The organism is Methanoculleus sp. UBA303 (assembly GCA_002501655.1).
Lineage (GTDB): Archaea > Halobacteriota > Methanomicrobia > Methanomicrobiales > Methanoculleaceae > Methanoculleus.
Genome location: DANY01000012.1, coordinates 1 through 54,780 on the forward strand (window position 1 = coordinate 1; position 54,780 = coordinate 54,780).

Sequence of the window (54,780 nt, forward strand, 5' to 3'; positions counted from 1 at the left end):
AAATTGCAGCCCTGTGCCCCGCAAGGGGCCCCAGCTGCAAGCCCACTCCGTTAGGGGGGGGTAGTTGACATAAGTTTGAAGCAGGGAGATGATGAGGTGACGGAGAAGAACGAGTGCCGGGAAGATACGCTACCCCTCCCGCCGGAGGTCGAGGAGGCGCTCTGTCGGTGCGGGGGCATCGCAGGGCTGACGGGGAGGCTACCGGGGGACGACGTCCTGGAAAGAGAGAGCGCTCTCCACCGCGCACTCGCCGACCCCCTCCGCCTCAAGATCCTCGCGATGCTTGCCGTGCAGCCGCTCTGCGTCTGCGTCATCAAGGTGGTGCTCGGGATAGCGGATTCAAAGTTATCCTACCACCTCTCCGTCCTGAAGAAGGCCGGGCTGATCATCGGCGAGGCGCAGGGGAACTGGATCATCTACCGGCTGACCACCGAAGGTGAGGCATGGGCACGGCGGTTCATGGGCAACGCCGGAAGGTAAAAATGTCGGAATACCGGGGCCTTATACCCCGAGCCCCTCAAGAAACATCCGGTGCAGGCGTAAGTCCCCGCCGAGCTCCGGGTGGAAGGCGAACGCCATATGCCGGCCGTTCCTGACCGCCACGATCCCCTCCGGGATGCGGGCGAGTACCTCCGTGCCGGGTCCCGCCTCCGTCGCCACCGGGGCCCGGATGAAGACCGCCCGGAACGGCTCGGAGAGACCCTTCACCGCGAGAAGCACCTCCCGGGAGTCGACCTGCCGCCCGAAGGCGTTCCGCGTCACGTGCATCGAGATGAGGTTTAAGGTCCGCACCCGTGGATCGTCAACCCGGTCCGCCGCAAGCACCATACCGGCGCAGGTGGCGAATACCCCGCCCTCGAACTCCGCGAGCGGCTCATAGAGCCCGTTCTTTTCTATCAGCCGGGAGATGGTGGTGGACTCTCCGCCCGGTATAGCGAGGGCGTCGAGGCCTGCGAGGTCTTCCGTGTGCCGAACCGGGATGACCATTGAACCCGGCCGGTCCGCGAGCGCCTGACGGAACGCCGCAATGTGCTCGCTGACATCGCCCTGGAGCGCGAGAACACCGACCTTAACGCCCACGGGTCTGCAGCACCTCATCTTCGCGGAGCATGTGGATATCGAGGCCCTTCATCGCCTCACCGAGACCCTTGCTCACCTCGGCGATGACCTTCGGCTCATCGTAATGGTTCACCGCCTCCACGATCGCCCGGGCGGTCATCTCGGGGTTTGCAGACTTAAAGATCCCCGACCCGACAAAGACGCCGTCGGCCCCAAGCTGCATCATAAGCGCCGCATCGGCGGGCGTCGCGATGCCGCCAGCCGAGAAGTTCACCACCGGGAGCCGGCCGAGGTTTGCGCACTCGATGACGAGTTCCGCCGGCGCCTCGATATCCCGGGCCCGGTCAACGAGTTCCTGGCCGTCCAGCCCTTTCAGCGCCCTGATCCCGCCCATGATCGCCCGCATATGGCGAACCGCTTCCACGACGTTGCCGGTGCCGGCCTCGCCCTTCGTCCGGATCATAGCCGCTCCCTCGTTGACCCGGCGAAGTGCCTCCCCGAGGTTCCGGGCGCCGCAGACGAACGGGACCCCGAACCGGGTCTTATCGATATGGAACTGCTCATCCGCCGGGGTCAGCACCTCGCTCTCGTCGACCATATCCACGCCGAGCGCTTCCAGGATCTGCGCCTCGACAAAGTGGCCGATCCGGGCCTTCCCCATCACCGGGATGGAGACCGCATCGATGATCTCGACGACCTTCTGCGGGTCGGCCATGCGGGCCACGCCCCCGACCGCTCTGATATCGGCAGGGACTCTCTCAAGCGCCATGACGGCGACGGCACCGGCCTCTTCGGCGAGCTCTGCCTGCTCTGCGTTGATAACGTCCATGATGACGCCTCCCTTCTGCATCGACGCAAAGCCGCGCTTGATCAGCTCGGTGCCAAATCTCAGTTCCTCGAGTTTCATTACTCCTATGTATAGCTCATGGACCCCAATAAAAATAGTGCGGCGATCTCCAGGATCGCAAAGATGATCGTCGCCGCCCGGACAGCGCGGACAACCTCAGCGCCCGCCTCCGTAAGCGTCCGCTCCGGGTCCCCAAGCGTGTAGACCCCGGGCTTCTCGAGCCTGACACCGACGCCCCCGGCGATGACGGCCATCGGAATCCCGCCGTTGAACCCGGGGCGCTTTTTTGCATCCCGGCGGAGCGCCGCATACGCCGGGGCAAACCGACCCCTCGCGGCGAAGTAGGCGAGCAGGATGATGCCGGTGATCCGGGCCGGGATGAAGTTCGCGACGTCGTCGGCGCGGGCCGGGAACCACCCGATGCGGAGGCGCTCGTCCCGGTAGCCGAGCATCGCGTCCAGGGTATTGATCGCCCGGAAGGCCGCCGCCCCGGCGAGGCCGAAGACCCCGAAGTAGAAGAGCGGGGAAATGATGCTGTCCACGAGGTTCTCGGTCATCGACTCGTAGGCGGCCGAGAGGACGTGCTCACGCTCGAGGCGCGCCGTATCCCGGCTCACCATCATGCCGACCTGTGAGCGACCCGCATCGATGCCGCCGTCCCCGAGCGCTTGCACCACGGCGGCGGTATGCTCCTCGAGCGCCCGCCAGGCCAGGCAGGCCTTGAGGAGAAAGGGCGCGAGGAGGAGATAGAGATACCACGGGGCGGCGAACTGAACGAGGACGAACGGGGCGGCGAAGAGCGCCACGGTCGCGACGGTCCCCGTGACCCCGGCCGCCCGCTGGATGCGGGCCGGATAGCGGGCCGGAACTCCCCACCACCCGATGAACCGGCCGAGGACCGCCACCGGATGGTACCGGGAGTGCGGGTCGCCGACCAGCCGGTCCACCAGCAGCGACGCGGCGACTACGACCGCTGCCGCAACCATGCGAGGATGACCCCGATGAGCAGCACCGCAAACGCAGCGGCGTTTAAGAGATCAACCCGGTAAGCGAGCCAGAGGCCGTAGAGGACCAGAGCGGCGGCGCCGAGAGCGAGAACCGGAACATAAGGGCGCCATGGGAGCGACACCGCCTGGAAGGGTGCCGTCGTGGAGGCCGGTTCCGGCTCGGGTTCCGGTGCCGCCCGCTCCCTGACGACGACACGGAATTGTGCCCTTCGGGCGCCGTACCCGGCGATGACCTCAACGGAAAAGACCCCGGGGTAGGCGCCCTCCCGGATGGGTATGTGGAACTCCTCATTCTGGTCCACGTAGAGGTTCTCGTGGAAAAAATCGGTGAAGGTCGATGAGTTCGTCGAGGTGAGGGAGATATGGAGCGGCGAGCCGTGGTTGATGATATGGAGGGTGAGGACGCCCCCCGGCATCGTCTCCACCTCACCCGGAACCTCGATAGCGTTGATCCCCCGGCGGTTGAGATGAATCTCCGACATCGGCGATATCAGCCCTCACAGACCGTCTGCGGGAGGAGGTTCGGGATGCCTTCACTGATGGGGTAGTCGACGCGGCAGGCCGCGCACCGGAGGATGCCCTCCAGCACCTCTCCGCCGTTCTCTTCGGTCACGGTCAGCAGGAGATCGCCCTTGCAGACCGGGCAGCAGAGGATCTCAACGAGATCCCGCCTCATAACTCGCCCCGAAGATCGATGATCTGGGACATCTCGGGGCCCGTCGAGATCAGGGTGACAGGCTTGCCGATATCCTTCTCGGCCTGCGCAATGAAGTCCTTCGCCTTCACGGTCAGCCGGTCGTAGTCCGTCGCGCCGAAACAGGCCGGGTCGATCCGGTCGATGCCGGTGATCGCCGCCTGGGTGCACCCGTTGATCATCGCTGAGTAGCGAGCCATCTTCGCGTCCCAGGTGCCGATGCGGCGCTGGCGACGGGTGACGGTGCCGAACTCCTCGATACCGAGCTCATGCGACCGCTCCATCGGCATCTCGGTTGCAAAAGGACCCTCACCGACCCGGGTCGGGTAGGCCTTGAAGACGACGATGACGTCGTCGATCCGGGTCGGGCCGACGCCGTTATCAGCAGCGATCTGCGAGGCGGACGTGTCCTTGCTGGTCACGTAGGGGTAGGTCCCGAAGTAGAGCGATATGCCGAAGCCCTGGGTCCCCTCAAGGAGCACCACCTTATCCTCATCCAGGGCGCAATTGACGTCCTCTGCCACATCGGTGATGTAGTCCGCCAGCTCCGGGACATCTTTCGCCTGCCGGGATGTCCGGAGGACGCGATCCGAGTTGGCCGGTCCGCACCCAGTTCCGGTGCTTCCGATCTTATCCCTGAGATGCTCGCTCGCCCTGTCCCGGGCGATATGTTCCTCTTCGATGACACCGCACCGCCCGTCGACAAAGGTCCTGTCCCGGACACCGAGCAGGTCAACCTCCCGCAGGAAGACCCGGGGGTCGACGAGCACGCCGCTCCCGATCATGAGGGCCGCTTCCGGGTAGACGAACCCCGAGGGGACCATCCTGACACCGTACTCTTTATCTCCGATACAGACAGTGTGCCCTGCGTTCGGGCCGACGCCGCCCCGGGAGATGATGGATGGTCTATCCTGGTGAGCGATGTGGGCTACGATCTTTCCCTTGCCCTCGTCACCAAAGAATCCGCCGACGATAATAGTACAACTCATTGTTCTATCAAGTAGGATGGAGTGATACATGCTGATAAACGTTACAATGTGATACCGGGAGAGCAACCATCCTGCTTAAAGACAACCACGTTCTACCGGTCCCTGCCCCGCTCGCTCCATGCCGTTCCGCGCCCCCGGAGGCGGGCGCCAGACCGGGGTTTCCCGGAACCCGGGCTACAGAAGGTATCCTCTGTGACAGGACGGATCTCCCGTAGGGCGCGGAGCGCCCGGGCAGGTCTCTCCGTCATTTCGTCATTATATGCGGATATCCCGCGTTTCCGGCGGTAGAAGGCCATCGTATATCAACCTTCGTGGCCGCAGATCGTCTAAGGCACGGTTGACATCATGATCTGGACCCCTTCATTTCCACTGGAAACTTCATTTCCTGATAATTCAAGGCCGCCGTATCGAGCTTTTGCCGGGAGCGGCATGCTGATCTGTAATCGGATTTTTTTCCCGGAGCGCGGATGCGAACCCGACGATCTGCCCGGGGTTTGGGGGACGGGATGCGTACCCCGGTATGGGCGCGACGAGATCCCGGGCACTTGGAATCCCTGAATAAATCCACATCTCCAGTGGAAATAAAGGGGTTCCCTGCCCGTCATTCTTCTGTCGGACACCAGACCGACGACAGTTCAGGCAGGGGTGCCGGATAAAAAAGTTTTGATTCTGTCCGGGGACGCGTACGGAGGTGTTTCTATTTCACCGAGTCCAGGAAGGCGCCCATCCGGGAGAGCGCCTCTTTGAGATCGTCCCGCGAGACCGCGTAGGCGCACCGCACGTGCCCGGCACCTGACGGCCCGAGGACGCTTCCCGGGACGACCGCCACATGCTGCTCGCGGAGGAGTGACTCGGCAAACTCGGTATCGGTCATGCCGGTGCTCTCCACCGAGGGGAAGGCGTAGAACGCACCCTTCGGAAGATGGCAGGTAAGACCAAGTTTGTTCAATCCGTCGACGAAGAGGTTCCGCCGGAGCCGGTACTCCCGGACCATGGCATCCTTCTCCGCTTCCCCGATCCGGAGCGCCTCGTAGGCCGCAACCTGCCCCATGACGGGGGCACAGAGCGCGACGTACTGGTGGATCTTCAGGGCCGCCGCTGTGATCGCCGGCGGGGCGCAGAGGTAGCCGATCCGCCACCCGGTCATGGCGAAGGCCTTCGAGAACCCGTTTAAGGTGATCGTCCGGTCGCGGATTTCGGGGATCGTCGCCGGCGCGAAGTGATCGCCATCATAGGTGAGCTCGGCGTAGACCTCGTCGCTGATGAGGAGGAGGTCGTGGTCGACCAGGACGTCGGCGACAGCGCGCCAGTCCGCCTCCTGCATCACCCCGCCGGTGGGGTTGTTCGGAAAGTTCGCTATCAGGGCCTTCGTCCGCGGGGTGATACGTTCCATGAGCGCATCGGCCGTCAGCCGGAACTCGTCCTCCGCCCGGCAGGGGACGGTCACCGGGATCCCGCCAGTGAGGGAGACACAGGGAGTATAGGAGACGTAGCAGGGCTCGGCGATCAGCACTTCGTCGCCCGGGTCCACGACGGCCCGGATGGCGATATCAGCCGCTTCCGAGACGCCGCAGGTCACGATGATCTCCTCATCGGTGTTGTAGTTGACTCCGAACCGGGTATCGAGGTAGCGGCTGATGGCGCCCCGAAGTTGGGGTGTCCCCTTGTTCGAGGTGTAGGCGGTCGATCCCTGCTCGATGGAGTAGATAGACGCCTCACAGACGCACCAGGGGGTCACGAAGTCCGGTTCGCCGACACCCAGGGATATGACGTCCTCCATAGTCTGGGCGATATCAAAGAACCTCCGGATACCCGAAGGGGGTATGGCGCGGGCCCGTGCCGAGACGAAATCCCTCATGAGCCGCACCTCAGAACGAGTAGGGGAGACGCTCAACCTCTTCGCGCCCGGCGAAGGTGGTGCCGTTCTCCTTGTAGGTCTTCATGATGATATGCGTCGCTGTCTCCCGGATCCGGTCCATCGGGGCGATCTGCTCGGCTACGAACCGGGCGATCTCGTGCATGCTCGACCCGGCCACCAGCAGCTGGAGGTCGTAGGTCCCGGTCATCAGCCGGAGCGACCGGACCTGCGGGAACCGGGCGATCCGCTCTGCGATCCGGTCGTAGCCGAAGTCCCGTTCGGGCGAGACCTTCAGCTCGATCACCGCGGCGACGTTGCCGTCGCCGGACCGCTCCCAGTCGACGACCGCTCCATAGCGGCGGATGACGCCAGCCGCTTCCAGCCGGCCGATCCGGTCTTGTGCATCCTGCTCACTCACTTCGGCCAGCACCGCGAGTTCGCTCACCGGGGTACGGCAGTTCTCCTCCAACTCCTGGAGAAGGATACGGTCCTTTTCATCCATAGTTTCACCTGAACATTGCTCTTAAGCGATTGATGTCGAGTTCTTTGAGCCTCTGGTCGACAAGCCTTGGGTCACGCGTGACGACCTCTTCGATCTTACTCGTCGTTGCGTCGAACCACATCTCCTTCGTCCGGCCGTAGCGGCCCCGCGAGACAACACGGGTGTTGATGACGCCGAGCATGTTGAGTTCGGAGATGAGGTCCGTGATCCGGCGGTGCGTCAGGACGTCGAGGTCGATGATCCGGGCGATCTCCTGGTAGACCACCGTCACCTCGCCGCTCGTGAAGATCCGTTTGCCCATCTGTTCGAGGATGAGCATCGCGTAGAGGACCGCCTTGCTCTGGGTCGGGAGGGTGGAGACGCACTCCACCATGCTGTCGGTCTCGATCTTCTCCTGGGCCATCCGAACATGCTTCTCACCCACGCCCGCGGCGTTCTCGCGGTCTGCGAGTTCCCCCGAGACCCGGAGGAGGTCAAGGGCCCGCCGGGCGTCGCCGTGCTCCTGCGCCGCGAGCGCCGCACAGAGCGGGATGACCGCCTCGTCGAGCGCCCCCTCGACAAACGCCATATCGGCCCTCTGCTGGAGGATGTCGCAGAGCTGCGGGGCGTTGTAGGGGGGGAAGACGATCTCCTCCTCAGAGAGCGAAGAGAGGACCCGGGGGTCCAGGAAGTCGGTGAACCGGAGGTCGTTTGAGATCCCGATGATGCTGACCTTCGCGAACTTCAGATCGGAGTTGATCCGGGTGAGGTTGTAGAGGGTGTCGTCGCCGCTCTTCTTGACGAGTTTGTCGATCTCGTCGAGGATGATGACCATGACCCCGCCGCTGCTCTCGAGCTGGTTCTTCAGCTCCATGTAGACCTGGTCAGTCGGCCATCCAGTCATCGGGATGAGGTTCCGGGGGGTGTCGCTCGGGTGCTGGTCGGCGTCGTCGAGGCAGTTTGCAATCTGGGCGAGGACCCGGTACTGGGTATCGATCACTTCACAGTTGAGGTGGACGATCCTGCACTTTGTCCCGGCGAGGGCGCTCGCGTTCTCGAGTTCCGTCCCGACATACCGGACCGAGGCCGTCTTCCCGGTCCCGGTCTTGCCGTAGATGAGGATGTTTGACGGTGTCTCGTTGTTGAGAGCAGGCGCAAGGATCGAGGCGAGCTCATCGATCTGCGGTTTCCGGTGAGGAAGGATGTGGGGACGATAGCTGTGGCGCAGCACTTCCCTGTTCTTAAATATACGCCTATTGGTCAGGTATTTTTTGAATAGTCCCATTGGGTTGGTCTTATCGTCCGACATGGTGTCACCGGAGGGGGTTGCCAGGACAGGAAATTTTCGTGCCGTGAACCCTTAATATGATCGTTTCAAGGGCTGATAACCCCTTCGTTTCCAGTGGAACTCAGGACCGGTCGGCTGTCGGCGGAATACTGGTGAACTGCTCGATAGGTTGCTGGTGAAATTGGGATGACTGATCAGGATGGTAATGATCTCGGGAAGGGGATCCGGGGATCACCCCCACCCCTTTGTTTCGTGTGGAGAGTGATGATGATACACAGGGTGTATCATTCAATCAAAGATGATGATAATAGTCATGTGTACCTCTGCAACTCAAGACATATAATTCTATTGTAATTCTATTGCAGCAGTACTGGATGAAGAAAGAAGAGCACAGAGCTGGAGAAGAGGGATACAGAGTGAGAAGAGAAGAGAACAGGGAACTGGAGAGGAGAGAACAGGAAGTGGGAAGAGAGGGGTACGGCATGAAGAGAACACAGGATAGCGGGACTCACTACCCCGGTGAACCGGATCATATCTCCCCCGGGCACCAGGTTGCTCCCCTGATGGATGAGAGGATCGTCTCATGGATGAGATCGGTTATCCCGGCTGGCTCTCCTCTCCCGCCATCCCGGATCTCTCTTCTTCCTCCACCGAACCCGGTCTCTTACCGTTCTGGATCCCTCTCAACCATCCCCAATGACCTCCGATCGATCAGCCAGGGATCCGGGGCCCCTCCCCTTCGCCGCGTCGATCACCCCTTCCAGCCCCGGAGAACCTCTGGAGTTCCAGTCGAAACAAAGGGGTCGGGGATTGAACTCCTCCAACCGGGGGATACAAAGAAGTAAAATACGCGGTACAGGAGTACTGGAAGATCCTATGGAGAGTAGTCATCTTAAATCCCTCACCGTGACCGGTGCCGTCATCACCGTCTCATCGAGCCGGAGATCTGAGACTGATGCCAGCGGTAAGGCGCTCATCGACCTCCTTTCCGCCGCCGGCATCGAGGTGACCCATTACGTTGTGGTACCCGACGATCTCGCGCGGATCCGCACCGAGGTCTATGTTGCCCTTTCACGTGCAACCTGCGTCATCATCACCGGGGGTACCGGGCTCACGCCCGACGACGTGACCATCGAGGCGGTCGCGCCGCTGCTCGAGAAGAAGATCGACGGGTTCGGCGAACTCTTCCGGCTGAAGAGTTACGAGGAGATCGGGACCGCTGCGATCCTCTCGCGGGCGATCGCCGGTGTCATCGGTGGTCGGGCGGTCTTCTGTATCCCGGGCTCCACGAAGGCGGTCACGCTCGCCGCCCGGGAGATCATCATCCCCGAGATCCGGCACATTCTCACCCACGCGTCGTCGGGTCAGCGGTAGACGTCGAGGAGCGCCACCCGCTCGAGCACCAGGTCGCGGAACCGCGCCTCGCCCACCACCGCGACCTCTTCAGGTGTGATACCGAAGAAGTCCGCGAGACGCGCCCGCTTCGCGGGATCGATTGTCTCCTCCCGGTCCTCATCGACGAACGTCACGAGATCGGCAAGGCGGTCCCGGACGCCCGGTGCCGGGGGACAGACGGCGATGTAGGCCCGATTCTCCCCGGGATGAATCCCGAAGGACGCGGCCACCTGGCACTGTCGGGTTCCCGCAGCGTAGAGGAGCGCTTCCATCTCGATCGAGTTCGCTATCGGCTCGCCTCTGGTCCACGACCGCCAGGCATGCCGGAGCGCCGCTTCCACATGATCGCGGCCTGCCAGGCGGTCGGCGTCGAAGAGGATGATATGGGTCCCGCAAATGCCCGCGATCCGGCGGACCTTCCGGAGGAAAACGACGTTCTCATCGACCGTAAAGATCGCCGGATAGATATCGCACGCTGCTTCTGCCATTTTTTGCTCACCCGAATCGGGAGAGGGTCGCCTGCCCCTCGGCGAGCTCCCCGACCTCGTCCCGCGCGCCTTCGAGTTGTTCGAATATCCTGGCGGCGATCCCCTGCCCGAGAACCTTCCCGACCTTCTCCGGTCCGGCCGCGCGGAGCGCCTCGATCGACCCGAGGTTGTTGTTGAAGAGCCGGCGGGCCCGGACCCGCCCTATTCCGCGGAGCCTGATGAGGGGCAGGAGTTCCTTCTTGATACCATGTTTGGTCCGGAGCTCCATCTCCTCGATCGGGCCCGCGAGGTGCGGGGCAAAGAGCCCGGCGAGTTGCCGGCTCGCGTGGACCAGCCAGGCGACGCTCTCCACCATTCCATAGATGTCGCCCGGGCCGACATTGTAGCGCTCGCATAGAACGTCTTCACCGACCTCGTCCGCCCAGTCGGCGAGGAGGAGCGCTGTCTTGAGACTCCGGTCGAACCCCTCGCCCGCATCCCAGGGGATCTCCATCCAGAGGTCGTCCCGGTGATCGGCGAGGAACCGGTCGAGGATGTACATGTCGTCCCTCCTGACATAGAGCGTCAGCATATCCGGTGTGGAGCAGAGGAGGTGCAGGAGGCCGATATCAGTGTACTTCTTCTGCCTGGCCATCGCCGTCACGATCACCTCAGCGCTCCGGGGGTCGATGTAGAGCCGGGAGACGAGCGACCCGTACTCGGTGGCCTCAAGCCACTCCCCCACCTCGGTGATCATCTCGGCCTCTCGCAGGAACTCGAGCACCCGGTGGACCGCCCGCGAGAGCGCGAGCGGGCTCTCGCCCTGGTGAGCGTAGAACGTTCCGTCCATGAACCCGAGCACCTCGCCTGTCTCGCGGGCGAAGTTGGTCGCAATGAGCGAGAGGATGTGGGTGCAGAGGACCGCTTCGTTCGCGCACCGGCTCCGGACGTCCTCGGCGGGCGCCCCGATGTAGCAGTCGAAGAGTTCATCGACCATCTCCTCGGACTTTGCTATCAGGACCGCCTCGCCGTAAGGGTCGAGGTGCGGCCGCCCGGCCCGCCCGGCCATCTGCCGGTACTCCCGGACCGGTATCGGGACCATTCCTTCCCCGGCGTTGAACCGGAGGTAGTCGCGGACGATCACCCGCCGGGCGGGGAGGTTCAGGCCGGCCGCGAGCGTCGGGGTCGAGGCGATCGCCTTGATCTGTCCCTCCCGGAACCCCTGCTCGACGATCCGGCGCTCCTCCCGCGCGAGTCCCGCGTGGTGGAACGCCGCCCCCTGCGCCACGCAGGCGGCGAGCATCCTCCCCATATCGGTCGCGGCGTTCGAGCGTATCTTATCGGCGTAGCCCGCGAGTGTCGGGTTTGCTAGCTTCAGCCCGGACGCCGCGCGTTTCGCAAACGCCTCGGCGTTTTTGCGGGAACTGACGAAGACCAGGCACTGTCCCCCCTCCGCCACGGTGTCGAGGACGAGGTCCAGGTCCTCGTACTTGCTCCGGCGTTCAACCTCCCGGGTGCTGTCGGCAAACCGGATGCCGTCCTGGAAGAAGACCCCTTCCCGGAGGTCGACCGGCCGCCAGTCACTCTCGACGAGTTCGGCATCCAGCCACCCGGCCAGGTCGCGGGGGTTCCCAATAGTGGCGGAGAGGGCGATGATCTGCATATCTGGGTTTTTGTGCCGGAGTTTTGCTATCAGCATCTCGAGGGTCGCACCCCGGGAGGGGTCATCGATGAGATGGGCCTCGTCGAGGACTAGCAGGGTGATCTCTGCAAGCCACGGTGTCCGGTTCCGCAGGAGCGAGTCCACCTTCTCGCTCGTCGCCACGATGATGTCGTTTCTCCCCAGGTAGTCGTCCCGCCGGTCGAAGTCGCCGGTGGCGATACCGACGCGGAGGCCTTTCCCCGAGAACTCATCGAACTTCTCGCTCGCGAGCGCCCGCAGGGGGACGATATAGAGGCACTTGCCGCCCCTCCCCGCCTGGTGGTGCATCGCCATCTCTGCGACCAGGGTCTTACCGCTCGCTGTCGGGATGGCGATGAGGAGGTTCTTCCCCGAGAAAAGCCCCGCTTCGACGCAGGCTGCCTGCGGCGGGTAGAGTTCCGTGATCCCGCGTTCTGCGTAGCCGGCCACCAGATCCGGCGGGACGGGGAGGTCGGCTATCTCCATGTATACCCCTTCATTTCCACTGCAAACCACGTATCGTGCATATTGTTATGGCCATGGGCAGGATCGGTTCGCCCGCCGTATCAGGAGTAGTACTCCAGCATCGACTGCTTGGCTTCCTTCTTCTTCCGGTCGAGGTACCCGTAGACGTTCTCGTGGGGCACGCCCTGGATCAGCATCTCCACCGCTTTCCTCGCGGTCTCAGCCTGCTCCGGGAGGCCTATGATCGCGACGGTCTTCCCGTGGACTGATATCTCCGTGCTGGTCATATTCTCGATCTGGGCGCGCGACGTCCCCGCCTTGCCTATGATCCGGCCCCGGAGCCGCTCGAGCTGCCGGGCAGTCTCCGAGAGGTCGGCAAGATCGATGACATCAAGCATCATATCCTCGTCCTCGAGAAGCCGGAACGCACGCTCCGGCGAGAACCCACGGTTGATCGCCTGGACGACGCTTGTCGCCGTCATGACGGCGATGGGGTCCTCCCCCTCGATCGTCACCACACCCTCCTCGCTGTCAATCCAGAGGGTTATCCCGGTCTTCTCTTCGATATCGCGTTTCGTGGACCCGCTCTTGCCGATGAGTACACCGATCCTGGCTGTTGAAACTTTCATCTCCTGTGTGGTCATGATTCATCCCTTCTCCCGGTGTTCAGGGCTCCCGGTGTCCGGTGCCGGCGATCGCTCTGAGGACCTCTTCCTCGTCCGGCACATCACAGTAGCGGGAGAAATATCTGTTGAGGTTCTTGATATCCCGGATCAGAAACACGGGCGCCCGCGGGTGATCCGGGGTGACCGCCTGCCCCATATCGATCAGGTATGGTTTCTCGTGATAGAGGATATTGTATTCGGAGAGGTCGGCATGGACCAGGCGCGCCTCCCGGTAGAGCCGTTCCACGTAGTCGAGGATCTGCCGGTATACCGCTCCGTAGTCCTCGATCTCGGCGTTGCGGAGCTGGGGATACGGTGTTTCTCCCTCGCCGAGGAACTCCATCAGGAGGATGTTGCGGTCGAACGCCAGGGGTTCGGGGACCGGGATCCCCACGTCGTGCGCCCGCGCAAGGTTGCTGTACTCCTTCTTCGTCCAGGCGAATATGATGCCCTTGCGCGACCCCCGGACACTCGCGAACCGGCGGTCTCCCGCCAGGTACTCGGTCATCGCCTTGAAGTTCGCCGTCTGGATGCGGTAGATCTTGATGGCGATCCCCCGCCCGTCGTGCTCACCGTAAAAGACGTTCGCCTCTTTTCCGGTGCTGATCGGCCCGCCGATGACCGAGATCAGTTTTTTGTGGACGAGTTTGTAGAGCGCTATGAGGGTGACCTCGTCGAAGACGTCGGCCCGTACCTTCATCAGGTTGGCATCCTTTACCCGGATGCCCATCGCCTCGATATCGCGGTCGAACCGCTCGTGCTCTTCGTCGTGGCCCACGGTTGGATCACCTGCTGCAGACGTAGTCGTGTACGGGGGTGAGGATATCGATGAGGTGGTCGGCGGCCGCCGATTTCAGGTCGAGCGCGTGGATCTCGCCTGCGGCATAGGCCCGCTCAAGGTCTTCATAGACGGCAAACTCCCGGTCCCCGCCGAACTTCGCGGGCCGGCGGATGGTGACCGCCCCGGTTCGGGGGAAGACGTGGTACTGCAGGATCTGGAGCACCGGGTTGTTCTCAACCTCCGGCGGGCAGAACGCCTTCTTCATCTTCTGCCTGATATCCTCTCCGGAATCAGCGACCGATATGACGTTTCCGGCCGACGACGACATCTTCTTCCCGTCGAGGCCGCTGATGATCGGCGTGTGGATGCAGACCGGTGCCGGATACCCGATTGAGGGGAGGTGTTCCCGCGCGAGCATGTGAATCTTTCGCTGGTCGATCCCGCCGACGGCGGCGTCCACCCCGAGGGTGGCGATATCGACCATCTGCATGATCGGGTAGACCATCTGGGAGACCGTCGGGTTCTCCATCTGCCGCCCGACCTCGTCCATGCTCCTCTTCGCCCGGTTGAGGGTGATCGCCTGGGAGAGTTTCAGGACTGCAAGTTCATACTCCGGCGTGAGCTGCACGTCCGACCCGAGGACGTACTTCGCTCCGGTAAGCCCGAGCCCCTCGAAGCAGCGGCGGTTATACTCGGCGATCTCCCGGATCTCCTCCATGGTCCCTTTGCGGTTCAGGAATGCGTGAAGGTCGGCGATGAGCACCGTCACCTCGAACCCAGCCTTCTGCAGGTCCATCAGCTTGTTCACCGTCACCATATGGCCGAGGTGGATCTCCCCGCTCGGCTCGTAGCCGGTGTAGACCCGCTTGACCGGACGGTCGATGAGCGCGCGCAGTTCCTCGTCAGTGACGACCTCTACGGTATTTCGGGTCACCAGTTCGTACGGATCCATGAAAAGAAATGGGTTTGCCGGAGAGTTAATGGTTCTTCCTCCCCGGTCCGGCCGTTCACCCGATGGCGACGAGGCCGAGCGCTTTGTTGGTCATCCGGATGGATTCTTCCGGATCCTTCGCCGTTCCCATCAGGGCACGGATGCAGTCGATGTTCTCGGGGACGACGTCGGCCTCCTGGTGGATGGCCTGGAAACAGTAGAACTCCTTCCCGGCGAGCACCGATACCGACTCCTCGAAGACACCGTTCTCCCAGAGGTCGGTCCTCGGCCGGCCGAGGTCCTGGGTGTACTCCCGGAGCTGGGCGTTACTCTTGATCCCGGTGGCCTTGCGAACGATGCCGATGCGGCTATGGTCCTCAAAGACCTTCAGCACCTCGTCCCGGGTGGTCTCACGCTTGAGGTCCATCTGTATCGAGTGCATGTGCATAAACGTCGTCGGGACGATCATCGCGAGGGTGACGATGTTTATGTGCGGGAGGACGGTCTGGACGTCAGGGCCGTGGTGGCTCGGGATGCTGACCGGGTTAAGGACGATGGCGTCGATTGGTCCCCGCTTGATGTCGTCGGGGTCCGCTCCGCGCCGGACCATCACCGCCCGGACCCGGTCGACGCCGAAGGCCTGGTCCATGGCGTGGATGAGCCGGACAAGCCCGGTGCTGTTGCACGAGACGATCCGGGCGAACTGGTGCCCTTCGGCCTCCCGGTAGTTCGCGTGGGCGTTGAAGGAGAACCCGGCGACCTCGTGATCCTCGCCGCCCTGGAATATTGCCTTCTTGCCGAGGCGCTCATAGATCGGTCGGTTCTTCTCCCCGACACCGCCGGGAGTGGCGTCCACGATGATGTCGGCGGCGAGGAGCATCGTCTCGACGTCGCCTGCGACCTCGATGCCGGCCTTCTCGAACGCCGGCTTCTTCGAGAGGTCAGCGATGTACAGGGGAAATCCGCGCTCTTTTGCTATGTATGCCTCAGCAGAGACGCTCGTCTTCGAGACCCCTATCACTTCCATATCGGGCTGTGCGGCGACCGCATCGGCGACCCGTTTACCGATGGTGCCGTAGCCGTTGATTGCGACTTTGATCATGCATGATGGAATACAGAACAAAAATTAATAAAGGTTGCTGATTTGTGAATAGGGCGGTTATTATGCTTTCTTATGCCGGACGGGAGATCATGGGCGCCCATAATCCCTGTTGCGCCGCGTAATCCCGGCAGATGGGACCTCAAGGTATAACCAGGGGTGGTTTCATGCAGGTCGTCCGGTCGGGTGGGTAACTTTTGCCGGAGGTCTTCCGGCCATCCTCTCCTGCGGGCCGGCCGGCGGCGCGGCAGGGCTTATATCCGGCTAACGCCATGAGCATATCCATGGAGAAGCAGCCTATCCTCGCAACCGGTCGCCTGTACCTGCGGCCGTTCGACATTGCTGACGCCCCCGAGGTGCAGCGGCTTTGCGGAGACTACGCCGTTGCCGCGACGACTCTCCTCCCCTACCCGTACCCGGACGGCCTTGCCGAGATATGGATCGCCTCCCTCCGCGATGACATCGGGCACGGCGACGCCGCGGCCTTCGCCGTCACGCTCGCTCCAGGGGGTAGCCTGATCGGGGGCGTCCGTCTCCGCATCGATGCGGATCACGCCCGCGGCGAGCTCGGGTTCTGGATAGCGAGGCGCTGCTGGGGCCGGGGGTATGCTACCGAGGCGGTGCGGGCGGTGATCGAGTACGGGTTCTCGGTCCTCGGGCTGCACCGGGTCCATGCCATGCACTTCTCCCGGAACCCCGCCTCGGGCCGGGTGATGGAGAAGTGCGGGATGCTCCATGAAGGCTGCTTCCGGGAGCATGTCAGGAAGTGGGGCGTCTACGAGGACGTCGATATCTGGGGGATCCTCCGGGAGCCGGCTCCCCGCGCCGGGACGTATATCCCGCCACCGCTGCGAGGGATATCCCTGTGACCGGACAGCCTATCCTCGTAACCGACCGGCTGCTCCTGCGGCCGTTCACCCTCGCAGATGCCTCCGAGGTGCAGCGGCTCGCCGGCGACTATGAGGTCGCGTCCTGCTCCCTCGAGATCCCCTACCCCTACCCTGACGGTGCAGCGGAGGCCTGGATTGCCACGCACCGTCCCGGGTTTGAGAATGGGATGCATGTTATCTACGCTGTCACCCGGGACGGGGCCGTCGTGGGCGCGGCCGGGCTTGTGGAGGTCAACCGTCGTCACGGGCGGGCGGAGCTCGGCTACTGGGTTGCACGATCCTGCTGGGGCCGGGGGTATGCCACCGAGGCCGCCCGGGCGGTGATCGAGTACGGGTTCTCGGTCCTCGGGCTGCACCGGGTCTACGCCATGCACTTCTCCCGGAATCCGGCGTCGGGCCGGGTGATGGAGAAGTGCGGGATGGTGCATGAGGCGCACCTCCGGGAGCACGCCAGGAAGTGGGGAGTCTTTGAGGACGTCGACGTCCGGGGAGTTCTCCACGACGAGTGGCGGGATCGGTGCACGGGGCCGGCGATCCGGGAGTGCCGGGTACGTTGAACCGATTGGTTCAATCCACTAACTCCTGCCGTACGGGGAATATATCACTCTTCTGGCCGACGGAGTAACGGGGAATGTGGATGGGGTTCGCCCCCCACTCTGTTATTGACCCCTGCCGAAGGCGTCCGCCCGTGCTCGATTTGACCTCTCCACCGGACAGACAGCGGGCGGCTGCCTGTGCGGCAAAGACCGCCCCTATCGCCTGACGAAGACGGCATAGCCCCGGTGCCCGCCCTCGTGGGCGGTCCCGAGGACGAGGACATCCTTTTCCTGGTTCTGCAGCTGACGGGCGTAGGAGGTTGCGTCACGCCGGGTCTCGTAGAGCCTGTCGGCGTAGTACTCTCTCTCATCGATGACCCGCCGCTGCCGTATCTTGATCCATTCTGCTGTCGGGCGCCGTTCCATACGTCATGGTTGCCATGTACGGGCGATAGTTGTTGCGCATCTCTCTCCCCGGCCGGGACGCTGATCGGGATCTGCGATCTTCGCCGGTCTTCTCCTCCTGCCGGTCGCCCCTGCGGCGGTATCGATCGTTACGGCCGGACTGTTGTGGCGGTGACCGCCTCAGCCCTGCGCTTTTTGCCCCGCCCAGTAAGCCTCCGCCTTCTCCTCCATCTCATCGAGCCGGTCGTAGTAGTCGGGAAACTCGTTTAAGTGCGCGAGCGCTATCTTCGCCGTCAGGAAGAGGTCGTCGTCGGTGACGTTCGTCGTCGGGTCGCGGAGGCCGTGCTCGAGTTCCACGACCATGCCGCGCCGGAACTGTTCAACACCGAACTCTTTCCAGGTTATGCCGAGCTGCTCGCCCATCGCCTTTGCTTCTCCGGGGGTTACGTGTGTCCGCACCATGCAGGTTTCCTCAAGCAGGGGATGGCGCTTGAAGGTTATGAGTCTGACGGACCTCCCCTATGGACGAGCCGAAACCTCCTTCTTCCCCCGAAGAGCACCTCATTCCAGGAACTATGATGGAATCTGCTGAAATCCCCGGAGTGGGCACTCCGGCGGCAGGGACGGATGCTCCGGCGCGGGAGGCGAAGAACCCGGTGTTTTCGGCGGGGCTCTCTCTCCTCTTCCCCGGGCTCGGACAGGTCTACAACGGAGAGACGGTGAAGGGTCTTCTGGTGCTCTTCGGGGTGTTCGCGGGGCTTCTCGTGATGCTCATTCCCGGGGTTGCCGCCTGGCTCTTCGGTATCTACGACGCCTGGGTCACGGCGCGGCGGATGAACGCCGGGACCGTCCCGTTCCGGGAGGTGCGTCTGGCGATGGTTATCCTCTTCATGGTCGCCTGGATGGCCGGAGTGCTTGCCTTCCTCGCGCTCCTCGCACTCGCGGCGTTCGCGGCCCTCACCACGGCGATGTAGGGCGGGACGGCGCCAGGTCCGCAACACCGGCGGTTGTAATCCCCGCCTCAGCATGCCGGGTTGCAGGGACCGTCACTGTGGATTGCTCCGGGAAGGAGGTTATTCGGGGGAAACAGGATCAAACAAACTTTATGGCAGTCTTCCTGCCGCGGAAGCCTATCCGAAGGAACCGCCGGATAGCTCCGCGTCAGGCACCTTTATCTCCTCCCGTCACCTGCACACCCGGGGCCGATGGCGCAGGAGAACCGAAGGCGGAGTTACGTGCTGTTCATACTTCCGGCGTTGCTCCTTGCTCATGTCGCGGCGTGCGCCTCTGCCGCCGGGGTGGCCGATCCGGCGGGGGATTTCCCGGACCCTGATATCACCGCCCTCTCCTGCGACGTCCGTGGGGGCGTCCTGTATGTCCGGCTCGACCTTGCCCGGGACCCCGCAGGGAGTTACGGCGGCGCAGTCTTCATCGACGCCGACCGGAACCTTTCGACGGGTTACCGGGAAGGGACCGGCGCGGATTACGTCTACGCCTTCTCCATCATGCCGATCGTTTACGCCGAGCCTGTCGTCTCCGCGACCTTGAACGACGAGCCGGTGAGCGAGGCTACCCTCTCCTGCAGCGCGAACCGGGTGGATATCGCAGTTCCCCTCGAGATACCCGAGAGCGGCGACGCGGCCCCGGATCTCTTTGCCGCCGTCTACACCGGGACGATGGAGGCGCTCGCCTTTGACCGGGCCCCGGATTATGGCGTCATGAACGCCGGGAGCGGTGAAGTGAAGGTCCCGGACGGGGCTGCACGGGTGAGCAGCAAACTTGACGACCGGGCGGGGGATGCTCCGTCCGGTGACGTTACGGTCCTCAGTACGGACGTTCACGACGGCGTGCTCGACATCCTGGTGACCTATGGGACCGCTGTCGAGAGCGGAGGCGGTTATCCGGGAGGGGACCTGAAGGGCTGGGTCCTCATCGACGCGGACCAGAACCTGGCTACAGGGTTCATGAACGCCGAAGAAGCACCGCCGTCGTTCGGGATCGATTACCGCCTGGACTACACGATCGGACCCACGCTCGGAACCGGCGTGAGCCTGGAGAAGACCAGTCCCGGATTCGCGGAAGGGGGCTACGCGGAGACGGTGGGGGTTCCCCTCGGAGTCCCGTACAACGACGCCATGTTCCTCGCTGCTGGCAACCAGGTCTTCTTCCGGATCCCGCTTGCCCTGCTCGGGCCTGACGACGGAAGGACAAGCATCATCCTTGACTCTTTCTCGCTCGACGAGCTGACCACCTCCGGGGCATCGGACCAGGTCCCGGATGCGGGGGTTGGGGCGCTCGATTCCGGGACAGGGGAGGTCCGGCCCCTTCTCTCGTACACCGGGGCCGGACCGGTCCAGACCGCTGACCGCGTGGGCGATTCGGCAGGATTCGGCTACGACGGCGACGACATCGCCTCGGTTGAGACCGGGTATGCAGGAAACGTCTTCCTCGTGAAGGTCACCTATGCGAGCCTTGAGCCGGACGACGGAGCCGTAACCACGGTCTTCTTCGATACCGATCAGGCCGCGGACGGCCTCTTCGAGTCGGCTCTCGTCTACTCTCTCTACAACGGGAGGCTGGGTGCGGTGCTGGTGGGGGATACCGGCGGCGTATTCGGAGCGAAAAGTGCCCGGCACCTCGTCACCATGCAGGGCGACAGTATCTTTGCAAGCGTCCCCCTGGAACTCTTAAGCGACGACGGGAGGATGAACCTTGCCGTCGAGACAGCCCTCGTGCTGAGCAGCGCCGAGATCCCGCTCACCGACCAGGTCCGGGAATGGATGTCGTCCGGATACGAGACGAAATTTGGAACGGGCGAGGTCCATATCAACCCCGACAAGTTCAACAGGACGCTCTACGACAGGGTGCCGGAGACCGGATTCATCTCTGTCAAGCCGTAACTCCGTTCTTCGGGTGATCGTCCCCATCGCCCGCAACCCTTATCCCCGCTCATCCCCTCTACCCCCGCCCATGCAGCGCCAGACCGTCGAGTCCACCAACATCAAGTCCGCCGGTTACGACCCGGAAGATGAAGTTCTGGAGATCGAGTTCCATAGCGGCGGGGTCTACCAGTACGTCGGGGTGCCGCCCACCGTCTACGAGGGGCTTCTTGCGGCCCGGTCGAAGGGCCGGTACTTCGGGGATTTCATCCGGCTGCGCTACCCCTACGAGAAGGTCCGGTGACGGGTGCGGTCTCCGACGGTACCGCCGCAACCACTATCATCACCACCGACCACACCGGCCGGTATGTCCCAACAGTCAGCCGGGCCTACCGGCATCAGGTCGATCGGTTACGACCCCACAACGAAGGCGCTCCTCGTCATCTGCGGGAGCGGGCACGCCTACCGCTATGTCGGCGTCAAAAAAGAGGTCTACGACACCCTCCTCACAGCTCCGTCACGGGAGCAGTTCGTCCGCGAGTCTATCCAGGGCAGGTATCCCCGGGAGAAGTACCCCTGCATGGCGGTGGGAGAGGACATCTGACCCGGGAGCGGCGAAAGGGTAGGTTTATGCCGCTGGTTTGCGTAATCTCGTGAAGAGAATCATCCACTCCAGAGGAGAACCACATGACGACCGCGATTGCCGTTGACCTCGGCGGGACCAACCTCCGCGCTGCCCTGATCGACTCCGACGCGACCATACTGGCTCACGCCACGGTCCTGACGCCGACGACGGGGCCTTCCGGGGAGGCGATCACCGCCGCGATCATCGCCCGGATCGAGGCCCTCCTCGCGTCGCCGGAGGGAAGGAGAGTCACGGCCATCGGCGTCGCGTCGGCCGGTCCCCTGGACCTCGACCGCGGCTGGGTCGTCAACTCCCCGAACATAGCGTTTTCGGTTGTGGAGATCACCCGCCCGCTCCGGGAGCGGTTCGGGTTGCCCGTCACCCTGATCAACGACGCCCGCGCCGGTGTCCTCGGCGAGCGGTGGGCGGGCGCCGCCCGCGGCTCCGATAATGTCGTCTACCTCACCCTCTCCACCGGCATCGGCGGCGGGGCGGTGGTGAACGGCCGTCTCCTCCTCGGGATGGATGGAAACGCCGGGGAGATCGGGCACATCCCCGTCGATACCCGTTACAACCTCACCTGCGGGTGCGGGTACCGGGGCCACTGGGAGGGCTACGCCTCGGCAAAGCATATTCCCCGGTTCTTCACGGTGTGGCGGGAGGAAGCCGACGTCCGGCAGGTCGCCTTTGATGCCGGCTCCACCCGGGCGATCTTCGAGGCGGCCCGGGCAGAGGACCCGGTCGCCCTCGCCTTCATGGAGGCGCTCGGGGAGGTGAACGCCCGGGGGGTCTCGGCGGTCATCGTCGCCTACAACCCCGAGGTGATCGTGCTGGACGGGCCGCTCGCCCGCTACTATGGGGATATCATTATCCGGTACATGGAGCCCTGCATCGACCGCTATCTCACCCTCCCCCGGATCGTTGTCTCCGGTCTCAGGGGGCGCTCGCCGCTCATAGGGGCGGCGGCGTACGCGCTGGAGGCACGGTGACAGGAGGACGGGGAACATGATCGAGATCTACCCGAACCTGTATATCGGGACACAGGAGGACTACGAGGTCGCGGTGGAGACCCACGAGACCTGGTGCGTTGTGCATGCCTGCCGGAGCCCCTACCACTGCCTGGCCGTCACCTACTCGCCCGTCGGCACGGTGCCGCCGGATCACCCCGAACACCTGATCGCCCGGCGGGGGAACCGGCTGATGCTCAATCTTATCGACTCACGGGACCCCGCCGACGTCCCGAAAGAGGCCGTGGACGCGGCCCTGCACTTCATCAACCGGTGCCTCGGGGCGGGCCGGCCGGTGCTGGTCCACTGCGGGTTTGGGGTCTCCCGGTCGGCGGCGATCGGGCTCCTCTACCTTGCGGCCTACACCGACGTCCTGCCGACGGAGAGCCTTGCCGACGCGGAAGCAGCCTATCGCCGGATATACCCACCGTATAAGCCCGGCCGGGGGATCCGGGGCTTCATCGAGGCGCACTGGGACGAGTACGCGAGGAAGAGGGTGGCGGCATGACCGCTACGGCTACCCGGTGAGGAACTCGAAGACGATTTTGCCGCTCCTGACCGGGATCGTCCCGCGCGGCCGAGGACCGGACCCCTATTCTCGCGGAGCAGCCCGACCCCGGCGGGGCGCCGGCCGTCGAGCGCCTGCCCCTCTGGATATAGCCGGCTCTCCGTAACATACTCCTGGAGTCTCCCGCACCGCTCTTGAATGCGCGCCGCGCGCGGGGTGAAAGTGTGACATTCTCCACGGGCTTGCGGCCCGGGGGGTTCCAGATTCATCGGCCTCTGCCGTACGCCGTTGACTCACGCGAAGGCGCGAAGTCCGGGTGAACATTCTCCTCCCCTTCGCGTGAGACCCTCTTCCTATCCAAAAAATCCGAATGTTATCAGAATCGCGGCATCTCCCACGCCTGCCACTTCGTCCGCCCGCGTACGATGAGGAACGCCGCCGGCAGGATGAGAAGAAGGCTCGAAAACGCGTACAGGGGGTCGAGGATCGACGCGAAGATGAGCAGGAGGAGTGCCGGGCTCGTCGCAAGCACGTAGCGGAGGAAGACCCCGGCGTGGTAGAGCATCACGTTTGGGTAGAGGCCGGTGAGGTAGACCGTCACCGCGAGGGTGTAGGCCGAGACCGAGAGGAACGCGGCGAGGGCCGGGAGGAAGGTCCCCGCCCCGCCGGCGGTCGCCGCCGCGAACACGAGCACCGCGACCGGGAGGAGGTTTGCGATGCCGTAACTCTTCAGTTTGCTGTCGATCACCTCGGAGACCTCCACCGGCAGGAAGGCGTAGGACGTGAAGGAGTCGAACTCGGTCAGCCAGTTGTAGATGGTGGCCGATATCACCCCGAGGAGGACCGCAAAGACCACCAGCGGATCGATCCCCGGGATGAACCGGATCAGGACCCCGAGGCAGATCCAGACGAGGCCGAGGGGGAGGAGGAACGAGAAGATCACCTTCCCGGCGCCGCCTTCGCTCCGCAGCAGGTCGAGGGCGTCCTTGGCGATGAAGTGCGCGCTCCCGAGGGCGTGGAGCCTCCCGGCGAGGGGGTCGAGGCTGTTCCTGAACCGCTTTGTCCGGTCCGGGTAGTCGACGGTGACGAAGAGCACTGAGACGGCCGCCGGGACCAGGATGAGGAGGAGCGAGAGCGCGAGCGGTCCCGGGCCCGGGTCGACGAAGATGGCGTACGGGGGGAGGACGGCGGGGAGAGCGATCATCCCGGTGCGGTACCCCGCTATCGCGAGCACCGCGAGCGGCGCAACGGTTCCGGCAAGCAGCGCGACAGAGCGTGCGTAGAGGGTAGAGAGGAAGCAGACGACGGAGAGCCCGAGGAGGAAGGCGAGCGAGAGAGAGACGAACGCAAGGAGGGCGTAGCCGGGATCGAGGGAGATGAACGGCGTTGCCGCGGCGAACCCGACCGTGAAGGGGAGGACGTAGAGCAGTATGTAGTAGACGGTATCCTTCACGAGGAATGCGGCGAAGATCCGCTGCTCCGAGACCGGGAGGCTCCGGGAGGCGTAGGCGATGAGGCTTGCCTGCCCGAACCGGCGGTTCATGAACTCCCGTCCCATGAGGCCGAACGACCCCACCATCACGCCCATGAGCAGGAAGAGGGCGTGCGCGAGGAGCGCGACCGCGGCGTACGGCAGCACGTCCAAGAAGAGCGGGAGGGTGAGCGACCCGAGGAAGGCAAAGATTGCGACGACCGCCGGGAAGAGCGCGAACCCGACACTCCCGAAGATTGTCGAGTGGACCCGCCATTCCTCCTTCATCATCGCGAGGAAGAGGTCAGGCACCGGCGTCACCCCGCACCAGGTCGAGGAAGAAGGACTCCAGGTGCCTGCCGGACCCGGCGAGGTCGTCGACCCGGCCAGTGTGAAGGAGCCTGCCGTTGTGGATGATCCCGATCCGGTCGCAGATCTCGGCGGCGATATCGAGGATATGGGTGGAGAAGAAGACGGTCGCGCCGTCCCGGACGTACTCCTGCAGGAAGTCCTTGACCGTCCGCTGCATGATGGGGTCCAGGTTGATCAGCGGCTCGTCGATGAGGGCGAGCCGGGGTTCGTGGAGGAAGGCCTGCGCGAACATCAGTTTCTGCCGGGTCCCCCGCGAGAGGTCCTTGCAGAGGACGTCCCGTTTGTCCCCGAACTCCAGCAGGTCGAACCAGCGGTCGCACCGTTCGTCGACGGCATCAAGGTTCCGGATGCGGGCCACGAAACGGAGGTACTCCTCCGCGGTGAGGAAACTCGGCGGCGTCTCCTGCTCGGGGATGATCCCGACGAGCCTCCGGACACCGACGGGGTCTTTTGCCACATCGAGCCCCATCACCCGGGCCGACCCGGAGGTCGGCCGGACCTGCCCCGTCAGCATCCGGATCGTCGTCGTCTTGCCCGAACCGTTCGGCCCGAGCAGGCCGAAGAGTTCCCCTTCCGCGACCGAGAACGATACCCCGTTCACCGCGGTGACACTGCCGTATTCCTTCGTGAGGTCGTTTGCCTCGATCATCTGCCGCACTCCAGTCACGCTCCCACCGGGTCTTTTCGTGAAGGAACATCGGCAACAGGTGCGCATAACACCTTTCTATTCTCTCAGGCAGGTTATCAGGGGTATCCGTCGAAACCATCCCTGCAATCTTTCTCTCTCCCGAAAGGAGCCGCGCGCCCAGCAGGTCCTGCCGGCGAACGACCGCGGCCACCCCCGCGCGACAGAAGCACTTATCTGGTGCGAAAGGTAATGCCGGTCGCGATGAAGACGGAGATACCCTATGACCGGTTCGCCCACGTCCCGGAGCGGATCTTCGGGCTGGTCGACCTCGCGTACAACCTCTGGTGGAGCTGGCACTCCTCGGCGACCGTGCTCTTCAAACTGCTGAACCGGGCGGAGTGGAAGATGAGCCGTCACAACCCCGTCAGGATGCTCCTTGATACCCCGCCCCGGTTCTTCGAGCGGGCGGCGAACAACCCGGAGTACCTCCGCCGCTACGATATCATCATGTTCCGGTTCCGGGAGTATATGGAGCCGAGGACGAGCTGGTTTGCGCAGCACTACCCCGGGCGGGTGCCGCTGACGATCGCCTACCTCTCCAGCGAGTTCGGGCTGCACCACTCGCTCCCGTTCTATGCGGGAGGGCTCGGCATCCTTGCGGGTGACCACATCAAAGCATCGAGCGACCTCGGCGTGCCGATGGTCGCCGTCGGGTTCATGTACGCCGAAGGATACCTCCACCAGCACATGGAGGGGAACGGGTGGCAGAAGAACGTCGCGGAGGTTCTGGATCGCGACGCCGCGCCGGTTCTCCGGGTGCTCGACGACGACGGCAGGCACCTCGTTGTGCAGGTCCCCCTGATCGATCCCCCGATCTACGTCGCGGTCTGGAAGGTGCAGGTGGGGCGTGTCCCCCTCTACCTCCTCGACACCCATATCGATGAGAACCTCCCCGAGAACCGGAGCATATCCCACCGCCTGTACTTAAAGGAACTCGAGTGCCGGCTCCGGCAGGAGATCGTGCTCGGTATCGGTGGGCGGAAGGTCCTCCACGCCCTCGGTGTGGATTACTCGGCGATGCATTTAAACGAGGGTCACTCGGCGTTCGGCATTCTCGAACGGCTTCGGGAGCGGCTCGTGGCGGGAATGCCCCGCGGAGAAGCGTTTGAGAGGGTCCGGGGCACCTCGGTCTTCACCACCCATACCCCTGTGGCGGCCGCCCACGACGTCTTCCCCGAAGACCTGATGGCGAAGTACTTCCGCAGTTACTGCCCGTCGCTCGATCTCGACTGGGACGAGTTCATGGCGCTCGGGGGAGACCCGCATAACCCGGGCGCCGGGTTCAACATGACCGCCTTTGCCCTCCGGATGAGCCTCTTCCATAACGGCGTCTCGCAGAGGCACGGCGAGGTCGCCCGGGAGATGTGGCAGCCCCTCTGGCCCGACCTCCCTGTTGAGGACGTCCCGATCGACGCTATCACGAACGGCGTCCACATGCCCTCGTGGCTGAACCACCGGATCGAGGCGCTCTTCGACCGCTACATGGACGTGGTCTATCCAAACTGGCGGGAGGACTACGACAACCCGATCATCTGGGAGGTGGTCGACGAGATACCGGACGATGAACTCTGGAGCGAGCATCAGTGGCTGAAGATGAAACTCTTTGCCCGGCTCAGGGAGCGAAAACGCCTGAAATGGGCGGGACACCGGGAAGAGCCCGCGAACCTGGCCGCCGAGGGGCTGATGCTCGATACATCGGCGTTGACGATCGGGTTTGCCCGCCGGTTCGCCGAGTACAAGCGGGCTGACCTCATCTTCGAGGACCTGGACCGGCTCGACGGAATCGTGAACAACCGCTGGAGGCCGGTGCAGTTCATCTTCGCCGGAAAGGCTCACCCGGCCGACGAGAAGGGCAAGCGCATCCTCCAGGAGATCTACCAGTACTCCCAGGACCCCCGGTTCGGGGGCCGGATCTCCTTCATCGAGGACTACGGTGAGCAGCTTGCGCGCTACATGGTCCACGGCGTGGATGTCTGGATGAACACCCCGGTCCCGCTCATGGAGGCGAGCGGCACGAGCGGCATGAAGGCAGGGATGAACGGCGTGCTGAACCTCTCGGTCCTGGACGGCTGGTGGGTCGAGGGCTACAACGGCAGAAACGGCTGGGGGTTTGAGGGCCATGCCCCCTACGCCGGGAATAACCGGGTGGACGCAGAGACGCTCTACGACCTTATCGAGAACGAGATCGCCCCGCTCTACTACTCACGGACGATGGACAACGTCCCGCACAAGTGGGTCCGGATGATGAAGGAATCAATAAAGAGCGTCGCCCCTGAGTACTGCTCCCTCCGGATGCTCAAGGATTACGTCACCAGGTATTACCCCTCGGTCTGCATGTACGCGGCCGAGCCGGGGAAGCCGATGGCCGGCACTGAGGGGGTCTGCCCCCGATAAACCGGTTCCGACAGGTTCATGAGGAATTGAGGGGCTACGTACGGACGTATGGTGTCCCGCCCGATCGTGGTCCGGCCAGAAGAGAGGGATGATTACCCGGCGGTCCATGACCTGATCCGGCGTGCCTCCGGGATCTGTAGCGAGGATCGGGGGGGATGACGGAAGGCCGGCGCATCGTCCGGATAGCGGTGCTCTCTGTCGTTATCGCGACCATGCTCGGGGCGGCGCTCGCTGTCTTCCCGTCGGCGACACCGGCTGCCGTGCTCCTCCTCCTTGCGGTCGGCCTCGTCGCCGGGATCTTCGGCGGGCTGATCGGCGTCGGGGGGGCGACGATCATGCTCCCGATCCTGTACTTCTACCTCGGCTTCTCGGAGCCGGTCGCCGTCGGGACCGGGCTCTTTGTGGTCATCTTCACATCGCTCTCCGGCGCCTCCGGCCACCTGGTGCGGGGGAACCTTGACCGGCGGGTGGCAGCCCGGATCGCCGCCGGCGGGCTTGCCGGTGTCCTCATCGGATCATGGCTCTTCTCCTTCCTGGTCGGCCACACCCGCGTGCTTGGCCTCGTCCTGGGGCTGGTCTTCCTCGCCCCGTCCCTCGGTATGATCCGCGAGGGGCTCAGGCCGGGGACTCGCCCGGAGCCGGAGTGCATCGGGGGTACCCTTCCCGGTCACCTCCTCTTCGGCACCGGAGTCGGTATACTGACCGGGGTCACCGGGCTTGGCGGTGGCTACGCCCTCGTCCCCGGGCTCCTCTACATCTTCGGCGCGCCGGTCTGTGTCACGATGGGGACGTCGCTTGCATCCATGATCCCGATGGCGATTGTGGGCGGCGTGATCAAACTCGCGGAGGGCTACGTCGCCGTCGGGGCGGGGTTGATCCTCGCGGCCGGGTCGATCGCCGGCGCCCAGGTGGGGGCCGCGACGGTCGGGCGGTTCCGGCCGGCGACTCTGAAACTGGTCTTCGGCCTCTACTTCCTCTACGCCGCAGCCCGGTTCATCGCCGGGTTCTTTGGAATCGGCCTGCCGTAACGGCGCGAAAGTGAGTGTTACCGCCGGTCACCGCCGACGGCGAGGAGGCGTGCGAAGGTGCCGGTTAAGATTGGGCGCTGCCCTCTGTGGGGCATCTCATACAAAACCATTCCGGAATACACTCTCCCCTGAACGAAACAGTTAACGTTTTTTAACGGCGCATAGCAAATACCTCTACCAGATGCCCACTGTCTGAGGTTCCGGCATGGAGTGGAAGGATGTTGTCCCCGTCATCGCGGGCGGGCTTGTGATCCTGGTCGTCGCTCTCGTAGTGAAACCCGCACTCCTCGGGGAGCCTATCGCCTCCCCCGGACCGGCACCGGTCATATACCTGCCGCCCGCGCCCCTGCCGGCGGCAACGCCTTTCCCGGAGGACGGCGAGGCATACACCCGGACGTTCCGCTGGACGGCGATCGACGGCGGCGTCCAGACGACAACGGTCCAGGTCCCGGAGGCGCTCTTTCTTGAGCATCGAGAGACCCCGCGGTTCGCCGATCCGCTCGCCTGGGGACGGTACGCCCTCGCCGAAGAGGATCGGCCGGTCCTCGAAGACCTCGCCCGCCGGATAGCCCCCGCCACCGGCAACCCCGAGGAGGAGTACCTCCGGATGATGAACGTCGTCTTCTTCGTCCAGCAGATCCCGTATGAACCCGATAACAGCACGGACTCCTATGTTGAAGGGGCCCTCCCCCGCTATGCCCGGCCCGTAAAGGGCGACGTTGAATACCCGAAATACCCCGCCGAGATGCTCGTCGACGGGAAGGGGGACTGCGAGGACTCTGCGATCCTGCTCTCGGGGCTCCTCGATGTTCTCGGCTACGATACGGTGCTGCTCAGGTACTCGGACCACATGGCTCTCGGCATCCGGATGGAGGGGTTCAATCCCTACTACGCGAAGTATACGCCGAAGTATTTCGATTATGGAGGAAAGCACTACTACTACGTGGAGGGGACGAGCTTTTATGGGGGGAAGGTCTCGGCCGATTCCCCGGTAATCCGGGGGAAGCCGTTCCCCATCGGGGATACCCAGGATGGATCAATCCAGAGCGTGAAGTCGGAGACACCGAAGATCATCCCCCTCCGCTCCATCCCCGCGCCCATTGAGTACCGCATCCGTCCGGCCCGCCTGCCGGCTGGAGGAGCGTGAGGGGCGTGGACCTGAAGGCCGTAAAACTCCCGAAGATCGCCATCGGCTGGAGGAGGGCGCTCATCGCCGCCGGGGTGGCGGCGGCCGCTCTCCTCCTCGTCTTCGTCGGATGGACGCTCTTCATCGACTACACCGAGGAGAGGCAGGTTGCGGTCTTCGGCAGTCATGTGGCGGCATCGGAGGCTGACCTCTTCCTGATCTCCGGGAAGGTCTCCTCCCACATGAGATCCCGCCCGGAATATCCGTCGGTTGCCGAATCCGATGCCGTCATGCGGGAGTTTGCAGCCCTTGCAGAGTACGGCAGGGGGGTCACGGCCTACCACCGGCAGATCGTCGGAGCCGACGAGGTCCCGGAAGCCTACGTCGAGGCGCAGTCGGCCTATATCCGGGCGCTCGACCACCTGAACCGCGCGTTCTCGCTCTGGTCGTCGGCCGCGGGCGCCTACGATGCGAAGGCGTATGCCGCGGCAGGAGACCACCTTGCCGGGGCCGACCGGGCATGGAAGGATTACGCCGCCGCGATCAATGAGTACGACAGGGAGCTCCGGATAGCAGAAGAAGGGGGAGAGATTCCTCCCGCCTAAACGAGGTACTTCTCCGGGACGAAGACAGAGATCTCAAGCGACTTTAAGGACCCTGAACGGACGATGAAGTAGTAGTCCCTGTAGCCCTCGAGGATGACGAACCGCTCTTTCTTCTCCCCGAACTTCCCGCCCGAGTACGGGAATTCGTTGCGGGAGTAGTGGACGGTCTCGACGATCCGGTTGGGGTCGTCTTTTTCGTAGACCTTGATCTCGAGCCAGGGGAAATCGTTCATCGGGGTTGCGCTCACGCTGAAGGCCCAGTAGGGGAAGGGGATATGGTAGGCTTCGGTGGCAAGAACGCCGGGAGGGCCGTTGCTCGTCGCCGTCGCGTACTCGATCAGGCCTTCGGCAACCCGGAGGTCGTTTGGCTGCGTCGTCATCGCGATTGTGGGTGTCGGGGTCGGTATATGGTAGGTCCGCGGGTCGACGAACCCGACGCTCCGCGGCGCCGTTCCCGCCCGGACGGGTGCGGCCGGTGTGGGGGCCGGGAAGCCTGCACCCACCGCCGGCGGCGGTGACGGTGACGGGGCGGGGGAGACCGGCTGCGCCTCTGCGCTCTCCTCCGGCGCCATGCAGCCACCGGCGAGGACGGCCGCCGCTAGAAGGATCAGGAGCAGGATAAGGCGCCCTTGCATGCTGATCTCTTGTTGTGCGGCGCTATTAGTAATTACCCATCCGCACCGCCCCGGGAGGGGCGCAAGGCCGTATCAGTGGCTGGGTACAAAAAAGGTCAGTTCCGGGACGGGGGGACGGCTCACGTCCCCTCGTAGGCTTCCATGGCAAGGCCCGTGAACTTCTCGCCCGACCGGTCAAACTCCTTCTCGACCTCGGCGATGCCGGCCGGATCACCCAGTTTCAGCAGGGCTGCGGCGGTCAGGGCCCGGCAGCATTCGGACCCGCTGGTCCGAAGCACGGCGACCAGTGGGTCGACCGCCCGGGGATCGCCGATCTCGGCGAGCGCCCAGACCGTCGGGTTCGTGATTGCATCATCCGCAGTCTTCACGACCCCTATGAGCGGCTCCACCGCTTCAGCCCCGGTCCGGGCGAGCGCCATCGCCACGACCCACCGTGCATCGCTGTCGGCGGCGAGCAGGGCCTGCACCAGCGGCCCGACCGCCGGCGCCCCGATGGCCCCGAGGGCGCCGATCGCCTGCAAGCTCGTGTAGGTGTCGCCGTTGAGCATGACATGCATCAGCTCCCGGACTTTTGCGGTGTCTTCCTCCCGTACCTCTCTCCTCTCGATGGTCTTCTGCATCTCTTCACCTCCTGGTACGGATGGGGGGTATCTCGGGAAACAATAAACCTTTACAAACCCGAATTGCCGCGCGGTACTGCCGGGCATAGGTTCTTATACCTCCTGAGAGGCCGCTACGTCGGTGGGTGATGCCCGCCCCTCCGTCCGGTCACGCTCACGCCTCCGGTGCTCGACCTCCGCCTGCCCTCGCAGCCTCGCGGCGCTCATGCTCCTGCCCTGCGGCCCGTCGCACCCTTCTGGGCACGCGTCGCCACCGCCATCATACCGAGCACCCTGCCGTCTTTACCCACGATCGGGGTCCCCAGGAGATCCGCCCGGAACTTCTCGCCGCTGTTCCCGATGCCGGTAAGTTCACCGTGCCAGATTCCGCCGTTGAGAACCGTCTGGATGATCTCCCGGATCTCATCCGGGCGCTCCCAGAACCTGGCAAAGTGCGACCCCTGCACCTCCTCTGCGGTCGGGTAGTCCCAGAGGGTCAGGTAGGCAGCGTTCGCGTAGGTCACCATCCCGTCCGGGGCGAGGAGGGCAACCGCCCGCCGGGTGGAGGCTATCGCCCGGTCCTTGATGAGGAGTTCCTGCTCCCGCCGCCGCAGGTCGGCGATATCCGCAACGAGGAGTCGGTAAGCCCGCGCCTCTTCGGTGATATCCTCGCAGGCGACGTACTGTGTCCCGTCGCAGAGGGTGACGGCGCGGGAGAGGACCATCTTCTTCTTCCCGTCCCGGTCTCGGATGGTGAACGTCCGGGGCCTGATCTGGCCCGGGACCGACCGCTCGAGATCCGAATGCCAGGCATCGATGACTTCCTGCCGGTAACCATCGTCGGGAACGATCTGCCGGACCCATTCGGCGGATGTGGTCGCGCTGCCCGGCTCGTAGCCGAAGATCTCGACGAATCGCCGATTGGTGTAGGCGAACCGTCTGTCGCGGTCGATGAGTGCGACCCCGAAGGGGGACGAATCAACCATGCCCCGGAACCGTGCCTCGCTCAGTTGGAGCCGCTCGGCGGTCTGCCGCCGGGCAAGCGCGATGGAGACCTGCCGGATGAATGACTCCACCGTCTCCCGGTTGTCGAGCTCCCTTTCCGGGGTGAGAAAGATGCTTACGATACCGAAGATCTCGTTCCGCCAGACCAGCCCCATGACGCACAACTTTGTGATGTCGAACCGGTCGAGGATCGCTTCGCAGACCTCCTCCGGGATCGCCCGAAAGCAGACCTCGTAGAACGACAAGGAGGACGGTTCTGGGCGCAGCACGAATTCCTGGAGGCCACGCATCGTGAGAGGGGTCTGGTGATAGGGAGCTTCAAAGGCGGTGACGACCGGGAGAACCATGCCGACGGGATCATGCCCCAGGAGATCCGTGAGATCTTCCCGGAACCTCTCGCCCGTGACCGCCCGGATGATGAACTGCCGCTCGATCTCGTCGTAGGAGAGGATCTGGGCGTATGCCTCCGTGGTGAGTTCGGTGATCCGGTCAAGGGTGTACCGGTAGATGTCCTCCACCGGCGGCAGGTCGACGAGGTCGAGCGCTGTCCGGGCGAGGAACATTGTGTTCTTGATATACCGTTTCCGATCGGTGATATCCTCAAGCACGATCGTGCACCCCTTCGCCCCATCCTCGAACGTCGTCGGGATCGCCTGCATCTGGTAGAAGGACTCGCTGCCGTCGTCCTGCCGGTGGCAGATATCGGTGATCACCTGCTCCTGTTCGAGGTTCTCGACGACGGCGAGGGCTTCGGGGGTAGAGACGATTGGAATGGCCGCCTCCAGTATGTTCTGCCCGACGATCTCCTCTTTTGCGCGGCGAAACCGCCTGAAGCACTGCTCGTTGGCCTGAACGATCGTGAGGTCGGCATCAAGGACCAGGATCAGGTTCTTCGTGAAACAGAGGAACGCCGAGAGGGGTACGCGCTGCGCGAGAGAGTAGACTTTGGCGTTGCCGACGAGCCGGGACTCGACCTGGCCCGCCGCCTGCATCACCTCGAGGTGCTTCGAGACCGAGTTCCGGTTTACTCCGAGGGCCTTCGCGATCTCGGTGATCGTCATGCCCTTCGGCCGGAACTTGAGGGTCCGCAGGGTTCTCCCCGGGATATCCTGCTCCGGTTGCTGCATAACCACACCCGGATGTGACTCTCCCGTAGGGTATATAATAGCTCCTCTCCGCGGAGAGACTATCCCTTCAGAGGAGCGGCGGCCCTTCTCTTCACGGTGCGAAACGGCGGTTTTGGTGCAGGAATGCCCCTCCCGCGCCGGCATGCCGGGGACGGTGGTACACGGATTATATGGGCAGAACACCCACCATGTACACAGCAGGCCGGCAAACCGGGGGCACCAGTTCAATGGAGAATAACGAACTTGTCAGCATATCACAGGGAGCGCTCGCGATCATGAATCCCACGACGCCGGAGAAGGTGCTCGCCGCCGGGCGGGCGGCGGGGCTCCGGGAGGGGTCCCGCGTCGTAGAGGCGGGGTGCGGGAACGGGACGATCCTCGCGCTCTGGGGTCGTGAGTATGGTATATCCGGGGTCGGCGTCGAGGCCCGGGAGGATGCCTGCGGCCGGGCGGAGCAGACGTTCCGGGCGGCAGGGCTCGGCGACCGGATTGCCGTCCGGTGCATGGACGCCCGTGAGTACGTCCCCGACGAGCCGTTCGACTGCGCTGCAGCGATCGGGGCCTCCCACATCTGGGGTGGGTTTGCGGCGACGCTCGACGCCCTCCTCGGCATGGTCACGGACGAGGGGACCATCGTCATCGGCGATCGTTGCTGGCGGTCCGACCGCACCCCGCCCGAGTTCGCTCGCGAGTGGCCCGACGTCCTGACCGAGTACGAGATCCTCGGCACCGCCCGGGAGGCCGGGCTCGACGTTGCCGCCGTCATCCGGGCCGATGGGAATGACTGGGACCGCTACGAGTCGGGTATATGGCAGTCAGTCCTCTCCTGGCTCGGCGACAACCCCGGCCACCCCGAGCGCGACTTCATGATCGACTACCTTCACCGCCTCCAGGACGAGTACTTCGGCTACAGCCGCGAGCACATGGGCTGGGCGATCTTCGTCCTGGTGCCCGGGTTCTGGTAGGCGGCCGCAAAACCCTTATCACCTGCCCGCCGGAAGGCTCCCGGCATGGAGGTCTCTGTCGGCACGAGCGGCTGGGCGTACGCGTGGAACCGGGGAGGCAGCCTCGCCTGGTTCGTGGAGCATTCCGGCCTCGACGCCATCGAGTTGAACGTGAGTTTCTACGGGTTCCCGTCGGAGAAATCAGTCCGTTCGTGGGTCAGTGCGGGATCGGGGCTGCGGTGGAGTGTCAAGGTGAACCGGTCGGTCACTCACCGGCACCGGTTCAACGAGAAGGCGGTCCCTGTCTGGGAGCGGTTCCGCGAGAGGTTCCTTCCCCTCGACGGCCTCGTCGACTTCTATCTCTTTCAGGCCCCACCGGCGTTCACGGACGTCGACCGCATCCTCGCGTTTGCAGAGGCGATCGATCTCGGGGCGCGGTGTGCGGTGGAGGTCCGGAATCCGGGCGTGCTCGGGGACGACGGGGCGTGCCGGCGGCTCCGGGAGGCTGCCGTCCTGGTCTCGGTCGATTCTCCCGACTTCCGGGAACGGGTATTCCCCGGCGATCTCGTCTACCTTCGGATGCACGGGCGGGAGGGTTGGTACCAGCACGACTATACGGAGAGCGAGCTTGCGGGTATCAGGGATGAGATCGCCAGCATAGACCCGGAGCGGGCGTATATCTTCTTTAACAACAACCACGCCATGCTCGAGAATGCCCGGGCGATGCTGCGCCTCTTTGGGCGGGAGATGGCTGGCTGACGGCAGAGAACAATTGTCTGCCTCCTATGCCGTCAATATCTCGTTTATTTCTTCATCCTGAGCCGTAGTGCAGGAACCGTTCCGGAAAACGCCGGGCTGTTCAAATCTTTTTCGGTAAATTACGGCGAAAATGGGGATTGATGGGTGATCTGAAATAGAATCGTATAAATATCGTATGCATCATCTAATAGTTTGGGGAACTATTACCCCGGTGACATGAGAGAACTGTAGACACGAGTGGAGCGCATCCCTGTGGGAGGTGCTCGCACTCACTCGTCGCGTGCGGCGTTTAGCACGTTTGGGCGGCCGGGTGGGTCTCCACCCCCCGCACCACCTCTTGCGCTGGTGCGCCCTCTTTTCCGCTCCGATAAGCACAACTCGACCTCATCATCCACAAACCGGAGGGGAATGTCCTGTTCCTGCGCGATTCGCCGCAAGGCCGTCGTACTCGGGTTTCTCCGCAATCAGGCGGCCGCTCGCGGTCGAGGTCTTCACCCGGACGGGATACTCCCTGCCGCCGACGTCGACCGGCCGGTTCTTCTCCCCGGGCGCCGGGGTGACGAAGACGTCCGCCACCCGTTCCGGGATGCTCCCTGCCCCCCGACGCTGACCGGCAACCCGGCTAGATATAGAGCGCCTGGAGGGCGACGACCTCAGCGCTGTCTTTCGCCCGTGCGTAGTCCTCCAGGGGGTCGGCGTTCACCTCAAGGAACCGCAGGCCCCACCCGAATGGAGCGAGGATGGTCCGGGCCTGCTCCTTCTCACCGAGGATGTAGAGCGCCGCGGCCATCGCCTCCACCGACGTCAGCCGGAACGGCCGGCCGAAGTTCACCGGGTTTGCGGCCACGAGGAAGGGGAGTGCCCGGCGGTTGCGCCAGGAGGCGACGGCCCCGGTGTCGAGCACCTCCCACGAGCAGTCGAGCGCCGTTATCGAGGGGAGGCACCGGTCGGCGGGGGAGACCGCCTGCTCCGCGGTCGGGTCGAGGAGGAGGGTCGAGCGGGGGATTTTTGCGACGGCGGTGACGATCCTCGCAAGCCCGCGCTGTGCGAGTTTCTTTGCCGTGCACTTTCGGGGGTCGCAGGTGTTGTCCCGATAGGCGTAGAGCGGTATCATCAGTCTTGTTATGGTACGCCGCCGAGATCCTATCAATGTACGTGCTCATCGCTCCCTGTATCCAGAACCCCGCCTGTCGTGCCCGCGGAATAACGACCGATGAGGACCTCCGCCAGTTCCAGCGGGCCATCGAGCGCTGCCGGCGCTTCTCGATCGATATGGTCCCGCTCCCCTGCCCGGAGACGATCTACCTCGGGTCCGACCGGCCCCCGGGCTCGTTCCTCGACCGCCTCGCGACGCCCGGATTTGCGGCGCTCCTCGACCGGCTCGAGGCGGAGGTCCGCGCCATCATCAGGGAGCGGGGAGAGCCGCCGCTTGCGATCGTCGGCGTGGACTCCTCCCCCGCCTGCGGGGTGACGGCCACCTACTACTCGTCCGTCAAACAGCCCGGGCGCGGGGCGTTCCTCGCCCGGTTCCCGGAGATCCCGGCAATCGACGTGAAGGAGTTTGCCTGCCACCGCATATACCTCGCCGCCCCGCTCTTCTCTGAGGCGGAACGGGCCTACAACCTTCTCCTCCACGACTTACTCGAACGGCACCTCTTCGACGTCTACCTCCCCCAGGAAGTGGGGGACACAAGCAACACCCGGTGCCGGGAGGAGCACCAGGCTATCTTCGCGCAGCACCTCCTGGCGCTCCAGGAAGCCGATATCGTTGTCGGGGTCATCGACGGCGCGGACGCCGATTCGGGGACATCCTGGGAGATGGGGTATGCGTATGCCCTCGGCCGCCGGATCGTCGCGCTCCGCACCGACTTCCGGATCGCCGGGCACCATGAGCTGGTCAACCTGATGCTCGAAGAATCGGCCACGGTCGTCACGGCGAAGGAGGACCTCCCGGGGGTGCTCGGGTCGCTCCTCGCGGCGCCAGGGTGACCGCCGGCCGTCACCTGATCGTCGAGAGGACGTTCCTCTCACCCTCGCGGGTGCAAGGCCACGCTATCCGCCACCGCCCGGATGAAGTGGCCGCGAGGCTCCTGTTACATCGGGGTGTGGTTCGATTGATGGAAGATAGGTGCTGTTTTCTCATCCAGGGGCGTCCCTTGCGGAATCGTTTAAAAAATGAGGGTATATTGTCGGGTGTGTGGTAACCATACGGTGTCTGCAGGCGATACCGGGACGGTTGTGCCTCCCGCCCCGGTGCCCCATCCAACCGTGTGCCAGTATGAGTGTTTAGAGAGGTGTGCCTGGTTTTTACACCGGGGCAGTTCCCCGGTGTGGACGTTAACCTTGACGTTGGTGCAGTCAGCGTGGTGAATGTTCCGTTCACCGATCCCAGCCGATCTCTTGCCGGTCCGGGCCACATGTGCCCGTGTGGCCCAGATCGTCGACAGAGATTCCCCGTCTCTGCCGACTCTGGGGGATCATGAGTTGATCGATATCGTATATATCTTTTTTGGCTAATGCCTTGCATTGGGGTGTGGCATTATGCGTGGCAATGGAGTATGCAACACTGCAAAACCCTATATCCCCCGGCGCGAAACTCTATTTGCACATGGATCCCACTACCGACGCACTCTCTCTCCTGCTCAGCACATTAAAAGAGCATCCGCGAGGCATGTCGGTCTCCGACCTTGCTGCCGCCGTTGGTATCAATCGGAACACCGTCTCCCGCTACCTTGACGTCCTCCTCGTATCGGGCCAGGTGGAGATGGAGACCTACGGGAAGGCCAAGGTCTTCTACCTCTCGCAGAGGGTCCCCATCGCCGCCATGCTCAACTTCTCGTCGGATCTCGTGCTGGTCCTCGACCGCGATCGCCGGATCGTCCAGGCAAACGATGCGGTCTGCACGTTTGCGGGGAGAGAGCGGGACGATATCATCGGGAACGGCATCGAGGCATCACCGCTCGCCGCGTTCGACCACCCGCTGATACGGAGCCGGATCACCGATGCCCTCAACGGGCGTGAGGTCACAGAAGAACTCCGGTTCCTGCGGCACGACGAGGAACTCTTCTTCCGGATCAAGTTTCTTCCCACCGTCTTCAACGACGGGGCCCCGGGAGTCACCATCATCCTCGAGGATATCACCGAGGGCCGGCGGGCGGAGGAGGCCCTGCGCGAGAGCGAGTTGCTCTTCCGGAGCCTCGTCGAGAACATCAGCGACCTGATCCTGAACGTTGACGAGACCTGCACGTTCACCTACGTTAGCCCAAAAAGCCGGGAGATCCTCGGTTACGCACCCGAAGAGATGCTTGGGAAGACGCCCTGCGACTTCATGGTCCCGGAGAAGGCGGACCGGGTCAGGGAAGAGTTTACGGCGCTCTTCGCCGATCCGGAGCCGAGGGTCCTCTTTGAGTGGACGATGCTCCACCGGGACGGGAGCACCGTCATCCTCGATGTGAGCGGGACGCCGGTCTACGACATGATCGGCGACTTTACCGGCTACCGCGTGGTCTGCCGTGACGTCACCGAACGGGTCCGGGCTGTAAAGAGGGTGGCCCAGTGGAAGTCGTTCCTCTACTCGGTCGTCAACAACGTCCCGAGCATGGTCTTCGTCCGGGAGGTGGATGGGAACACGTTCGTCTTCTCGAACCGGGCCGCCGAGTCCTTCCTTGGAATGACACAGGAGGAGATGGCAGGAAAGCGGGCCGCCGACCTCTTCCCGCCGGAGATGGCGGCCTTCTTCGCCGACGGCGGCCAGGAGATGCTGGAGATGTCGGCCGGCCGGGAAGAGAATGTCCACCTCCCGACGGGGGAGAGCATCTCCATGAAGAAGATTCCCATCTTCAACTCCCGGGGCGTGCTCCGATACATGCTCGGGATCGCCGAGGATGTCACCGACCGCGCCGCCGCCGAAGACCTCCTGGTTGCGGAGCGCGACCGGGCGCAGGGCTACCTGGATGCGGCCGGCGTGATGATCGCGGTGATCGGGGCGGACGGGACCATCAACCTCGTCAACCGGCGGGGGAGCGAGATCCTGGGGTATGCCGAGGAAGACCTCGCCGGGAAGAACTGGTTTGCGACGGTCGTCCCGGAGCGCCTGCGCGATCGGCTCGGCCAGAACTATCTCCGCCTCGTGGCCGGGGAGTTTGAGCCGCCCGCCTTCGAGGAGAGTCCGGTCGTAACCCGGGACGGCCGGGAACAGTTGATCCTCTGGCACAACGCCCTCCTTCGGGATGCGGACGGCAACGTTGTGGCTATGGTGAGCTCCGGCGAGGTGGTCGCGGAGTAGCCGGTACAGCGGTACGGGAACTCTGGTAGTTCCGGCCGCATCTCGTGCGGTTTCGGGTGTCATCCCTTAAATACGCCGTAGGGCACATACAGTACTGGTGACAACCTTGGTAGACATCATCTCCCTTGTTCTTATCGCTGTCGTGGTGCTGATCGTCATCGGCATCGCGGTCGCCCTGATTGGTATCTACAACCGGTTCTTCTCCCTCAAAAACTCTGCCGAAGCGACGATCGGGCAGGTGAAGGTCGCGATGAAGAAGCGGCTGGACATGATCGAGCAGCTCCTCGGTGCGGTGAAGAGCTACGCGGCCTTCGAGAAGGAGACCCTGACCGGGGTGACCGCGATGCGGGCCCGCATCGGCAGCGCCGGTCCCGGTGACTTAAACGAACTCGAACGCGAGTCCCGGTCGGTCCTCGGGCGGCTGCTCGCCGTCGCCGAGAACTATCCCGACCTCAAGACCTCCCGGACTGTGCAGGACCTGATGGGTGCGGTCAGGGGGGTCGAGGACGAGATCGCCCGGCACCGCTACACCTACAATAACATCGCTCAGCAGTACAACACCATGACCGATACAATCCCCTCGAACCTGGTCGCCGGCGCCATGGGCTTTACGAAACTGCAGTACCTGGAGTTCGGCGAGGAGATCGAGCGGGTCCCGACGATAGCGTTCTGATAGACCATGCGCATGACTGAACGGCAGCAGATCCTCATCCTTGTTGCCATCACCCTGCTCGTCGGGGTGCTGGCAGTCGCCGGAGCGACCGCGCTCCCCGGCCTCTTCCAGGGAAACCTGGATGTCCAGCACTACGACGCCGTCTTCTTCGAGAACGGGACCCTGGTCGAGCGGTATACCTATGACGTCCACGCAGCGGGGGAGTACCGGATGCTCTTCCGCTACTGGGACGCGCCGCTCACCTTCGCCGCCATCGACCGGCCGCACATCGAGTTCCTGGGTATGACCGCCCCGCCCGGGACCGTCGGCTACGTCAAGGACTCCGGGGTCCCTGCGCTCCTCATCTTCCTCGTCGTCGGTATCCGCCCGGGACCGTCGGCTACGTCAAGGACTCCGGGGGCGAAGTCCGGACGGCCGCCGGGACCGCGAGCCCGGAAGACCTCGCGGTTATCCGGGATCTCGCGCTCGAGAACGAGGTAGGCCTCTTTAACCCCGGCTACTTCACCCCGGGCACCTACACGGTGGAGTACCGCTACCGGGTCCGCCCACCTGTCGAGTACGACAATCAGTGGGCGCACCTGAACCTGAAACTCGTGGACGAGCACGTCCCTTACCGGGATCTCCGGATCACCCTCCCGTTCGCTGGGGATATCGAAGAAGTCTACACGCATCCCCCGACCCTCAATGTCGAGCGGACGGCGGACGCCGTCGTCATAACGGGAAGTGCATCCCAGGATGATGCGCTGAACGTTGAGATGGTCCTCAATCCCGCGTTCACCAAGAAGGTCGGCGGCTTTGGGACGTTCGTCCCGGACGTGCGGCAGAAGGCGGCCGATGCCAACCGCTGGCCCGCAATCCTCTACGGGGCGGCGAGTATCCTCTACGATCTTGCGACCCTTCTCGTCCTCGCGATGCCGTTTGTCCTCCTCGGCGTCTATCTCCGCTACGGCAGGGAGAAACCGTTTACGGTGCCGGAGTATCTGAGTTTCACGCCGAATCCAGGCCTCAAGCCCTGGCAGGTGAACCTCCTCTTCAAGGGCGACGCCCTTGAGTTCGACGACAACGGGTTCTACGCGACGGTGCTTGACCTCCACCGGCAGGGGAAGATCGTGGTGACCGAGAAGCCGGACGGTAAGGGTGTTACGGTCCGGATAGTCTCCGGGGAGTCTGCCGACCCCTACGAGCAGCGGGTGCTCAATTTCCTTGCGAACATCGCGGACGACCACGTCGTGGATACCGCCGAACTGGAAACATTCGCCGAGACCGCCCGGCGGAGCCCCGGCTACCAGCACCGGATCCTGCAGTACCAGCAGTCGCTTGCCGCTCTCTCCCGGGATGTGGATACGACGCTTGCCCGGCAGTACGTCAGGGACGGCCGGGGGCTCATCCTCCCGCTCATATTCCTCGGCGCCATCCCCTGCGGGCTTGCGATCCTCGCGTTCATATTCGCGCCGGGTGCGGCCTACCTCCTCATCCCGGCCGGCGTCCTCTCCTTCATCGTCGCGGTCCAGGTCGGGATCGCGGCCCTCTTCCCCTCGACACTGTTTGGGGTCTGGAAGGGCGACCACTACAAGGAGAAACTCGAGTGGGACGCGTTCGCCTACTTCCTCTCGGACCTTGCCCTTATCCGGCAGTACTCCCCCGCCGACCTCTCGATGTGGGGGGAGTGGCTGGTCTACGGGACCGCGCTCGGCCTCGGTGATAAGGTAGAGCAGGCGATGAAGAACTTAAATATCAGCCTCCCGGACGTCGGGGTGCCGCTCTACTCGAACATGCCGGTGATCTTTGCGCCGATCGTTCTCTACTCCCCGCCGTCCTCGGGCGGGTCCGGTGGGTTCGGCGGCGGCGGGTCCTTCGGCGGCGGTGGCGGCTTCGGCGGCGGCGGCGTCGGGGGAAGGTAATACCCTTTTTTAGGTTTTTTGGCCACTGCTGAAACCCTGTTCCGGTCTTTCCCTGCCCCGATGAGGGTGGTACTGGACCCGGCTTGTCCCTGGGATCGGTCTTTTCCTTCGGCATGTCTCCCGGCAGTGGACCGTGGTGGCTATCGCGTCTGGGGGTGGGGACAGGGGAGGAGGAGACCCCCTCCCCGTCTGCCCCTCCCCCAATGTGATATCCGGTGGAAAGCCGTGCTCGGAGCAGGTGGAGTTCGAGCCTCGCCAGGTGCGCAGGCCGGGGGAAAGCCATGTGCCGGAGTGCCCCATGAGTGCGACCATCGAGAGCCAACAGGTTGGGATTCAACAAAGCCCCTTTTTGGCCACTTCCCCTGCTCTCCCCGGAATGAGTTACAGGTCGGCTCCGGAACACCCGGAGGCTGGCGAACCGGCACCTTGAATGCATAGGTCCGGATTATTTCGTAGTTAAAGCAACCTACTTACCTCCGGCGGGAGAATTATCGTCGTTGATGCCTATGACGGGATCCTATCCGAACTATCTGATCATCGTCCTCACACTCCTCGGGGCGGTCGTTGCCTGCGGGTGCATGGCTGCCGGGGGGGAGGACGGCCCTGCCGACCGCATATCCGGGAACGGGACGGTCACCTACGTCGATCTCGAAGGCGGGTTCTACGGTATCGTCGCGGATGACGGCGAGCGTTACCTCCCGCGAAACCTCCCGGCAGACTTCCGGGCCGACGGCCTCCGGGTCACGTTCGTCGTCGATATCGCGAACGAGACGGCGACCATCCAGCAATGGGGAGCGCCGGTCGATATCGTCAGCATAGAGAAGGGCGACACCCGCCGCACGGTTGCGACGAACGGAACGGTCACCTACATCGACCTTGAAGGCGGATTTTATGGTATCATCGCGGAAGACGGCATGAACTACCTTCCCGTGAACCTCCCGGAGGAGTACCGGATCGACGGTCTTTCCGTGCAGTTCTGTGCCGATCTGGAAGAAGACACTCTGGGATTCCATATGTGGGGAACCCAGGTGAAGATCCGGACCATCGAACCCATCGGCGGCGTCCGGCTCGTCTCCGGGAACGGGACCATCACCTACATCGACCTCGAGGGCGGGTTCTACGACATCGTCGCCGACGACGGGAGACGCTTTCTCCCGCTCGGCCTGGATGAGGCATGGCTGGTCGACGGCCTGAACGTGACGTTCGTCGCAGAGGTGAAGGAGGATGTCATGACCGTCGAGCAGGAGGGAACCCCGGTTGAGGTTCTTGCCATCGATAGGGCAGGAAACGCGACGTTCGTCGCGGCAAACGGGACGGTCACTTACATCGATCTCGAGGGCGGGTTCTACGGCATTATCGCCGATGACGGCGGGCGCTACCTCCCGCTCGGGCTTGAGGAGCGCTACCGCGTCGACGGGATGCGGATCACCTTCGCCGGGAAGATCGCGCGCGATACCGTGACCATCCAGCAGTGGGGGGTTCCGGTCGATATCATCGCTATCCCATGGGCCTGTTCAAGTTGTGGCGGAAGTGTCGGCATGGCCGACCCGGCCGCGGTCTGGTGCCTGGAGCAGGGCCACACCTACGAGACCCGGAAGAACCCCGACGGCAGCGAGTACGGTGTCTGCATCTTTGCAAACGGCACCGCGGTCGATGCCTGGGACTGCTACCGGCAGAACCACTAACACTCTTTTTGGAAGGCCGGAGCCCGGCATAAAACCGATCGTTTTTCCCTCCGGGCACCAAGAGCAGTATGGCCATCAGCCCTGCGGCACTCGTGCCGGGTTGGAGGCCTGGAATGGATGTTATGGTCGGCGAACGGAAGAACGTGGTGATCGTGGCGGCAGAAGAAGATCGGCGTCGGACCGGGGTGCGGGGATGGAGAAGAGTAACGCTGTCGCCGGCCTGATGGGGGTCCTCCGCGACGGTGAGAGCACTGACCGGATGGCGGCGGCAGAGGCCCTCGCCGCCCTCGGCCCGGCCGCCTTCCCGGGGCTTCTCTCCGCGCTCGGTGACCCCAACCCCCGCCTCCGGATGTGGGCGGCCTACACCCTCGGGATCATCGGGGACACAACAGCGGTCCCGGCGCTCATCTCGGCGCTCGAGGACGGCGACCCGGGCGTCGCGAAGTGGGCGGCCGCCGCCCTCCGCCGTATCCGGGACGCGGCCGGTGGCTGCGGCTGCCGGTCCTGCTGAATTCCCTTACCGGCGCCTGCCGGCGAGGATGACGGCGAGACCGAGCGCCCCGACGACTGCAGCGACCGGGAGCGGCGCCGCGGTCGGCGTGGGGGTTGCCGGCGCCGTCGTCGCGGTCGCATTCGGCGTGGCTGTCTCTGTGGTCGTCACCGTCACTGTTGCGGTCGCCGTCACGGTCGTCGGTGCCACGGTTACCGTCGGCGTGGCCGTCGCGGTCACGGCAGGCGTCGGCGTCCCGGTCTCGACACCGACCCGATTCCCGACCGTGAACGTTACGGGCTCCGAGTTGGGGGCGTAGGCGTCGAAGGCTTCCGGCGTCCTCCACTCGGCCCGGACGGTGTAGGTCCCCGGATCACGGAGGCCGGAGAGCGGGATTGCGCCGGGCCTGCCGGGGTCGTCGGTGTAGAACCGGGTCGAACTGACGTTCAATCCGGCGAAGTTAAGCCCGCTGATGACGGTGCTCTCCGCGCCGCCCGGATGGGTGAGCACGATATCGACCGTCGCCGGGTAGACACCGCCAGCCTGGTAGATGGCCCCGACGTCGGGGGAGGCTATCCGGAACGCTATCCGGGTGTTCTCGGAGACGGAGAGTCCGGCCAGGGGCTCGTTGTGGTAGGGGTTTGCGAGCACAACGTCAAGGAAGACCCGTGGTTCGCGGATCATAACGAGCGCCGTCGTGCCGTCAGTGGGGTTGAAGGCGTAGTAGGTCCCGTACTCGTGGCCCACGAGCAGGTCCTGCACCTCGAAGTTGGTGTCGTCGACGACCGGGATACTCTTTATGAGCGATTTTCTGGGGTTGTCGTCCTGATACTTCTGGAGCGCCACAACAGGGTTATCCGTGGTCGCGTTGCGGAGTTGCGAGAGGTTGAGCCCCTCTTCGTAGACGAAGATCGTGTCGTAGGGCTGGATGTCGCTGATCGCCGGGCCGCGGGCCTCTGCCTGCCCCGCACAGAGGGCGAGGAAGCAGACGGCCAGGAGGAGGACCGGGAGACCTCGCCTGCGGATCCAATCTGGTGCCATGGTATCCCGTGTGCTGATCCTGTAGATATAGGTTGGTGCAGCCCCGGGCCCCGCCCGCCCCTGGCGTATGGGTGCGGTGAGCCCGACCTGATGGCACTTGCCGTGGTGAGACGGCCCGTTCCGACTCCCGCCACTCCAGTCCCGTGCGATTTCAATTCCGCACGCTTAAATAATTTCTTCTCCCAGGTTTGAGGATGAAAAAGGTCGCCTTCATCGTTGCGTCACTCCTCGTCTTCTTCGCGGTCCTGGCGATCCCCATCGACCCTGCCCTCCTTGCGCCTGAGGCGAAGTCCGTTGCGGCAGTGACCGTCCTTATGATCCTCTTCTGGGTTTCGGGTGTCATCCCCCTGGAGGCGACCGCCCTGCTCCCGCTGGTCCTCTTCCCGGCACTCGGGGTTCTCTCCCCGGTGGAGGTGGCGGTCTCCTACGGCAACGAGGTGATCTTCCTCTTCCTCGGCGGGTTTATCATAGCGATGTCGATGCAACGGTGGGGTCTGCACAGGCGCATCGCCCTCCATATCATCCGGGTTGTGGGGACGAGCCCGAAACGCCTGGTGCTCGGGTTCATGGTCGCCACAGCGTTCCTCTCGATGTGGATCTCGAACACCGCCACCACGATGATGATGATCCCGATCGCGGTCGCGATCATCCTGACGATCATCCCCGGGACCGACCGGGCGCTCGAGAGCCTCAACGGAGAAGAGCAGGCGCTCGCCCGGTGCCTGGTCATATCCATTCCCTACGCCGCGAGTATCGGGGGCATCGCCACGATCATCGGCACGCCCCCAAACGGTATATTCATATCCCAGCTCGCGACGATCTTTCCTGCCGCGCCCGCCATCGACTTCTTCACCTGGATGAAGTTCGGCGTCCCGTTCGCCGCCGTATTCCTCTTCCTCGCCTGGGTCTGGCTTACCTTCGTCCCCTATCGCCGGATGGCGGCAACCCTCCCGAGCGCCCGGGGGATCATCCGGGAGGAACTCGCGAAACTCGGATCTGTATCAACGGGGGAACGGTGGACGCTCATTGTCTTCGCCCTGACTGCTCTTGCCTGGATATTTGCGCAGACAAAGGAGATTGGCGGTATCATCATACCGGGCCTCGACATCTTCTTCCCGGGTATCAAAGACTCCACCATCGCTATCTTTGGGGCACTCCTCCTCTTTGTCCTCCCGGTCGACCGGAAGGAGGGCATCTTCACCATGGACTGGGAGTGGGCGGTGAAGATACCGTGGGGCATCCTGCTCCTCTTCGGCGGTGGCATCGCCCTCTCGAACGGGTTCATCCAGAGCGGGCTTGCCGCGACGATCGTCGAGTCCCTCACCCTTATTCATGGGCTCCCGATCGTCATCCTGGTCCTCGTGGTGGCTCTGGCGGTCTCGTTTGCGACCGAGATCACCTCGAACACCGCCATGGCCGCCGTCCTGATGCCGATCATGGCGGCCACGGCCCTCAGCGTGGGCGTCAATCCGATCATACTGATGATGACTGCGGCGGTCTGCGCCTCGATGGCGTTCATGCTCCCGGTCGCCACCCCCCCAAACGCCGTCGCCTACGGGAGCGGCTACGTCACCGCGAGAGACCTTCTCGGGTCCGGCTGGGGGCTCAACCTCATCGGCGTCGCGCTCTGGGTGTTCTTCCTCTTCACGGTCGTCCTCTGGGCGCTCGGGATCTCCCCGGACCTTCCCGCCTGGGCGATCTGAGCCCCGGCACCTTTTTTTACCCCGGGGGTCCATCACGGCCGGATGGCAGACGACCGGTATCATGACCGGGTGGTGGAGACGCTTACCCGTCCGGATCTCGACGCGCTCATCGACGAACGGGTCCGCTCGACCGTCCTGTACGCGAACGAACATTCTCCCTTCTACCGCCGGTGGTTTGAGCGGCACAACGTCCGCCCGGAGGCGATCCGGGAGCACGAGGACCTCCGCGACCTCCCCATTATTTCCGGGGCGACGATCCGGCGCTACCAGCCCCCGCAGACCACCGAGTTCTGCTTTAAGAGCGTCCCCTGGGAGGCGGTCTTCACGGTCAACGAGACCTCCGGGACGAGCGGGGTCCCGAAGAGTTTCTTCCTCACCTGGGAGGACTGGGAGCGGTATGCCGGGAAGTACGCCCGGCTCTTCGTCTCGCAGGGGTTTTTGCCCGGCGACCGGGTGGTGGTCTGCACCTCCTACGGTATGAACGTCGGTGCAAACACCATGACGCTTGCCGCCCGGGAGATCGGGGTGACGGTCATCCCGGAGGGGAAGTGCACCTTCCCGGTCCGGGTGATGACGCACTACCGCCCGACGGCCGTGATCGGGAGCGTCTTCAAACTCCTCCGGCTCGCCCGCCGCATGGAGGCGGAAGGGATCCCGCCGCGGGAGGTCGGCGTCACGCGCCTCGTCGTCGGCGGCGAGAGCTTCGCCCCGGAGTCCCGGAGTTACCTGGAGGAGGTCTGGGGCTGCCCGGTCTATAACACCTACGGGAGCACCGAGGGAACGATGTGCGGCGAGTGCACGCGCCAAGCCGGGCTCCACGTCCCCGAGGACCTGGTCCACTTCGACCTCTACGATCCCCGGATGGAACGGTTCGTCCGGGACGGTGAGACCGGCCGGCTGGTCTATACGACGCTTCTTGCGCCCGGCTGGAAGGCAGGGACACTTCTCATCAACTACGATACGGAGGATACCTGTTCGGTCGTCTCCCGGGAGCGGTGCCGGTGCGGGCGGACGCATATGCGGATCGACTACCCCCGGCGTGAGGCGGAGACGTTCCGGATCGGGGAGGCCCTGCTCACCCGGGTGGATGTGGAGGCAGCGGTCTTTGAGCCCGGGAACATGCCCTACCTGAACGGGGAGTACGAGGCGTTCATCTACGGCGGCGACGAGGTGGGGGAGACTATCCTCCGGGTGAGCATGGAGTGCCCCGACCCCGCCCGGGTCGACCCGGCGGCCGTCGAGGAGACGTTCCTTGCCGCTCTCTTCAGGTCCGCCCCGGGTCTTCTGGCGGCGTACGAGGACGGGTCCCTCCGTATCCTCTGCAACATCACACCGCCGGGTGGGCTCGAACTTCACCGGGTACCCGGTCGCCCGAAGCGGATCGTGGACCGGCGGTAGGGTACGGGAAGTATGAAGGGGTACTGTTATGGTGGGGGATCGAGGTAGCGAAATGAATAATAGGGTGGATGAGAGAGACTCATGCGAGAGCGATGGCTAAGAAAAGGATCTATAACCCTGTCACGGGGAAGTACTACGAGTTAAGACAACGATCGTCTGTCAACGGCGAGGCAGGGCAGATCAAGGGATTATGGAGCTCCAAAAGGAAGGCGGAAAAGAGAGCCTGAGGGGGAGTCGTAATCGCCCAACACACCTGGTGTATCGACACGAATATCCTTGCCCCCTGGGTGATGCACAAGAGCGGTATTTTAACTCTCTTTTGTGATCGCTACGGGTTATCCGAAGAGTTCAGAGAGGTCTATCTGACCAGGTACTCGCCGTCAATCTCACTTATCGATGAGATTGTCTCACAACGGCATGGAAATCCGGCATGCGCCTATTATATCTCCTATCTGGCTCTGAACGAGCTTTTTTCTGCAATAAGGGATGAACTGCGAACAATAATCCTTTTCAAAAACGGCCTGCCCATCTCCCGCTGGCGTGACGGGAGAAACTTTCCTGATATCCCTGAAGAGTGTATGGAAGTCATCTATGCGAGGATCCAGAGTACGTTTGATCTGTTATTTGAGAACGGGGCAATTGTACCACTCTCTGATGAGCCTGAAGAGAATGGGGATAACTTCTCTGAGATATTTGCGTGGCTGATCTTGAGCAATAAGGGGATTGAAACCCAGGATGCAATACTGTTAACAACTGCAATTCTCGTCAAAGCAGAGTATTTCGTCACCAAAGATGACAAACTGCGCAGAGAGGTAAGAGATACCCTTAAGCAGAGGTATAATGTCGAGTTGATTCAGCCAGGATATGCGCTGAGCAAATTAAAAAGTATGAGAAAGAGAGGGAGCTTCTATACAAAACATCTTCCTTGCCGTTGACTGGTGCATCGATTCTCAATTACCGGCACTCTCAACGGAGGAGATCATCGATCGTGTTTCGCACCGCCCGGGAGTTTGCATCCCCGGGCACGGCTTTTCCCGGGTATCTCCACGCACCGTCCTTCCCCCGGAGGGAGGGGGGAGGAGGGCTCTGGGTGGGAGGGGACGAAGGCCAGATATGGTCCGTTCGTTTGGAATCACTGCACCAGTATCCTGGGCCGCTACCATAATCCCCCGTGAATCCCTCATGAGTAGTGTTCGTGTCCCTACCGCCGCCGCGCCAGCCATCCGGCCACACCGGCCGCGAGGGTCGCCGTCATCGGAACCAGCGGTCCCGCGGTGGTCGGCGTGGGGCTCGTCGCCGGAACCGTCGTCGGCGCTGTGGTGACAGACGTCGTCGCCGTCTCCGCCGGGGTGGCCACCGCCGCCTCTGTGACCGTGAAGGCGGTGCTTGCTGCGGCGTCGCCTTCGACCCACTCCACGGTCACGGTATACTCGCCGGGTTGAAGCCCGGTGGTATCCGCCGCAAACGACCATGTGTTCGCGGTGGTGTCCCCCTCCTCTACGACAACCGTTCCCGATGCGCCTGCCGCTCCGGCCGGTGCGGACTTGTTCGCGGGCCCGAACCCGACCGGCGTCGCCGTGACGGTCAGGTGGTTGCCGGGTGCAATATTCGTCGTCCCGCTGATGGTGACCGTCTTCCCGGCCGGGACGCTCCCGATATCATCGATGGTCATCTCCTCTGCGGCGGCGGTGCCGCAGATCCATGCCGCGAGCACGAGTGCGGCCGCAACTCCGGCAAATTTCCTGACGTTCATCTCATCCTGCCTTGCACCTTTCTCCCCGCCCGAGAGGATAAAAATATCCGTCCCGATCCCTCCCACTTCCGGGGACAAGCTACTTACCTTCGGCCTCCATGACAGGGACGATCGGTACGGAGGAAGTTTCTTGACGGAGATGCAGCACGTGCCTGGAGTTGACCGCGGCAGGGTGATCCTCTACGCCCTGAGCACCTGCGGCTGGTGTGCCAGGACAAAAGAGTTCCTTGCCGACCTCGGCGTCGGGTTCTCGTATGTCTACGTGGACCTGCTCGCGGGCGAGGAGCGCGACCGTATAGTCCGGGAGGTCGAACGGTGGAACCCGCGGCTCTCGTTTCCGACCGTCGTCATCGACGACGCAAAAGTGATCGTGGGGTTCCAGGAAGGCGAGATCCGGGAGGCGGTCGGTGCCTGACACGGTGAGCGACGGTGAGATTGACCGCTTTGTGCGCGATCTCGATCGGGAGGCGGAGGGCGGCGGCTATCATCTCAACCCGGATCGGGAGTTCACCAGGGGCCTCGTCCGGGGCCTGCTTACGAACCAGGGGCGCTACGGCTACATATCCTGCCCCTGCCGGCTCGCCTCCGGGAACCGGGAGGACGACCTCGATATCATCTGCCCCTGTGACTACCGGGACCCTGATCTCTTTGCCTATGGCGCCTGCTACTGCGCCCTCTACGTCACTGCCGACGTGGAGGCCGGGATGCGTGCCGTCGGCCCCGTCCCGGAACGACGGCCGCCGCCGGAGGAGCGGGAGCGGCAGAAGGAGGAGCGTACCAGGGTCGGCCCGGCCCCGGGAGGCCTGAAGTATCCGGTCTGGCGGTGCCGGGTCTGCGGCTACCTCTGTGCGCGGGGCGAGCCGCCCGAGACCTGCCCCATCTGCCGGGTGCCTCGCGACCGGTTCGAGCGGTTCATGTAGCCGGCCGGGACGGCAGGCGGCCCGTTTTGCCGAAGGGCTCACGGAAGGCCGGCAGGCCGGATCCAGAGGTGTCATATACCGGGCCGGCAATTCTCCTGTATGCCGCGAGTGAGGATCAACGACGGAGACCTGATCTCCGGGACCGGTGTGGAAGGGGGCCGGAAGAAGAAGCGCGACGAGAGCCCGGCACCTCTCCCGGAGAAACCCGCGGAGAAGGAACCGGCGCCCATCAAGGAAGAGGCGAACCCAAAGAAGCCCCGGCAGGGGCGGCCCCTCTTCGGGGATGCCGCCGGCGCCGACATATTTTACACAAGAAAGTAGGTCACTCCAGCACCCGTATATCCGCGGCGGAGGCAACCACCACCTCCCGCTTCCCGCGGTAGGTCTGCACGACCCCGTAGAGCGTTACGCTCTCGTTCTCGCCGATCTCGAGCGCGGCAGCCACGTTCTCCGGCAGGAAGACGGTGGTCCCGTTGACGGTGAGGATCCGGTGCCCGCCGGTCGATGTCTTTTTGACCTCCTCGACCCTTCCCTCGAGGAGGACCAGCACCCCGTCCGGGACCTCTTCGGAGTAGGGAGTCGCCACCAGCGGCCGGGCGACGGCGTCGAAGAGGAGGTGCGCCGCAAGCACGATCCCGACGACGCATACGAGCACGGCGAGGGCCGTTTTCTCCTGCCGCTCCAGCATAGATATCCTATAGGCTCCCGGGGTTATAACTTCCGTCACTTTGATATGTTAACGCCGTTAACATATCCCTATGGATGATGTGAACCTTCCCCCGTCCTCCCGAAAGATCCTCCTGCTGCTCGAGGACGGGGGCGCCCTGACCCACAAGGAGCTCGTCCGTCTCAGCAGCCTGGCCCCCCGCACCGTCCGCTACGCCTTGAAAAGGCTCAAAGACAACGATATGATCGTGGAGAAGTTCAACTTCCGCGACGCCCGGCAGATCCTCTACGAGTACAAAGACTCCCCGATGGTGTCAGCACCATGACCGAACTCCCTCCCTGCGACATCATGCGCTGCGACACCCTCGCGCGGAGGCTGCTCCCCCAGATGCGGGCCGAGATGGTCTACCGCCTGGTGAACGAGCGCGGCATCAGCCAGAGCGAGGCCTCCAAACGCCTCGGTATCAGCCGGGCCGCGATATCCCAGTACATGAGCCGGAAACGCGGATTTACACGGCAGGACTTTCCCGGTGACCTCGAGGTGGTCATCGAGCGGTGGGTCTCCGCCATCGTCTCGGGCGAAGGAACGATCACCATCTGCGACGTCTGTCACTCGGCCGATCTTGCCGGAAGACGGTGAGGTTTCAGGTTCGCCCCCGCCGGTAGGCGTAGAGCCCGAGAAGCCCGGCGAGTATGCACGCCGCTGCCACGATTTTGAGCCGGTCCGGCCCGGTAGCGCTCCCCGTCCCGCCCGCACCCGAGGCATCCCAGTCGTCCTCGAAGACCCGGGTGTAGTAGGCAGCGATATCGGGGTGCTCGATGATAACGCCCGCTTCCCGGTTGAATGCCGGTGAGTTGGCGTTCCAGTTGATGCTGCTGACGAGGACCGCCCGGCCGTCGACGATGACGCCCTTGTTGTGAATCTTCGCGAGGTTGTTCGCGTCCAGGTCGACGAGCCGCGCCTCGAGCGGCAGCCCTTCGGCCGCGGCGATCCGGTTGATGATCGCGACCATCTCGTCGTTGTCCGCGTCGCCCTCGGTGTTGAACCAGAAGGCATCGAGGAGCACCCGCACCGCAACCCCTCGCCGGGAGGCGTTGATCGCGGTCACGAGGAAGGGATTGAGGTCGCACCCGGTCTCGTTTGTTATGTAGGCCTGCTCGATAGCGATGCTCTTCTCCGCCCCCTCGATCAGCCGGATGATGAGGGCGCTCGTGTCGGGGGAGAGTACCGGGGTTACCCGCGCTCCCTCCGCCCGGCAGGGGGCGAACTCCACTGTGTAGGCGGGCGCGTAGGGTACGTGGACCCCGGCCGCCGTACCCTCGAACGGGATGATATCCCCGCCCCGGGCATCGGAGAGGAAGATCTCCCGGAAGTAGGCCGCGAGTCCCGGGTCCTCAAGGCACGCCCCCCACCCGCGGTTGCCCTGCAGCCCCGGCGCCGGGTAGCCGCCAGGCTTGAAGTTCTCGCTCCCGATAAGGACCGTCTCCCCATCGATGATGCTATACTTCGCATGGTCGTAGCGGTACTTCGCGTGGGCTGCATCGGTCGTCGTCATCGAGAGGACCACGATACCGCTCCGGTTGAGGCTCCCGGCTATCGCCCGCTCCTCCGGCGGTATGCCGCCCACCGGCCCGCCCTCGAGGAGGACGGTCACGGCCGCGCCGCGCTCGCGGGCACGGATGAGGTCGGCCGCCATAGCGGGGTCGGTGAACTCGTAGACGTTTACGAGGACCTCGCGCTCTGCGGACGCGACGGCCGCCGAGAAGACACTATACGAGCAGTCCGGGGCGGCGAATGCTGTCACCGCGACGTCTTCGAAGGTCGCGGGGGAGAAGCGCGACTGGCCGATGAAGAGCGGGCGCGGGTCCCAGGCGCCCTCCTCGAGGTAGTGGACCTGCCCTTCCCGGGGATGGACGTCGGCGGGCCAGGCAACCTGCTGGACGAGGGTCGTCCCCCGGTAGAGGAGGAGTTTGTCGGCCTGGTTCGCCATCAGGAGGTTCCCGCTCGGTATAACGTCCGGCACGGTCGGTGTCCGCCCTTCGATCTCGAAGTCGGGCAGGTAGCCGTGGGTCTGCTCGAACGCGGGCCCGCTCTTCGCGACCACCAGTCGCCCGTCGATCCGCGTCCCCGGCGGAAACCGGAACCCGCCTTTGCCGTCCGAGAGGACGAACCCGTCGAGCAGCCCCTCCCCTTCGAGCACCAGGTACTCGTCAGGGTCGCCGGGCCGGTAGGGGTCCGGGCAGAACTCGGTGATCAGGATGCCGCCGGCTGTGCCGGCAATGAGGCAGAGGAGCAGGGTGACAGCGGCGATCCGGCGCATACGCAGGGTTATGTATCCTCCGGATAAAGAGCAAACGATATGACAACGCTTGCACCCCCGCTCGTCGTCAAGGTGGGCGGAAGCCTCTTTGACCGGGTCGTCCCCCTGCTCGGCATATTTCAGGAGGTTGGCCGCCCGGTGCTGATCGTCCCCGGCGGCGGGAAGTTCGCCGACCTGGTCCGGCGTCTTGCCGTCTCCGATACCGCCGCCCACTGGATGGCGGTCGCCGGCATGGAGCAGTTCGGGTGGTACATCGCCTCGCACGGCGTCCCGGCAGTCTCCGGGCTCACGCTTCCGGAGGAGGTGACGGTCCTCCTCCCCTACTGCGCCATGCGGGAGAGCGATCCCCTCCCCCACTCCTGGAACGTCACCTCCGACACCATCGCCGCCTGGGTCGCAGACAGGCTCTCGACCGATCTCCTCCTCCTCAAATCGGTCGACGGCATCCACCACCACCGCAAGCTCGTCTCCAGGGTCGAGGATCCCTCCCTCATCGCCGACGAGGTCGACCCCGCGTTCATCCGGTTCGCCTTCGAGCACGGCATCCGTGCCCGGGTGATCAACGGCAGGCACGACGACCGGGTCCGCCGGGCTCTCCAGGACGAGGCCGTCACCGGGACTCTCGTCGACCCGA

The 54,780-nt window shown here is 63.9% G+C and carries 60 protein-coding genes (1 of these 60 only partly in view); 32 read left to right on the plus strand and 28 right to left on the minus strand.

The annotated features are described in order from the left end of the window. Window positions 1–96 precede the first annotated feature (96 nt). Window positions 97–480 (plus strand): ArsR/SmtB family transcription factor, encoded by a 384-nt coding sequence (locus BP846_RS02585; protein ID WP_394339950.1) that lies wholly within the window; start codon window positions 97–99, stop codon window positions 478–480. 21 nt (window positions 481–501) lie between these two features. On the opposite strand, the gene pdxT is transcribed toward BP846_RS02585, so the two are convergent. From pdxT to BP846_RS02630, 9 genes are all read right to left on the minus strand, one after another. After that, a complete protein-coding gene (gene pdxT / locus BP846_RS02590) occupies window positions 502–1,080 on the minus strand; it encodes a pyridoxal 5'-phosphate synthase glutaminase subunit PdxT (RefSeq protein ID WP_292392483.1) in 579 nt (192 codons plus the stop codon). Continuing rightward, window positions 1,070–1,966 carry a pyridoxal 5'-phosphate synthase lyase subunit PdxS gene (gene pdxS / locus BP846_RS02595; protein ID WP_292392484.1) on the minus strand — a complete coding sequence of 299 codons (897 nt, stop codon included), beginning with the start codon at window positions 1,964–1,966 and terminating at the stop codon, window positions 1,070–1,072. Before pdxS ends, pdxT begins: the two co-directional genes overlap by 11 nt. Before the next feature lie 5 nt (window positions 1,967–1,971). Beyond that, window positions 1,972–2,892: an adenosylcobinamide-phosphate synthase CbiB gene (gene cbiB / locus BP846_RS02600; RefSeq protein ID WP_292392485.1), complete on the minus strand. Its 921-nt coding sequence runs from the start codon at window positions 2,890–2,892 to the stop codon at window positions 1,972–1,974. Continuing rightward, on the minus strand, window positions 2,871–3,395 hold the full coding sequence (locus tag BP846_RS02605) for a DUF7524 family protein (RefSeq protein WP_292392486.1): 525 nt from the start codon (window positions 3,393–3,395) through the stop codon (window positions 2,871–2,873). Before BP846_RS02605 ends, cbiB begins: the two co-directional genes overlap by 22 nt. Window positions 3,396–3,403: 8 nt before the next feature. Continuing rightward, complete coding sequence (locus tag BP846_RS02610; RefSeq protein ID WP_292392487.1) at window positions 3,404–3,589, minus strand: methytransferase partner Trm112; 186 nt, start codon at window positions 3,587–3,589, stop codon at window positions 3,404–3,406. Next, window positions 3,586–4,596: an adenylosuccinate synthetase gene (locus tag BP846_RS02615; RefSeq protein ID WP_292392488.1), complete on the minus strand. Its 1,011-nt coding sequence runs from the start codon at window positions 4,594–4,596 to the stop codon at window positions 3,586–3,588. The genes BP846_RS02610 and BP846_RS02615 overlap by 4 nt, the downstream gene beginning before the upstream one ends. A 697-nt stretch (window positions 4,597–5,293) precedes the next feature. After that, on the minus strand, window positions 5,294–6,454 hold the full coding sequence (locus BP846_RS02620) for an aminotransferase class I/II-fold pyridoxal phosphate-dependent enzyme (RefSeq protein WP_292392489.1): 1,161 nt from the start codon (window positions 6,452–6,454) through the stop codon (window positions 5,294–5,296). A gap of 10 nt (window positions 6,455–6,464) precedes the next feature. Beyond that, window positions 6,465–6,956: an Lrp/AsnC family transcriptional regulator gene (locus tag BP846_RS02625; RefSeq protein WP_292392490.1), complete on the minus strand. Its 492-nt coding sequence runs from the start codon at window positions 6,954–6,956 to the stop codon at window positions 6,465–6,467. A gap of 4 nt (window positions 6,957–6,960) precedes the next feature. Next, entirely contained in the window at window positions 6,961–8,244 is a 1,284-nt protein-coding gene (locus tag BP846_RS02630; RefSeq protein ID WP_292392491.1) for an ORC1-type DNA replication protein, read from the minus strand. A gap of 353 nt (window positions 8,245–8,597) precedes the next feature. Between BP846_RS02630 and BP846_RS02635 the strand changes: the two genes are divergently transcribed. Next, the gene (locus BP846_RS02635) at window positions 8,598–9,068 is read left to right on the plus strand and encodes a hypothetical protein (RefSeq protein WP_292392492.1); all 471 of its coding nucleotides are present in this window, start codon (window positions 8,598–8,600) and stop codon (window positions 9,066–9,068) included. Between the two features lie 31 nt (window positions 9,069–9,099). Continuing rightward, window positions 9,100–9,597, plus strand: a complete 498-nt coding sequence (locus tag BP846_RS02640; protein ID WP_292392493.1) for a MogA/MoaB family molybdenum cofactor biosynthesis protein — start codon at window positions 9,100–9,102, stop codon at window positions 9,595–9,597. Here BP846_RS02640 and cgi121 read toward each other — a convergent pair. The 6 genes from cgi121 to BP846_RS02670 form a co-directional block, all read right to left on the minus strand. Then, the gene (gene cgi121, locus BP846_RS02645) at window positions 9,588–10,106 is read right to left on the minus strand and encodes a KEOPS complex subunit Cgi121 (protein ID WP_292392494.1); all 519 of its coding nucleotides are present in this window, start codon (window positions 10,104–10,106) and stop codon (window positions 9,588–9,590) included. The genes BP846_RS02640 and cgi121 overlap by 10 nt on opposite strands. Window positions 10,107–10,113: 7 nt before the next feature. Next, entirely contained in the window at window positions 10,114–12,252 is a 2,139-nt protein-coding gene (locus tag BP846_RS02650) for an ATP-dependent DNA helicase (RefSeq protein WP_292392495.1), read from the minus strand. An 80-nt stretch (window positions 12,253–12,332) separates the two neighbouring features. Then, window positions 12,333–12,875: a KH domain-containing protein gene (locus BP846_RS02655; RefSeq protein WP_292392496.1), complete on the minus strand. Its 543-nt coding sequence runs from the start codon at window positions 12,873–12,875 to the stop codon at window positions 12,333–12,335. Between the two features lie 22 nt (window positions 12,876–12,897). Next, window positions 12,898–13,674: a serine protein kinase RIO gene (locus BP846_RS02660; RefSeq protein WP_292392497.1), complete on the minus strand. Its 777-nt coding sequence runs from the start codon at window positions 13,672–13,674 to the stop codon at window positions 12,898–12,900. A gap of 7 nt (window positions 13,675–13,681) precedes the next feature. Then, a complete protein-coding gene (locus tag BP846_RS02665; protein ID WP_292392498.1) occupies window positions 13,682–14,629 on the minus strand; it encodes a tyrosine--tRNA ligase in 948 nt (315 codons plus the stop codon). A 55-nt stretch (window positions 14,630–14,684) separates the two neighbouring features. After that, window positions 14,685–15,710 (minus strand): type II glyceraldehyde-3-phosphate dehydrogenase, encoded by a 1,026-nt coding sequence (locus tag BP846_RS02670; RefSeq protein WP_292392499.1) that lies wholly within the window; start codon window positions 15,708–15,710, stop codon window positions 14,685–14,687. A gap of 281 nt (window positions 15,711–15,991) precedes the next feature. Between BP846_RS02670 and BP846_RS02675 the strand changes: the two genes are divergently transcribed. Further along, a complete protein-coding gene (locus BP846_RS02675; protein ID WP_292392500.1) occupies window positions 15,992–16,576 on the plus strand; it encodes a GNAT family N-acetyltransferase in 585 nt (194 codons plus the stop codon). Beyond that, the gene (locus tag BP846_RS02680; protein WP_292392501.1) at window positions 16,573–17,154 is read left to right on the plus strand and encodes a GNAT family N-acetyltransferase; all 582 of its coding nucleotides are present in this window, start codon (window positions 16,573–16,575) and stop codon (window positions 17,152–17,154) included. Before BP846_RS02675 ends, BP846_RS02680 begins: the two co-directional genes overlap by 4 nt. Before the next feature lie 195 nt (window positions 17,155–17,349). Here BP846_RS02680 and BP846_RS02685 read toward each other — a convergent pair whose 3' ends face one another. Next, a complete protein-coding gene (locus BP846_RS02685; protein WP_292392502.1) occupies window positions 17,350–17,559 on the minus strand; it encodes a hypothetical protein in 210 nt (69 codons plus the stop codon). 159 nt (window positions 17,560–17,718) lie between these two features. Then, window positions 17,719–18,000, minus strand: coding sequence for a DUF5661 family protein (locus BP846_RS02690; RefSeq protein ID WP_292392503.1), 282 nt, complete (start codon window positions 17,998–18,000; stop codon window positions 17,719–17,721). Between the two features lie 116 nt (window positions 18,001–18,116). On the opposite strand from BP846_RS02690, the gene BP846_RS02695 reads away from it, so the two are divergent. The 6 genes from BP846_RS02695 to BP846_RS02720 all read left to right on the plus strand — a co-directional run bounded on the left by BP846_RS02695 (window position 18,117) and on the right by BP846_RS02720 (window position 22,557). After that, on the plus strand, window positions 18,117–18,512 hold the full coding sequence (locus BP846_RS02695; RefSeq protein WP_292392504.1) for a hypothetical protein: 396 nt from the start codon (window positions 18,117–18,119) through the stop codon (window positions 18,510–18,512). A 231-nt stretch (window positions 18,513–18,743) separates the two neighbouring features. Then, window positions 18,744–20,438: a hypothetical protein gene (locus BP846_RS02700; protein ID WP_292392505.1), complete on the plus strand. Its 1,695-nt coding sequence runs from the start codon at window positions 18,744–18,746 to the stop codon at window positions 20,436–20,438. Between the two features lie 70 nt (window positions 20,439–20,508). Beyond that, the gene (locus BP846_RS02705; RefSeq protein WP_292392506.1) at window positions 20,509–20,721 is read left to right on the plus strand and encodes a KTSC domain-containing protein; all 213 of its coding nucleotides are present in this window, start codon (window positions 20,509–20,511) and stop codon (window positions 20,719–20,721) included. 63 nt (window positions 20,722–20,784) lie between these two features. Next, window positions 20,785–21,021: a KTSC domain-containing protein gene (locus BP846_RS02710; protein ID WP_292392507.1), complete on the plus strand. Its 237-nt coding sequence runs from the start codon at window positions 20,785–20,787 to the stop codon at window positions 21,019–21,021. A gap of 83 nt (window positions 21,022–21,104) precedes the next feature. After that, on the plus strand, window positions 21,105–22,031 hold the full coding sequence (locus tag BP846_RS02715) for an ROK family protein (protein WP_292392508.1): 927 nt from the start codon (window positions 21,105–21,107) through the stop codon (window positions 22,029–22,031). A 16-nt stretch (window positions 22,032–22,047) separates the two neighbouring features. After that, window positions 22,048–22,557: a dual specificity protein phosphatase family protein gene (locus BP846_RS02720; protein ID WP_292392509.1), complete on the plus strand. Its 510-nt coding sequence runs from the start codon at window positions 22,048–22,050 to the stop codon at window positions 22,555–22,557. Between the two features lie 376 nt (window positions 22,558–22,933). On the opposite strand, the gene BP846_RS02725 is transcribed toward BP846_RS02720, so the two are convergent. Beyond that, the gene (locus tag BP846_RS02725) at window positions 22,934–24,340 is read right to left on the minus strand and encodes a hypothetical protein (RefSeq protein WP_292392510.1); all 1,407 of its coding nucleotides are present in this window, start codon (window positions 24,338–24,340) and stop codon (window positions 22,934–22,936) included. After that, on the minus strand, window positions 24,333–25,049 hold the full coding sequence (locus BP846_RS02730; protein ID WP_292392511.1) for an ABC transporter ATP-binding protein: 717 nt from the start codon (window positions 25,047–25,049) through the stop codon (window positions 24,333–24,335). Before BP846_RS02730 ends, BP846_RS02725 begins: the two co-directional genes overlap by 8 nt. Window positions 25,050–25,289: 240 nt before the next feature. Here BP846_RS02730 and glgP point away from each other — a divergent pair, with 240 nt between their 5' ends. The 4 genes from glgP (at window position 25,290) to BP846_RS02750 (ending at window position 30,241) form a co-directional block, all read left to right on the plus strand. Further along, complete coding sequence (gene glgP / locus BP846_RS02735) at window positions 25,290–27,482, plus strand: alpha-glucan family phosphorylase (RefSeq protein WP_292392512.1); 2,193 nt, start codon at window positions 25,290–25,292, stop codon at window positions 27,480–27,482. Between the two features lie 155 nt (window positions 27,483–27,637). Beyond that, window positions 27,638–28,510: a sulfite exporter TauE/SafE family protein gene (locus BP846_RS02740; protein WP_292392513.1), complete on the plus strand. Its 873-nt coding sequence runs from the start codon at window positions 27,638–27,640 to the stop codon at window positions 28,508–28,510. 205 nt (window positions 28,511–28,715) lie between these two features. Continuing rightward, window positions 28,716–29,657 (plus strand): hypothetical protein, encoded by a 942-nt coding sequence (locus BP846_RS02745; RefSeq protein WP_292392514.1) that lies wholly within the window; start codon window positions 28,716–28,718, stop codon window positions 29,655–29,657. Beyond that, window positions 29,654–30,241, plus strand: coding sequence for a hypothetical protein (locus tag BP846_RS02750; protein ID WP_292392515.1), 588 nt, complete (start codon window positions 29,654–29,656; stop codon window positions 30,239–30,241). Before BP846_RS02745 ends, BP846_RS02750 begins: the two co-directional genes overlap by 4 nt. Here the strand turns inward: BP846_RS02750 and BP846_RS02755 are convergent. From BP846_RS02755 to BP846_RS02765, 3 genes are all read right to left on the minus strand, one after another. Then, complete coding sequence (locus BP846_RS02755) at window positions 30,238–30,876, minus strand: hypothetical protein (protein ID WP_292392516.1); 639 nt, start codon at window positions 30,874–30,876, stop codon at window positions 30,238–30,240. The genes BP846_RS02750 and BP846_RS02755 overlap by 4 nt on opposite strands. Window positions 30,877–30,995: 119 nt before the next feature. Further along, window positions 30,996–31,496: a HEAT repeat domain-containing protein gene (locus BP846_RS02760; protein ID WP_292392517.1), complete on the minus strand. Its 501-nt coding sequence runs from the start codon at window positions 31,494–31,496 to the stop codon at window positions 30,996–30,998. A gap of 203 nt (window positions 31,497–31,699) precedes the next feature. Then, window positions 31,700–33,607, minus strand: coding sequence for a PAS domain-containing protein (locus tag BP846_RS02765; protein WP_292392549.1), 1,908 nt, complete (start codon window positions 33,605–33,607; stop codon window positions 31,700–31,702). 227 nt (window positions 33,608–33,834) lie between these two features. Here BP846_RS02765 and BP846_RS02770 point away from each other — a divergent pair, with 227 nt between their 5' ends. Both BP846_RS02770 and BP846_RS02775 read left to right on the plus strand, forming a co-directional pair. Further along, complete coding sequence (locus tag BP846_RS02770; RefSeq protein ID WP_292392518.1) at window positions 33,835–34,572, plus strand: SAM-dependent methyltransferase; 738 nt, start codon at window positions 33,835–33,837, stop codon at window positions 34,570–34,572. A 45-nt stretch (window positions 34,573–34,617) separates the two neighbouring features. Beyond that, a complete protein-coding gene (locus BP846_RS02775; protein WP_292392519.1) occupies window positions 34,618–35,310 on the plus strand; it encodes a DUF72 domain-containing protein in 693 nt (230 codons plus the stop codon). Window positions 35,311–35,697: 387 nt separating this feature from the next. On the opposite strand, the gene BP846_RS02780 is transcribed toward BP846_RS02775, so the two are convergent. Together BP846_RS02780 and BP846_RS02785 are read right to left on the minus strand one after the other, a co-directional pair. After that, a complete protein-coding gene (locus BP846_RS02780) occupies window positions 35,698–35,886 on the minus strand; it encodes a hypothetical protein (RefSeq protein ID WP_292392520.1) in 189 nt (62 codons plus the stop codon). A gap of 46 nt (window positions 35,887–35,932) precedes the next feature. Beyond that, window positions 35,933–36,424, minus strand: coding sequence for a DUF367 family protein (locus BP846_RS02785; RefSeq protein ID WP_292392521.1), 492 nt, complete (start codon window positions 36,422–36,424; stop codon window positions 35,933–35,935). 35 nt (window positions 36,425–36,459) lie between these two features. Here BP846_RS02785 and BP846_RS02790 point away from each other — a divergent pair, with 35 nt between their 5' ends. The 6 genes from BP846_RS02790 to BP846_RS02815 all read left to right on the plus strand — a co-directional run bounded on the left by BP846_RS02790 (window position 36,460) and on the right by BP846_RS02815 (window position 44,365). Further along, entirely contained in the window at window positions 36,460–37,299 is an 840-nt protein-coding gene (locus BP846_RS02790; protein ID WP_292392522.1) for a nucleoside 2-deoxyribosyltransferase, read from the plus strand. A 619-nt stretch (window positions 37,300–37,918) separates the two neighbouring features. Then, a complete protein-coding gene (locus tag BP846_RS02795; RefSeq protein ID WP_292392523.1) occupies window positions 37,919–39,595 on the plus strand; it encodes a PAS domain S-box protein in 1,677 nt (558 codons plus the stop codon). A 94-nt stretch (window positions 39,596–39,689) separates the two neighbouring features. Next, the gene (locus tag BP846_RS02800) at window positions 39,690–40,268 is read left to right on the plus strand and encodes a LemA family protein (RefSeq protein ID WP_292392550.1); all 579 of its coding nucleotides are present in this window, start codon (window positions 39,690–39,692) and stop codon (window positions 40,266–40,268) included. Between the two features lie 224 nt (window positions 40,269–40,492). Continuing rightward, complete coding sequence (locus BP846_RS02805) at window positions 40,493–42,169, plus strand: DUF2207 domain-containing protein (protein ID WP_292392551.1); 1,677 nt, start codon at window positions 40,493–40,495, stop codon at window positions 42,167–42,169. A gap of 500 nt (window positions 42,170–42,669) precedes the next feature. Further along, window positions 42,670–43,854: a DUF333 domain-containing protein gene (locus tag BP846_RS02810; RefSeq protein WP_292392524.1), complete on the plus strand. Its 1,185-nt coding sequence runs from the start codon at window positions 42,670–42,672 to the stop codon at window positions 43,852–43,854. A 193-nt stretch (window positions 43,855–44,047) separates the two neighbouring features. Next, window positions 44,048–44,365 carry a HEAT repeat domain-containing protein gene (locus BP846_RS02815; protein WP_292392525.1) on the plus strand — a complete coding sequence of 106 codons (318 nt, stop codon included), beginning with the start codon at window positions 44,048–44,050 and terminating at the stop codon, window positions 44,363–44,365. 6 nt (window positions 44,366–44,371) lie between these two features. Here BP846_RS02815 and BP846_RS02820 read toward each other — a convergent pair whose 3' ends face one another. After that, complete coding sequence (locus BP846_RS02820; RefSeq protein WP_292392526.1) at window positions 44,372–45,385, minus strand: DUF3821 domain-containing protein; 1,014 nt, start codon at window positions 45,383–45,385, stop codon at window positions 44,372–44,374. Between the two features lie 194 nt (window positions 45,386–45,579). On the opposite strand from BP846_RS02820, the gene BP846_RS02825 reads away from it, so the two are divergent. From BP846_RS02825 to BP846_RS02835, 3 genes are all read left to right on the plus strand, one after another. After that, window positions 45,580–47,088, plus strand: coding sequence for an SLC13 family permease (locus BP846_RS02825; protein ID WP_292392527.1), 1,509 nt, complete (start codon window positions 45,580–45,582; stop codon window positions 47,086–47,088). A gap of 42 nt (window positions 47,089–47,130) precedes the next feature. Continuing rightward, window positions 47,131–48,486: a coenzyme F390 synthetase gene (gene ftsA, locus BP846_RS02830; RefSeq protein WP_292392528.1), complete on the plus strand. Its 1,356-nt coding sequence runs from the start codon at window positions 47,131–47,133 to the stop codon at window positions 48,484–48,486. Between the two features lie 290 nt (window positions 48,487–48,776). Then, a complete protein-coding gene (locus tag BP846_RS02835; RefSeq protein WP_292392529.1) occupies window positions 48,777–49,421 on the plus strand; it encodes a hypothetical protein in 645 nt (214 codons plus the stop codon). A gap of 266 nt (window positions 49,422–49,687) precedes the next feature. On the opposite strand, the gene BP846_RS02840 is transcribed toward BP846_RS02835, so the two are convergent. Further along, window positions 49,688–50,239: a hypothetical protein gene (locus BP846_RS02840; RefSeq protein ID WP_292392530.1), complete on the minus strand. Its 552-nt coding sequence runs from the start codon at window positions 50,237–50,239 to the stop codon at window positions 49,688–49,690. A gap of 139 nt (window positions 50,240–50,378) precedes the next feature. Here BP846_RS02840 and BP846_RS02845 point away from each other — a divergent pair, with 139 nt between their 5' ends. The 3 genes from BP846_RS02845 to BP846_RS02855 all read left to right on the plus strand — a co-directional run bounded on the left by BP846_RS02845 (window position 50,379) and on the right by BP846_RS02855 (window position 51,480). Beyond that, on the plus strand, window positions 50,379–50,654 hold the full coding sequence (locus BP846_RS02845; protein WP_292392552.1) for a glutaredoxin family protein: 276 nt from the start codon (window positions 50,379–50,381) through the stop codon (window positions 50,652–50,654). Beyond that, entirely contained in the window at window positions 50,647–51,159 is a 513-nt protein-coding gene (locus tag BP846_RS02850; RefSeq protein WP_292392531.1) for a ferredoxin-thioredoxin reductase catalytic domain-containing protein, read from the plus strand. Before BP846_RS02845 ends, BP846_RS02850 begins: the two co-directional genes overlap by 8 nt. A gap of 99 nt (window positions 51,160–51,258) precedes the next feature. Continuing rightward, window positions 51,259–51,480 (plus strand): hypothetical protein, encoded by a 222-nt coding sequence (locus tag BP846_RS02855; RefSeq protein ID WP_292392532.1) that lies wholly within the window; start codon window positions 51,259–51,261, stop codon window positions 51,478–51,480. A 1-nt stretch (window position 51,481) separates the two neighbouring features. Here BP846_RS02855 and BP846_RS02860 read toward each other — a convergent pair whose 3' ends face one another. Then, complete coding sequence (locus tag BP846_RS02860; protein WP_292392533.1) at window positions 51,482–51,847, minus strand: hypothetical protein; 366 nt, start codon at window positions 51,845–51,847, stop codon at window positions 51,482–51,484. Window positions 51,848–51,917: 70 nt separating this feature from the next. On the opposite strand from BP846_RS02860, the gene BP846_RS02865 reads away from it, so the two are divergent. Further along, window positions 51,918–52,151 (plus strand): winged helix-turn-helix domain-containing protein, encoded by a 234-nt coding sequence (locus BP846_RS02865; RefSeq protein WP_292392534.1) that lies wholly within the window; start codon window positions 51,918–51,920, stop codon window positions 52,149–52,151. Then, on the plus strand, window positions 52,148–52,465 hold the full coding sequence (locus tag BP846_RS02870) for a transcriptional regulator (protein WP_292392535.1): 318 nt from the start codon (window positions 52,148–52,150) through the stop codon (window positions 52,463–52,465). The genes BP846_RS02865 and BP846_RS02870 overlap by 4 nt, the downstream gene beginning before the upstream one ends. 4 nt (window positions 52,466–52,469) lie before the next feature. Here BP846_RS02870 and BP846_RS02875 read toward each other — a convergent pair whose 3' ends face one another. Then, entirely contained in the window at window positions 52,470–54,146 is a 1,677-nt protein-coding gene (locus BP846_RS02875) for a phospholipase D-like domain-containing protein (RefSeq protein WP_292392536.1), read from the minus strand. Between the two features lie 39 nt (window positions 54,147–54,185). On the opposite strand from BP846_RS02875, the gene BP846_RS02880 reads away from it, so the two are divergent. Then, window positions 54,186–54,780, plus strand: the 5' portion of a protein-coding gene (locus BP846_RS02880; RefSeq protein WP_292392537.1) for a uridylate kinase. The gene runs 8 nt beyond the window's last position; the window shows 595 of its 603 coding nt (coding positions 1–595); it begins with the start codon at window positions 54,186–54,188; the stop codon falls past the right edge of the window.

Coding starts and splice junctions, on each gene's coding strand:
- BP846_RS02740 (WP_292392513.1), top strand. CDS start 27,638: ATGACGGAAGGCCGGCGCATCGTCCGGATAGCGGTGCTCTCTGTCGTT.
- BP846_RS02720 (WP_292392509.1), top strand. CDS start 22,048: ATGATCGAGATCTACCCGAACCTGTATATCGGGACACAGGAGGACTAC.
- BP846_RS02705 (WP_292392506.1), top strand. CDS start 20,509: ATGCAGCGCCAGACCGTCGAGTCCACCAACATCAAGTCCGCCGGTTAC.
- BP846_RS02840 (WP_292392530.1), bottom strand. CDS start 50,239: ATGAACGTCAGGAAATTTGCCGGAGTTGCGGCCGCACTCGTGCTCGCG.
- BP846_RS02825 (WP_292392527.1), top strand. CDS start 45,580: ATGAAAAAGGTCGCCTTCATCGTTGCGTCACTCCTCGTCTTCTTCGCG.
- pdxS (WP_292392484.1), bottom strand. CDS start 1,966: ATGAAACTCGAGGAACTGAGATTTGGCACCGAGCTGATCAAGCGCGGC.
- BP846_RS02785 (WP_292392521.1), bottom strand. CDS start 36,424: ATGATACCGCTCTACGCCTATCGGGACAACACCTGCGACCCCCGAAAG.
- BP846_RS02790 (WP_292392522.1), top strand. CDS start 36,460: ATGTACGTGCTCATCGCTCCCTGTATCCAGAACCCCGCCTGTCGTGCC.
- BP846_RS02605 (WP_292392486.1), bottom strand. CDS start 3,395: ATGTCGGAGATTCATCTCAACCGCCGGGGGATCAACGCTATCGAGGTT.
- BP846_RS02775 (WP_292392519.1), top strand. CDS start 34,618: ATGGAGGTCTCTGTCGGCACGAGCGGCTGGGCGTACGCGTGGAACCGG.
- BP846_RS02755 (WP_292392516.1), bottom strand. CDS start 30,876: ATGCAAGGGCGCCTTATCCTGCTCCTGATCCTTCTAGCGGCGGCCGTC.
- BP846_RS02695 (WP_292392504.1), top strand. CDS start 18,117: ATGGAATCTGCTGAAATCCCCGGAGTGGGCACTCCGGCGGCAGGGACG.
- BP846_RS02855 (WP_292392532.1), top strand. CDS start 51,259: ATGCCGCGAGTGAGGATCAACGACGGAGACCTGATCTCCGGGACCGGT.
- BP846_RS02625 (WP_292392490.1), bottom strand. CDS start 6,956: ATGGATGAAAAGGACCGTATCCTTCTCCAGGAGTTGGAGGAGAACTGC.
- cbiB (WP_292392485.1), bottom strand. CDS start 2,892: ATGGTTGCGGCAGCGGTCGTAGTCGCCGCGTCGCTGCTGGTGGACCGG.
- BP846_RS02640 (WP_292392493.1), top strand. CDS start 9,100: ATGGAGAGTAGTCATCTTAAATCCCTCACCGTGACCGGTGCCGTCATC.
- BP846_RS02675 (WP_292392500.1), top strand. CDS start 15,992: ATGGAGAAGCAGCCTATCCTCGCAACCGGTCGCCTGTACCTGCGGCCG.
- BP846_RS02815 (WP_292392525.1), top strand. CDS start 44,048: ATGGAGAAGAGTAACGCTGTCGCCGGCCTGATGGGGGTCCTCCGCGAC.
- BP846_RS02610 (WP_292392487.1), bottom strand. CDS start 3,589: ATGAGGCGGGATCTCGTTGAGATCCTCTGCTGCCCGGTCTGCAAGGGC.
- BP846_RS02835 (WP_292392529.1), top strand. CDS start 48,777: ATGCACAAGAGCGGTATTTTAACTCTCTTTTGTGATCGCTACGGGTTA.
- BP846_RS02860 (WP_292392533.1), bottom strand. CDS start 51,847: ATGCTGGAGCGGCAGGAGAAAACGGCCCTCGCCGTGCTCGTATGCGTC.
- BP846_RS02715 (WP_292392508.1), top strand. CDS start 21,105: ATGACGACCGCGATTGCCGTTGACCTCGGCGGGACCAACCTCCGCGCT.
- BP846_RS02810 (WP_292392524.1), top strand. CDS start 42,670: ATGCCTATGACGGGATCCTATCCGAACTATCTGATCATCGTCCTCACA.
- BP846_RS02820 (WP_292392526.1), bottom strand. CDS start 45,385: ATGGCACCAGATTGGATCCGCAGGCGAGGTCTCCCGGTCCTCCTCCTG.
- glgP (WP_292392512.1), top strand. CDS start 25,290: ATGAAGACGGAGATACCCTATGACCGGTTCGCCCACGTCCCGGAGCGG.
- BP846_RS02845 (WP_292392552.1), top strand. CDS start 50,379: ATGCAGCACGTGCCTGGAGTTGACCGCGGCAGGGTGATCCTCTACGCC.
- BP846_RS02875 (WP_292392536.1), bottom strand. CDS start 54,146: ATGCGCCGGATCGCCGCTGTCACCCTGCTCCTCTGCCTCATTGCCGGC.
- BP846_RS02655 (WP_292392496.1), bottom strand. CDS start 12,875: ATGACCACACAGGAGATGAAAGTTTCAACAGCCAGGATCGGTGTACTC.
- BP846_RS02770 (WP_292392518.1), top strand. CDS start 33,835: ATGGAGAATAACGAACTTGTCAGCATATCACAGGGAGCGCTCGCGATC.
- BP846_RS02620 (WP_292392489.1), bottom strand. CDS start 6,454: ATGAGGGATTTCGTCTCGGCACGGGCCCGCGCCATACCCCCTTCGGGT.
- BP846_RS02865 (WP_292392534.1), top strand. CDS start 51,918: ATGGATGATGTGAACCTTCCCCCGTCCTCCCGAAAGATCCTCCTGCTG.
- BP846_RS02730 (WP_292392511.1), bottom strand. CDS start 25,049: ATGATCGAGGCAAACGACCTCACGAAGGAATACGGCAGTGTCACCGCG.
- cgi121 (WP_292392494.1), bottom strand. CDS start 10,106: ATGGCAGAAGCAGCGTGCGATATCTATCCGGCGATCTTTACGGTCGAT.
- BP846_RS02710 (WP_292392507.1), top strand. CDS start 20,785: ATGTCCCAACAGTCAGCCGGGCCTACCGGCATCAGGTCGATCGGTTAC.
- BP846_RS02795 (WP_292392523.1), top strand. CDS start 37,919: ATGGATCCCACTACCGACGCACTCTCTCTCCTGCTCAGCACATTAAAA.
- BP846_RS02870 (WP_292392535.1), top strand. CDS start 52,148: ATGACCGAACTCCCTCCCTGCGACATCATGCGCTGCGACACCCTCGCG.
- BP846_RS02650 (WP_292392495.1), bottom strand. CDS start 12,252: ATGGAGATAGCCGACCTCCCCGTCCCGCCGGATCTGGTGGCCGGCTAC.
- BP846_RS02630 (WP_292392491.1), bottom strand. CDS start 8,244: ATGTCGGACGATAAGACCAACCCAATGGGACTATTCAAAAAATACCTG.
- BP846_RS02665 (WP_292392498.1), bottom strand. CDS start 14,629: ATGGATCCGTACGAACTGGTGACCCGAAATACCGTAGAGGTCGTCACT.
- BP846_RS02700 (WP_292392505.1), top strand. CDS start 18,744: ATGGCGCAGGAGAACCGAAGGCGGAGTTACGTGCTGTTCATACTTCCG.
- BP846_RS02635 (WP_292392492.1), top strand. CDS start 8,598: ATGAAGAAAGAAGAGCACAGAGCTGGAGAAGAGGGATACAGAGTGAGA.
- BP846_RS02745 (WP_292392514.1), top strand. CDS start 28,716: ATGGAGTGGAAGGATGTTGTCCCCGTCATCGCGGGCGGGCTTGTGATC.
- BP846_RS02670 (WP_292392499.1), bottom strand. CDS start 15,710: ATGATCAAAGTCGCAATCAACGGCTACGGCACCATCGGTAAACGGGTC.
- BP846_RS02765 (WP_292392549.1), bottom strand. CDS start 33,607: ATGCAGCAACCGGAGCAGGATATCCCGGGGAGAACCCTGCGGACCCTC.
- ftsA (WP_292392528.1), top strand. CDS start 47,131: ATGGCAGACGACCGGTATCATGACCGGGTGGTGGAGACGCTTACCCGT.
- BP846_RS02760 (WP_292392517.1), bottom strand. CDS start 31,496: ATGCAGAAGACCATCGAGAGGAGAGAGGTACGGGAGGAAGACACCGCA.
- BP846_RS02615 (WP_292392488.1), bottom strand. CDS start 4,596: ATGAGTTGTACTATTATCGTCGGCGGATTCTTTGGTGACGAGGGCAAG.
- BP846_RS02685 (WP_292392502.1), bottom strand. CDS start 17,559: ATGGAACGGCGCCCGACAGCAGAATGGATCAAGATACGGCAGCGGCGG.
- BP846_RS02690 (WP_292392503.1), bottom strand. CDS start 18,000: ATGGTGCGGACACACGTAACCCCCGGAGAAGCAAAGGCGATGGGCGAG.